Here is a 57,671-nt window from a genome sequence, read left to right as displayed (position 1 = left end):
GATCGCTGCTGGAACAGTGCAGATCGCGAGTGCAGCGGCTGCTGGCCGACCCGCGCGAGCGCGGGTGCATCTCTGGCCAAGGCGCGGACGGCGCTGAAGCCGCACGTGAGAAGGGCTTCCGCCCTCAGCCGCTGGCCTTTTCCATCGTGCACAGCAGCGGATGCTGGTTCATGCGCGAGAATTCGTTGACCTGGGCAACCTTGGATTCGGCGACCTCGCGGGTGAACACCCCGCACACACCGCGGCCGCGGGTATGCACGTGGAGCATCACCTGGGTGGCCTGGTCCAGGTCCATGGAGAAGAAGTGCTGCAGGACGGTCACCACGAAATCCATCGGGGTGTAGTCGTCGTTCAACAGCATCACCTGGTACAGCGGCGGCGGCGCGACCTCGGGACGTGCAGGCTCAAGCAGCACGCCGTGGTCGTGATGAGTTTCGTGGGAAGTCTCGCGGGGCATCCCTCCATTATAGGGCCCTGCTCCACCGGATTGGACGTCGCCCCCTGCGGCCCTTCACAATCTGCACTCTCCAACCAGACGTTCACAGGGATTTCATGAAAAGGATTGCTGCCGCACTGCTGCTGGCCGTGACTGCCACCGGCGCCCATGCAGCCGAGCCGGACAAGGCGGTCGGGCGTGCACTGGACAAGCTCGACTACACCTACGAGGTGGACGAGGACGGCGACTACAAGATGGTCTTCGACATGGATGATGGCCGCAGCCAGCTGGCCTTCGTGCGCTCCACCGTCGAGGAGTTCGGCAAGCACACGATCCGTGAGATCTGGTCGCCGGCCTACAACGCGCCCGGCAAGCAGTTCCCCGCCGCGGTGGCCAACCGCCTGCTCGAGGATTCCCAGGACGCCAAGATGGGTGCCTGGGTGAAGCAGGACCAGCTGGCGATGTTCGTGGTCAAGGTCGACGCCAACGCCACGCCGGAGGCGCTCAGCGACGCGATCGATGCCGCGGTCCGCACCGCCGATGCGATGGAGCTCGAGCTGACCGAGCAGGACGAGTACTGAGGTGAGCGCCGTGCAGGAACCGCGCTGGACGCCCCATGTCACCGTGGCCACCGTGGTGGTCCGTGACGGGCGTCTGTTGCTGGTCGAGGAGGCGATCGACGGTCGCCAGGTGCTGAACCAGCCTGCTGGGCACCTGGAGCCGGACGAAAGCCTGGCCGCTGCCGCGGTCCGCGAAACGCTGGAGGAAACCGGCTGGAAGGTGCGCCTGAGCGCCTTCATTGGCACCTACCAGTGGACCGCCCCGGACGGCACGCCGTTCCTGCGCTTTGCCTACGCGGCCGAGGCGCTTTCGCACGATCCCGCGCGCCCCCTCGACACCGGGATCCTGCGCGCGCTCTGGCTGACCCCGGCCGAGCTGAAGGCCGATCCGGCCCGCCTGCGCAGCCCGCTGGTGTGGCAGGTGGTCGCCGACTACCTCGCCGGCCAGCGCCATCCGCTGTCGCTGGTGAAGGAGGTCGCATGAGCACCCCACGGATCATGGTCGGGGTCTCCGGCGGCGTGGACTCCTCGGTCGCGGCCTGGCGGCTGGTCCAGCAGGGCGAGCCGGTGGCCGGCCTGTTCATGCAGAACTGGGCCGACGACGGCAGCGGCGACTGCCGCGCCGAAGATGACCGCCGCGATGCCGTGGCGGTCTGTGGCCTGCTCGGCATCCCGTTCCATTTCCGCGATTTCTCCGGCGAGTACTGGCAGGGCGTGTTCGAGCACTTCCTGGCCGAGTACGCGGCCGGGCGCACGCCCAACCCGGACGTGCTGTGCAACCGCGAAGTGAAATTCAAGCATTTCCTCGACGCCGCGCGTGAGCTCGGCGCCGAGCGCATCGCGACCGGGCATTACGCCCGCATCGCGCAGGTCGGCGGGCGCTGGGCACTGCTGCGCGGCGCCGACCGCAGCAAGGACCAGAGCTACTTCCTGCACCAGCTGGGCCAGGAACAGCTGGCCGCCACGCTGTTCCCGATCGGCGACCTGCAGAAGAACGACCTGCGCCGGATCGCCCGCGACGCGCGGCTGCCGACCCACGCCAAAAAGGATTCGACCGGGATCTGCTTCATCGGCGAACGCGACTTCCGCGAGTTCCTCGGCCGTTACCTGCCGGCGAAGACGGGCGAGATCCGCGATCCTGATGGCGCCCTGATCGCCGAACATCCCGGCGTGTTCTACTTCACGCTGGGCCAGCGCGAGGGCCTGAACATCGGCGGCGTGCGGGGCCGGCCGGCCGCCCCGTGGTACGTGGTGGGCAAGGATGTCGCCAGCAACGTGCTGTATGTCGACCAGGACCGCGAGAGCCCCTGGCTGCAGTCGACCCGGCTGCATTCCGAAGTCGCCCACTGGATCGCCGGCGCTCCGCCTGCGCGCCGGTTCGACTGTACCGCCCAGACCCGCTACCGCCAGCCGGATGAACCGTGCACGGTCACCGTGCGCGACGATGGCACCCTGGAGGTGCGCTTTGCCCGGCCGCAGCGTGCCGTCACCCCGGGTCAATCGCTGGTGTTGTATGACGATGAGGTCTGCCTTGGCGGCGCCGTCATCGCCGCCACCGATGCGCCACTGGAACAGCGCCTGCGCGCCACCCCTTCTCCTTTCGAGGTATCTGCTGCATGAGTTTTTCCGTCGACGACCGCGTTCTTGCTCTGGCCGGCATCGCCCAGGCCCTGCAGCAGGTGCGCCGCATCGCCGAAACCGGCCACTCCGAAGCCGCCGTGGTCCGCACCGCGGTGGACAGTGTGTTCCGCATCGACGCGGCCAGCCCGCAGGAGATCTACGGCAGCGCCAGCAATGTCGCCCCGGGCCTGCGCCTGCTGCACAACTACCTGAGCAGCCAGGGCCAGGACGAGCACGTGCCGCGGCTGGCGCTCTCGGTCCTGCAGCTGGAGCGCCGCTTCGTGCGTGAGCACGCGCTCGTGGCCAAGGTCAGCACCGGCATCGAGCGTGCCCAGGCGCAGGCCAGCGAGCTGGGCGACAGCGCCCATCCCGACGTGCTCGCCGCGCTGGGCGGCCTGTACGCCGACACCATCAGCAACCTCAAGCCGCGCGTGATGGTCCAGGGCAACCCGCACTACCTGGGCCAGGCCGGCGTGGTCGCCGAGATCCGCGCCCTGCTGCTCGCCGCGGTCCGTTCGGCGGTACTCTGGCGCCAGACCGGCGGCCAGTACTGGGATTTCCTGTTCTCCCGCAAGACCATGCTGGAAGCGATCGCCCGCCAGCTGCGCTGACCTGTGCAGCCACCCATGGGGTGGCTCTACATGGGGGCCGGAACGTGCGGTTTTTGATCGAATGTGTGGTGCAGGACTAAAGCAAACCGGGGTACGGCCGATACAGCATCCGTGCACCTCCCCGAGAACGTCCATGTACTCACGCCTCTTCATCCGCCTGGCCGCCCCCCTGGTCCTGACCCTTCTGCTTCCCTTTGCCATTGGCTTCGAGTGGCCAGCCGCCCTGCGTTGGGCGATCCTGACCACGATGACGCTCAGCTGGCTCGGGTTTGCCTGGTGGTCGGCCCGCGCCCAGACCCAGCGTTCGCCTGAACAGGCCCGCATCCTGCGCGAGCAGGACCAGCTGCTGACCGAGCTGCGCTCGTTCGTCGGCAACGAAATCGACGGCTCGCGTGGCGAAGTCGAACGTGCCCGCGACCTGATCCGCCACGCGGTCAGCGGCCTGGGCAGCAGCTTCGATGCCATGAACCGCAAGTCGCGCCAGCAGAGCCAGGCATTGGCCCGCATCGTCGACCGTGCCGGTGAAGACGGCGGTGCCGGCGTGGACGTGGCCCGTTTCGCCCAGCATGCCAGCCAGCGCATGGAGCAGCTGGTCGAAGCGCTGGAGCAGGTCAGCGGCCAGAGCAGCAACACCGTGCAGCACATCGACCAGATGGCGCAGCACCTGGATGGCATCTTCGCGCTGCTGGAAGACGTCAAGTCGATCGCCGACCAGACCAACCTGCTGGCGTTGAACGCCGCCATCGAAGCAGCGCGTGCCGGTGAAGCCGGTCGTGGGTTCGCGGTGGTTGCCGACGAGGTCCGCAACCTGTCCGAGCGCTCGACCACCTTCAACGAGCAGATCCGCAAGCTGGCCCACAGCTCGAAGGACGCCATCGCCAAGGTCCGCGAGACGGTTTCGCACATGGCCTCCCGCGATATGGACCGTTCCCGCGAAGCGCGCCACGAAGCCGCGCAGATGCTGGACAACGTGGCCCAGATCAACGCCTCGCTGGGCGATGGGATGCGCGAGATTTCCGAGTGCGGCCGCGCCATCGACAGCAGCGTCGCCGAAGCGGTCCGCGCCCTGCAGTTCGAGGACATCGCGACCCAGGCCCTGGGCGGCGTGCATACCCACCTGGATCGCCTGACCGCGATCAACCGCGAGGCCGTGGCCCTGCAGGAACTGCTGCACCGCAGTGGCGGCGTGTTCGACGAAGAGGTCGTGACCGCCCTGCAGCGCACCGGCACCCGCCTGCGCGACATGCGCACCGAGTGGGAGCGCCCGCCGCACAAGGCGGTCGCCCAGCAGAGCATGGCCGCCGGCGCGGTCGAACTGTTCTGATCCAGCGGTAACGTGCCGCACGCGGCACACCCTGCGGCCCCGGTACCCCCGGGGCCGTTGCGCTTGCACTCCCCGCCTTGGCTGCAGATGATGGTCCGATGTTGAATGCGTCCGTGTTGTCCGTTGCATCCGTTGTCCCCGCCGAGCTGGAACCGGCGGTGCAGAGCAGTGACGGCGCAATTCCCGTCGCCCTGCCTGACGCCCCCGCGGTGCCGGCCACCCCGCTGCAGGGGCGCGCCCTGATTGAACGGCTGGAGCAACTCGCCCGGCAGGAACTGGCGCAGCTGGCCAGGCATCCCTCGCACGCTGTTGCCGCCCTGCCCTCCGCCATCGATCCCGCCATCGCCGGCCTGGCGTGGGACCTCGGTTTGAGCGGTGATGATCTGGACGCGGCTGCGCGTTGAGGGTGTGGCGTCCGCCGCCACTCCAAGCCAGCCCGTCTGATGACTGAGGGCTACCCAGCGTATCAACCTCAGTCCCGCCCACCTGCAGTTCGGCGCAGCGACAGCAAAACCCTCTTCGCGAAGCGCGTTTGGAAGTGACCCGCATGCCCAAGCGGGAGCCATGGATCACGACGATCCATGGCTAATCGCATCTGCTGTGGTATTGCCCCGATGATGATGATCCTGTTCCACATAGGGCCGGACCATGCTCCTGATGGTTTTTCGCCCAATTTTCGGATTTGTTGCATGGCAAGAGCCGCAGTACTGCCTGCATCATGGGTTTTCAACCCGGCAGGCGCCCTTGCGAATGGACTTACAGCTCGTCACAGACCGTAGTAGGTACACGCTGGCCCGTCCTGTCATCCGCTTCCAACAGCTCGACATCGGCCTCGGTCATTATGACTTCTATGTAGACGGCAGGCGGGTTGAGACGACTGTAGGACAGCCACGTGAGTATGAGCTCAGACTGCTGGATTTCCGGGACAGGATCGGCGAGTGCTTCCTGGTTGATCTTCACATCACATATCGGCCCGGTGGGCGATCCGAAGGCGCAGAGCGCACTGCCGTCGCATCCAATACCGTCACGCTGGAGCTCGATCTGCGGGACATCAAGATTCTAACCACTGCCTCGGGCATAGCGTCCCAATACCTGGAGTACCAGGGGCAGGTGTACTTCATTAGCGCGGACCGCGAAGGAAGAAAGCAATGGCGCCTGCAGGCAGATGCAACATCGGCCAAGGCACTGCAGGGGTTGTCCAAAGGGCAATGCTATCTGCGGGATCACGCCGCCGTCTTCAGCGATGGACGGGCGCTGAAGGGACTGAACCCAGAGACTTTCAGCATCCTCAATGGCATCTTCGCCAGCGACGGGAAGACAGTCATCACCTTGTACGGAAATGCAAAGGTCACTGATCCGCAGAGTTTCGTCGTCCTGGACGATGGGCACCAGGACATTACTGACAATGAGTGCGTCATCAGTGGCTATGCACGTGATAAGGCGAATGGCTATTGGTTCACCAACAGCACCTCCTCCAAGCATGCAATGGTAATCAGGGCCTGCAAGCAGCCTGCATCGCTTGAATCGTTGGGGAATGGCTTCGCCCGCGACTGCGACCATGTGTATCTGGAGGGAGTACGGATACCCGCTGCAGATCCGCAGACGTGGCAGAGAATAAATCGACTCTACTCGCGCGATGCGAAGCATGTGTTCTACCTCACCAGAAAACTGGAGGCTGATCCGGACACTTTCCAGGCCCTGGAGTCCTTCGATCCATTGGAATCCAGCTATTGGGGCCGGGACAGGACGAACTATTACTGCCGATGGGAGGTGACGAACTGTGAAAACTATCAGCGTGACGTTCACGAGGCGCCGAATCGGCCACAGATGGCCATAGAAGGAACTGACGAGTGCTGAAGCAATCACTCCCCGCTGCACAACTGCAACAGCTCGGCGAGTACTGCAAAGCCGGGCGAGAATACTGGAAGAGTGGTCGTATTCAAGAGGCCGAGGCCTGCTTCCTGAGTGCCTGGGAGGTCATCCCTGACCCAAAGTGCTCGCACGACTATGCACAGAGTCTCTCCCGGGGAATGGTTGATTTCCTCAAAGAAACCGGGCAGTTCGACAAGGCCATACAGTGGCTTGATGTGATGCACGAAGCCTATGCAACTGGTATTTGCGAAACCTCTTTCGACTACGTGGACTTCATTGCAGGCACCGTATACCTCGATGCCAGCGACGTCGCTTCCGCGTATGCAACTTTCAAGAGACATTACGACGCACATGGGAAGCGACCGTTCATGGGGGAAGACAAGAAGTACCTGGCGTTCTATCTTGAACACAGGGATACCCGCATAGGCTCAGGGAATATGCCGCCCCTCATCCCCACCAAGAATCCTTGATAAGAGCCTGACCTTCGGCTCGAGCCTTCATGAAAATTGACCACAAGCGTGCACTTGAGGCCTTCGACGAATTCCTGATGATCATGGACGACCAGCTGGACTGGCTGGTTGATCAGGCGGAAGCGCGCGGGATTGAGCTGGATGGCAGGCCGGAAAGCCTCGGTCGGTTTGAGCAGCTCCACGACATCATGGTCCCGGCTCTGGATGACGACGAATGCTCTGCCCTGCGCGTGGTGTTCGCCCGATACCTGGGGGAGTATGTCCGGACGCAGCACGGCGGCCAATGGACGCTTCCGCTGGATGATCCCAAGGACGTGAACTTCAACCTGCCGGTCATCGTTGGGCACTCCTCCTGCAGCTGGCTGGAGTTCAACCCTATTCGCACCATGCGCGCCTATGCGCTGCGCCCTTACCCGGGAATGCTCCGGGAAATAATCGAACACAGCGTCGCGCCGACGACATTGGACCTGACCGATCTGGTGGAACAGTGAGGGTGCCGCCCGATCCGATCTCGCCAAGCACCTGAGGGCATCTCTATCGCGCTGGAGTCGCCGATCGAAGCTACTCTCTACGCAAAGTGCGTGCCACTGCGCTCCCGCGAGATGATTCCGGAGAAGATTCCGGCGCCGATCGCCGCGACGCCAAAGCCGAACAGATATTTCAGGGGTGCAAGGAAGGTAATCAGTACCTTGAACCAGGCTGGAATCGAGGAGTCGGCAAGCAGGTGGCTGTTACGCGCGTAGACATCCTCCAGGCCTGCATAGTAAAGCGAGGCGCATACGATCATTAGTACCCCGGTCATGGCCTTGAAACGGTCGCTTTGACGACCACGCCGACGGTACATCAGGATCAGCATCAGTACGTTGGTAATCAACGCAATGACGCCGGCGTAGGTTATGTCATTCCGGACCAGGAGGGCCAGAAGGGGCAGGCGTCGAACGACCTCGACCCATGTGCCGCAAGCGATCAGCGAGATCGTCACCCCCCAATGGATAATCGCGAGCTCGCGCCGATTGCTGTCTTCGCTCAGCCACCCGTTCAGCCCGATCCAGAGGCGCCGTGGCAGTGCGGGCGAAGGTAGCGCGGGATCACTCAAACGACATGCACCAGGGCCGGCGGCTCACCGGCAAGCAGCGATGACACCCCCAGCTTCAACCACTGCGCCAGATCGCGCGGCGCCAGCGGACGCGAGTACAGGTAGCCCTGGATCTCGTCGCAGCCCTGGCGGCGCAGCATCGCCTCTTCCTGCTTGGTCTCCACGCCTTCGGCGACGACTTTCATGCCGAGCGCGTGGCCCAGGTGCACGATCGCCTGGGTGACTTCGGCGGTGCCGGCGTCGTGCAGCATGCCCTGGACGAAGCTGCGGTCGATCTTCAGGCGGCCGACCGGGAAGCGGTTGAGGTAGTGCAGGTTCGAGAACCCGGTGCCGAAGTCGTCCACCGCCAGCGGCACGCCGTGGCGCTCGAGGACATCGAAGCAATGCCGCAGCACATCGGTGTCGCGGATCAGGGCGGACTCGGTCAGCTCCAGCTCCAGGCGCTGCGGTGGCCAGCCGTGGGCGTGGCAGATATCGATCACGCGCTCGGCGAAGCCGCGGTCGCGCAGCTGCACGGCCGAGACATTGACCGCCACGCGGTCGAACTTCAGGCCGGCGGCGTCCCACGCGGCGGCCTGGCGGCAGGCTTCGGCCAGCACCCAGTCACCGATCCGCACGATCTCACCGCACTTCTCGGCGATCGGAATGAACTCGGCCGGGCTGCAGTAGCCGGTGCCGGGACGATGCCAGCGCAGCAGCGCCTCGATCGCCGGGGGCTGGTCGTTCTCGGCATGCAGCAACGGCTGGTAGGCCAGGGTGAACTCTTCGCGTTCGATCGCGCCCAGCAGCGCGTGCTCGATCTCCAGCTTGCGCTGGATCTTGGCCAGCGCGTCCTGGCTGTAATACTGGTAGGTATTACGCCCGGCTTCCTTGGCCGCGTACATCGCCGCATCGGCGGCGCGCAGCAGTGATTCGAAATCCTGGCGGCTGTCGTCGAGCATCGCGATGCCGACGCTGGCACCGACCTTGAGCGTGCTCTCGCCGCGGTGCAGCGGCTCGGCCAGCGAGGCGATCAGCTTGCGTGCCACGTGGCCGGCATCTTCCGGTGCTGCCAGGTCACGCAGCACGACGATGAACTCGTCGCCACTGAAGCGGCCGAACAGATCGTTGTTGCGCAGGCTCTGGTGCAGGCGCGAGGCAGCCGCCTTCAGCAGCGCATCGCCGGTGGCGTGGCCGAAGGTGTCGTTGATCGTCTTGAAGCCGTCCAGATCGATGAACAGCATTGCCAGCGGGCTGCCGCGGTCGCGGGCTTCCTCGATGGCGTCGGCGGTCTGCTCGCGCAGCAGCATCCGGTTGGGCAGGCCGGTGAGCAGATCGTAATGGGCCAGCAGTTCGATGCGCTCATTGGCCTCGCGCTCGCGGGTGATGTCACGGAACAGCACGACGAAGCGGGTCGGCAGGCCGTCGCGCCTGTCCAGTTCGATCAGCACCTGGACCCAGATGCGCAGCCCGGACTGGCGGTAGAAGCACAGGTCCAGCTGCTCGGGCAGCCCGCCGTCGGCGATGCGCAGCAGGGCTGCCTCGAAGGCGTCGCGCGAGTCCTGGGTGTAAAGGCCCAGCGCCTGGTCCAGGCTGATCGGCTCCTTGCGCAGCCCATGGATGCGGTAGCACTCCTCGGTCCACTGCATGTGGCGGGTGCCGACCTCGATCTCGCAGCCGCCGATGCGGCCCAGCGCGGAGACCCGGTTGAGCAGCTCGGTGCGCCAGCGGATCAGCGCGTCGGTCTGGTGTTGTTCGGTGATGTTCTGGACCTGGCCCAGCAGGCGCTGGATGCGTCCGTCCGGGCCGATCAGCGGCTGCATCCACACGCGCAGGTGCAGCGCGCCGGTGCCACGGACCAGCTCAAGCTCCAGCGTGGTCGCCGCGCCATCGCGCCACATCCGGCGCCAGGCGCCGCGCAGCCGGCCACGCGATTGCGGCTCCAGCTGCCGCAACCAGTGCCGTCGGCCGTGCATGGAATCCTCGCCCATCTCCAGCAGCGCCCGGAACTCGGGCGACCACCAGAACCGGCGTGCTTCCGGATTCCAGGACCAGCTGCCCATGCTCGCGATGCGCTGGGCTTCGCGCAGGTGCACCTGCTGCTCGCGCAGCTGGGCTTCCATCTGCTTCTGGGCCTGGATGTCGGTATGGGTGCCGACCATGCGCAGCGGCTGCCCGTCGGCAGTGCGGGTCACCACCCGGCCGCGGTCCAGCACCCAGCGCCACCCGCCGTCCGGGTGGCGCGCGCGGAACTGGGCGGTATAGGCGTCGCTCTCGCCGCGCAGGTGCGCGTCCATCGCCACCCGCACCGCCGGCTGATCATCCGGGTGGACGTTCTCCAGCAGCGCGCTGACGCCCTCGGCGCGGACATGGGAGTCTTCCACGGGCTGGCCGTCCCAGCGTCGAGAGCGGCGCACGCTGTCGCTGGGCAGGTCCCAATCCCACAAGCCATGCCCGGCATGATCCAGCGCCAGTTCCCAGCGGCTGCCCGCGTAGGCGGCGACCGGCTCGGGCACGCTCAGGGTGAAGGCCAGCAGGTGCCCATCCGGATCGTGCACGGCGCGCATCCCCCCATCGAACCGGCCGCCGGGCCCACCGGGAAGCTGGCAGGGCACCAGGCCGCCGTCGGCGGCGAGCAGGCGCAGGTCTTCCAGTACCTCGCCGTATGCAGCGATCGTGGCCGGCAGGCCATGCTCGCGCGCGGCCGGGTTGGCGGCGATCGGACGACCGGCACGGTCGAGGATCACCAGCGCCGAGGCCAATGGGTGCTGCAGCAGACTCGCGATAATCCCTTGGTCCACGCCCTGTAACTCCGATAACGCACCCGACAACCGGGGAACGCAATCGTTAACGGCGGGCGCTGCGGATTATTGAGTTCCCTCGCGCCCTGCATCCTCACCCGGGGCAGGTAAGATGACGCTTGCCTTGTCCGATTGGCCCCGCCCTGCCCCATGTCCACCCCTTTGCCAGGCCCTTCCGAACGCGCTGCCGAACCCCCTCTCGCCCGCGATCTGCGCCGCGACCGGTGGCGCGTGGTCGTTGCCTACCTGGTCCTGGCCCTGGTCTGGATCCTGTGCAGCGACGCGGCGGTCAAGGTGCTGGCCGGTGACCTGCAGACGGCCGCGCAGTGGCAGACCATCAAGGGCACGTTCTTCGTGGTGGCCAGCGCGGCACTGATCTATCTGCTGCTGCGCCCGCTGGCCCAGCACGTGCTGCATGCCCACGCGCGGCTGGAGCATTCGGAAACGCGCCACCGGCAGATGTTCGAGGGCAATCCCGGCCCGATCCTGGTCTATGACCTGGAATCGCTGGCGATCCTGGACGTCAATCCGGCTGCCGCAGGGTTCTTCGGTTTCAGCCGCGAGACCTTCACCGCGATGCCGATCACCGCGTTGTGGCCGCCCGGCCACGAGGCGATGCTCGAGGCCAAGCTGGAGCAGATTCGCGCCCATCCCGAGCAGCTGTGCGTGATCACCGCCGATCTGCGCCTGAGCGATGGCAGCACACGGCGCATGGAGATGCGCAGCAACTTCATTGATTACGGTGGCCGCCGCGCGCGCCTGTTGATCGCGATCGACCGCACCCGCGAAGACCAGGCCCTGCTGCGCCGCGACCAGGCCTTGGCCCGGGTCGAGGAAGCGCATGAAATGGCGCGCATCGGTGCCTGGGAGATCGACCCGGCTACGGGCCTGGGCCGCTACGCCAACCAGGTCTATCGCCTGCTCGGCCGGCGCCCGCCCGAGGCCCGGCGCTGGCACCGCTTCGACGAGCTACTGGTCCCGGCCGATCCGGCCACGGCGGCGCTCAGCGAACAGCTGCTGCATGAGATGAGCTCCGGCGAGCCGGTGCAGATCGACGTGCTGTTGCCGCTGCTGGCGATGGACGGGCGCGCCCTGATGGTGCATCTGCGCGCCGAGAGCGGCCAGGATGATGCCGGGCGCCCACGGGTGCTGGGTACGCTGCAGGACGTCACCGAGCGCGAGCAGTCGCGGCGCCTGCTGCGCGAGCGCGAAGAACAGTTCCGCGAGCTGGTGCGGGTGCTGCCCGACGGCGTGGTGATCCTGTCCGAAGAGCACGTGCTGTATGCCAACGCGTGCGCGGCCACCCAGTTCGGCTATGGCCACAACACCCTGCTGGGCGAGCCACTGGCCGCGCTGGTCACTGCCGATGACCTGCCCCGCGTGCGCGCCCAGCTGTTCGCGCAGTTGCCGCCGCAGAGCGCGGGTGCTGGCGAGGTGATCGGCATGCGGCGCTTCAACGGCCACGCCTTCCAGGCCGGGCTGGCGGTCGGCGACGTGCGCTACGGTGGGCGCGACTGCAAGCTGCTGATCGTGCGCGACCTCAGCGAGCCCGAGCGCATCCGCGAGGCGCTGGAAACCAGCAACCGCGAGCTGCAGGCCATGGCCGGGCGGTTGTTCTCGCTGCAGGAAGACGAGCGCCGGGCCATCTCGCGCGATCTGCACGACGACATCGGCCAGGCGATCACTGCCATGAAACTGTCCGCGTATGCCGCGCAGGACGAGCAGGATGCCGCCCGCCGCGACGAGGACCTGGCCCAGATCATCCAGTTGGCCGACGCCACCGTCGGCAAGCTGCGCGACATCTCCACCCTGCTGCGTCCACCGCAGCTGGACGCGCTGGGGCTGGAAGCGGCCCTGCGCTGGCAGGCCGGCGTGCTGTTCCGCTCGGCGGCGATCGAGCTGCTGCCGGATATCCAGTCGCTCCCGCGACGGCCGGCCGGCGACATCGAACAGGCCTGCTTCCGCATCGCCCAGGAAAGCCTCACCAACGTACTGCGCCACGCACGCGCCAGCCAGGTCAACCTGCACCTGCGCGATGTCGACGACCACGGCCTGCATCTGCAGGTGCGCGACGACGGCGAGGGCTTCGACCCCGACGGCCCGCGCGGGCTGGGCCTGATCGTGATGCGCGAGCGTGCGCAGAGCGTGGGTGGCACGCTGCGCATCGAATCGGCGCACGGTGCCGGTACCCTGATCGACCTTTACCTGCCGTACCGCGCCACCGGCGCGACGGCTCACGACGCACTGGAACACTGAGCTCATGTGGAACCCTTCTCTGCCCCTGGTCAGCATCGAAGATGCCCCGCCCCGCCTGGGGGCCGGCAATCCCGAACTGCAGGCGATGGTGACCGAAGCCGCCTCGGGCGGCACGCCGCTGATGCTGATGCACGTGGATATCGACCACTTCGCCTCAGTCAACGAGAACATGAGCGCCGAGGTCGGTGACCAGGCACTGGTGCTGGTCGCCCAGCGGCTGCAGCACCACCTGCGCGGCCGCGGCAAGCTGTGGCGGCATGGCAGCGATGAATTCCTGCTGGCGGTACCGCGCACGGCCGACATGCCGCTGCCGGAGGACCTGGCCGAGGAGATCCGCCAGCAGCTGGAACTGCCCCTGTCGGTGCTGCCGTACACGCTGTTCATGACCGGCAAGCTGGGCGTGAGCCTGTGCCCGGAGCATGCCACCGGGGTATCGCGCCTGCTCGACCATGCCGAGGACGCGCTGTACCAGGCGGCCCGCGAAGGCGGCAATGCGGTGCGCATCCATGCGGTGGACACGCCCTCCAGCGCGCACAGCGAGAGCATCATCGCGCGCCAGATTGTCGACGCCATTCCCAATGGCGAGCTCAAGCTGCGCTACCAGCCGCTGGTCAGTGCCCGCGACGGCCACGTGGTCGGCATGGAGGCGCTGCTGCGCTGGCAGTCGCCGACCCTCGGCATGCTGGTGCCGGAGCGCTTCATGCGCACCGCCGAACGCCTGGGCATCATCGTGCAGATCGGCACCTGGGTGCTGGAAGGCGCGCTCAAGCAGGCCAAGCTGTGGCGCGACCAGGGCTTCGATGACTTCACCATCGCGGTCAACGTCTCCACCCTGCAGCTGCTGCGGCCCAACTTCTTCGCCGAGGTGATGTCGCTGATGCAGGCCGCCGGCGTCCCGGCGCAGATGCTGACGCTGGAGATCAATGAAAGCGCGCTGACCAACAACGTCAACTTCGTCCACGAAACCCTGGTCAACCTGCGCAATGAAGGCATCAGCCTGAGCCTGGACAACTTCGGCACCGGCGATTCCAGCCTCAGCGCGCTGGTCCGCTATCCGGTGGACAAGCTCAAGATCGACCGCAGCTTCATCAAGAGCGCGCCCGCCGGCAACCGCGAGGCCGCGATCGCGCGCGCGATCATCGCCATGGGCCACCAGCTGGGCATGACGGTGATCGCCAACGGCGTGGAATCGCAGGCGCAGCTCGGCTTCCTGCGCCGCAACGACTGCGACGTGTTCCAGGGCTATCTGTTCGGCGAACCGATGTCGGCCGATGCGGCCGGCATGACCCTGCGCCGGCGCTACCTGCGCCCGGAGGCCTTCGCCGAGACGCGTCCGGACCGGACGCTGCTGCTGCTGGACGACGAAGAGAACGTGCTGCGCTCACTGGTGCGCCTGTTCCGTCGCGATGGCTACCGGATCCTGGCCGCGGGCAACGTGCGCGATGCGTTCGACCTGCTGGCAATCAACGACGTGCAGGTGATCCTGTCCGACCAGCGCATGAGCGACATGAGCGGCACCGAGTTCCTGGGCCGGGTGAAGATGCTCTATCCGGATACGATCCGGCTGGTGCTGTCCGGCTACACCGACCTCAACACGGTGACCGACGCGATCAACCGCGGCGCGATCTATCGCTTCCTGACCAAGCCCTGGAACGATGACGAACTGCGCAAGCACATCCACCAGGCGTTCCGCACGCACGAAGAGCAGCGGCGTGCGAACACCGCCCCGGTGGCAGGCGCGCCGGCCGCCGACTGACAGGCGCGCGGCCCGGTAGTGCCGGCCCTGGCCGGCTCCTGGGGATCTCCGATGCGTGCGAGGAGCCGGCCAGCGGCCGGCACTACGCGGGCGGTGGGTCAGTGCGCCAGCGCGTAATCGATCGCCGCGCAGATCGCCGCCACCTGGGCATCGTTGCACTGCTGCGGGGTGGCACGCGGGCTGTCCGGGTACACCTCGGTGGTGGTGGTATACCTCGCGCCACTGACACTGGCGCAAAGGCCCAGTTTCTCCAGCGGATACTCGATCACCCCCGGCGCCACCACCGGCGAGCCGATGATCTCGCCCTTGTCGTCGGCCGGGGCGATGTGGGTCACCCGCTCCACCGCCGCATTGACCGCGGTCTGGAACGCGGGCTGCGGGTTCTCGCTGTCATCGACCAGATAGAAACCGTCGGGAATCAGGCCCGGTTCAAACGGCTTTCCGTCGCGTGCGGCCAAGGCCGGGCGGAACTCGGTCTCATCCGTGTCGGTGGTTTCGTGCAGGTCGATATGCATCGCGATACTGCCGCGCAGCGGCGCGATCAGGGCCATCAGCGCCGCGGATTCGGCCGCCGGGCTGTTGGCCATGAACGAGCGGTTCGGATCGATCGCATCGGCGTTCCAGCGCTGGATGCGCTCGTAGCCCCAGGGGCTGACGCAGGGCACCACCAGCAGATTGGCGCGGCCGGCATACTCCGCTGCACGGGTCTGCAGGAACTGTAGTGCGCCCTGCACGCCACTGGTTTCGTAACCATGGATGCCGCCGGTGACCAGCATCGTCGGCAGCGCCGGATTCCAGTCGCGGCTGCGCACCGCGAACAGCGGGTACTGGTCCGGCGCGTAGTCCAGCGTGCCGTACTGGCTCACATCGAAGTGGCTGCGAAGGGCCTCGACGGCTGGCAGGACATCATCGGCATAACGCCGCTGCGGCACCTGACGGGCACGCCACTGCGCCTTCTCCGCTGCGCCCCACGGCTGGCCGGGGGTGCCGATGGGATAGAAGGAGGCGTTGGTCATGGCGTGCTCGTCTGTGTTGCGGTGTGGAAAGGCGATTTTACCATCGCCTTCAGCATCGCCGCGCAGGGCTGCCCGCTTACGTCCCGGCAAGCTGCGCGACAGCGTCCTCCACCGGCCGGTCGCCTTCGGTCAGCTCGATGATCGTGCGGCGCACCTCGGGGTGCTCGACCAGCGCGACCAGCGTGGCAGCCACATCGGCGCGTGGGATATCGCCGTACGCAATCGCCAGGCCGGCGCTGACCCGGCCCGTGCCGGGCGCATCGCTCAAGGTGCCGGGACGCAGGATCACCCAGTCCAGATCGGTGGCGGCCAGATACACATCGGCACGCTTCTTGACCCTCATGTAATTCTCGAAGCCCTCGCCCATGGCCTTGTTGCGGCCCGCTTCCGGGAATGCGGAAACCAGCAGGAAGCGAGGTACACCCGCCTGCCGGGCGGCATCGACCGCGAGCTCGAGGCCGCGGCCATCGATGGCGTTGGTCACTTCCACGCCTGCGCCACCCGCACCGGCGGTGAACACCGCCACGTCACTGCCGGCCATCTGCGCGGCCAGTGCAGCCACGTCGGTGGCGGTGAGATCCCCGGTGACCGGCGTAGCGCCCATGGCCTCCAGCTCAGCGCCCTGCCCGGCGCGGCGATGCAGTGCGATCACGCGATGCTGCTTGTCGGCCAGCTGCTTGACCAGATGACGGCCGACCTTGCCGGCCGCGCCGACGATGAAGACAGTGCTCAAGACGGTTCTCCTGTTTCAATCGACCTGCAAGGGTACGCAGGCGGATGTGACACGACCGTCCCGACACGCGCCGTCGTTCAGCCGCCGCTGTACTGCGCGTCGCTGACCTGCTCCATCCACGTCACCGGCGAACCGTCGACCGCTTCGGCGATCGCGATATGCGTCATCGCGGTAGCGGCCTTCGCGCCATGCCAGTGCTTGACGCCCGGCGGGATCCAGACGATGTCGCCGGGTCGGATCTCGCGCGCGGGCTCGCCCCATTCCTGCACGCTGCCCACGCCCGCGGTGACGATCAGGGTCTGGCCCAGCGGATGGGTATGCCACGCGGTGCGTGCGCCGGGCTCGAAGGTGACAGTGGCTCCGCCGACCCGTGCGGGCGCATCGGTCTGGAACGGCGCATCGATGCGCACCTTGCCGGTGAAATAGTCCGCCGGACCGGCCGCCGAGGCGGTGGTGCCCGCGCTGGTGATGCGGATGGGCGCGGTTTCGGTGGGCATGGCGCGATCTCCTGAAGGAACGGCGCAGCTCGCCGCGGACCCACACTGTAGGCGCGCGGCCGCACCGGGACTAGCCGCCGCAACCGGCATGCAGCCATGAGCCCAGCTCATCAATGGATCAGGGGCGCAGCAGCACCTTGCCGTTGCGTCCCGGCTCCAGGCTGGCCTTGGCGGCATCACCGACCTCATCCAGCCCGAACACGCCGTCCACCGGCAGGCTCAATCCACCGCGGGCGGCCAGCTGCAGCAGTTCGCCGACCAGGCGACGCTTGTCCTCCGGGGCCATGGCCTGGCTGACCTTGCTGCCCCAGAAGCCCTTCACCGTGGCCTGCTTGAAGATCACGTCGCCCGAGCTGAGCTGCATCGGCTCGCCGGTCATCGAGCCGAACGAGACCAGCGTGCCGCCGTCGCCGAGCAGCGTCATCAGCTCGCTGCTGGCGCGGCCGCCGACCGAATCCACCGCGGCGGCGATCGAGGCGCCGCCGGTCGCGGCCTGCACCTGCGCCATCCAGTCCGACTGCGCAGTGGAGATGATGTGCTCGATACCGAGCCCGCGCATCTCGGCCACGCCGGCGTCGCGCCGCACCAGGTTGATGCAGTGCACGCCGCGCGCCTTGGCCAGCATCGCCAGCGCCTTGCCGACCGCGCCGTTGGCCGCGTTCTGGAGGATCCACTGGCCTTGCTTCACCTGCAGGAATTCCAGCAGCATCAGCGCGCTCAGCGGCATGGCGATCAGCTGCGCGGCGGTGTTGTCATCGATGCTGTCCGGCATCGGAATGACCATGCGTGCCGGCGCGATGAAGTGCTCAGCCCAGGTGCCATGCACCGAGGCGGCGCTGACACGCTGGCCGATCTTCAGGCCCTCGACGCCCTCGCCCAGCGCGTCGATCACGCCGGTCCCTTCGCTGCCACCGATCGCCGGCAGCTCGGGCTTGTAGCCGTACTGGCCGCGCACGGTCCACAGGTCGTGGTTGTGGATGGGCGCCAGCACGGTGCGGATGCGCACCTCGCCGGCTGCCGGGGTCGGCTGCGGGACGTCGCCGCCGTGCAGGACCTGGCTGGGGTCACCAAAGGTGGTATGGATAGCAGCGCGCATCAGCAACGCTCCTTCTTCACGATGTTCATGGGGGGTCTCCTGCAACAGCAATCAACGACGATGACGGTGGGCGGCGGCGATCGCGCGCGGCTGGCGGTACGCGCGTACGCGCAGCCACACGGTCTGGATCACCACGATGATGATCAGCACCAGGGCCAGGGTGGCGATGTTGCCCGCACCCGGCAGGTCCCAGCCGGACTGCTTGACGTACATGCCGGCCAGCGCCCAGATCACGGCTGCCGGATAGGCGAAATGCCCGCGCAGCAGCTGGTTGACCACCAGCACCAGCAGCGTGGCCAGAACCAGCAGCACCAGGCTCCAGCCGAGCATGTTGTCGGTCGGCAGCCAGCCGTAGGCGACGATCACCTGGGCGGTATTGAGGTAGGCCGCCAACGACAGCCAGCCCGCATGCAACCCGAGCGGATAGGCGGCCCAGGCGCGCTGACCGCCCGGGGCGGTGATCGGCGAGGCGCGGTAGGCCGCCACGATCAGGCAGAGCAAGGCGGCCCAGATGATCGCCAGCGCCGGCAGGAACCATTGGTTGGAGAACACCGGCATCCAGGCGGCGGTCAGCGCGAAGCCCGCCGCGGCCCACGGGCGCACCCCGGTGATGTCCGGCTTGCGCAGGCGCAGCTGCCAGAACCCGAACAGCACGTCCCACAGGAAGATCACGCCCCAGATCGCGAAGGCGTACCCGGCCGCCACCAGCAGCGTCGGATACTGGTCGGACACTGCGCCGTTGGTCGGGCCGAACATGCCGGTCTGTGAGAGCCACGCCACTACGGGCATCGCCAATGCGGCCAACAACACGATCCAACGCATGCATCCACTCCAGCTGAAAAGAGCGGTGACGATACGCGGTTCAGGGTTAAGACGTTGGGAGGGGGCGCCGGCGGCGCACGAACAGGCTCAGTGCCGCCGCCGCGGTCGCCAGCGTGGCCACGCCCATCCAGCCCCACTCTGCGAGCGCCAGGCTTCCCAGCGCGCCGCCTGCGGCCATGCCGAGGAAGACGCCGGTAAACAGCAGTGCGTTGAGCCGGCTGCGGGCCTCGGGCAGCAGCCCGTAGACCATGGCCTGGTGCGAGACCAGGGCCGACTGGAACCCGAAATCGAACACCACGGCACTCACCGCCAGCAGCGGCACCACCGCGACCCGCGGCAGCCACGGATCCAGCAAGAGCATCGCAAACCCGCACAACGCGACCAGAGTCGCGATCCGGGCCACGGCATGGCTGCCGAGCCGGTCGGCCCACCGCCCGGCCAACGGTGCCGCCAGCGCACCCGCCGCACCGGCGATGCCGAAGGCGCCGGCCACCGCACTGCCCAGTTGATAGCGACTGTGCAGCATCAGGGCCAGAGTCGACCAGAACGCACTGAACCCGACCGCCAGCAGCCCCTGCGCGAACACGGCGCGGCGCAGCGCCGGTTGCCCGCGCCACAGCGCCACCAGCGAACCCAACAACGCCGGATAGCGCAGTGTGGTACTCGGCGCGAAACGGGGCAGCTCCCGTCCCAGGGCCACCGCCATCAGCCCGACCGAAAGCGCCGCGAGCCCGAACATCGTGCGCCAGCCGAGCCATTCCGCGACCAGCCCGCTGGCGACGCGTGAGAGCAGGATGCCGAGCAGCAGCCCGGTCATGACCTTCCCGACCACGGCGCCCCGGTTTGCCTCAGGTGCAAGGCTGGCTGCCGCGGGTACGACGTCCTGGGCGACTGTCGCCGTCAGGCCCACAAGCAGACTGGCCAGCAGCAGCGTCGGCAGACTGCCAGCCAACGCCGCCCCGCCAAGCGCCATCGCGAGCAGCGCGGCCTTGACCAGGATCAGCCGACGGCGATCGAACCGGTCACCCAACGGCGCCAGCAGCAGAATGCCCAGCGCATAACCCAACTGCGTCAGCGTAGGCACCAGGCCGATGGCGGCGGGCGGCGCAGACAGGCTGGGTCCCATCACCCCCAGCATGGGCTGGCTGTAGTAGATGGAGGCAACAGCGAAACCGGTCGCCGCGGCCATTGAAAGGATCAACCGAGGGGCCAGTGCTCGCGGCGGCGGCGCGGCGGCAGGTATATGCAGGACAGACATGGGCAGCTCCAACCACGGGGAAAGTGGGGCCAGCATCGTCCTCCCCAGGCGCGGCGTGTAGTAGGCTTTTCCGCATATTCTTCATACGCACACCGCATGACCAGCAGCCCTGCCCCCAGCGCCGATCGGATCGATCTACTGCGGACCTTCGTGCGCATCGTGGAAAGCGGCAGCCTTTCAGCCGCTGCGGCCCAGCTCGGCACCACGCAGCCAACCGTGAGCCGGCGTCTTCAGGCCCTGGAGCGCCTGTTCGGCCTGCAACTGCTCAAGCGCTCGACGCACCGCATGACCCTCACCGAAGACGGCGAGCGCTGCTTCGCCCATGCCGAGGCGCTGGTCGCCGACTGGGACGCGATCCAGGCCGACCTGCGCGGCGAGGTGAACGTGCCGCGCGGACGGCTGCGGGTGCTGGTGCCGCACGCGTTCGGACAGGCGCAACTGCTGGCCCCGATGCTGCAGTTCCTGGCGCGCCATCCCCAGGTCAATCTGGAGTGGATCCTGGAAGATCGCCATCCGGACTTCATCGCCGAAGGCATCGACTGTGCGATCCGGGTTGGCACGGTGGACGCGCCACACCTCGTTGCAGTGCCCCTGGCCGAGGTGCCTCGCATCGTCATTGCCTCGCCACAGCTGATCGGCGAAGCGGATCCACGCGACCCCGCCCTGTTGACCACCGTGCCCTGGATCGCGCTCACCACCTACTACCGCGACCGCATCACGCTGCTGCCCGACGACGGTGGCCCGGCCCTGCAGATCGCGATCCAGCCCCGCCTGTTCACCGACAATCTGTTCGTCGTGCGCGAGGCGGCGTTGGCGGGCCTGGGAGCCGCCGTCGTGTCCGCCTGGCTGGTGGAGGAGGCGCTGCGAGCCGGTCGGCTGATCCGTCTCATGCCGGAGCGGGAGGCGCCTCCCTTGCCGGTGCACCTCGTCTATCCCACGACGCGCCAGATGCCAAGTCGGCTGCGTGCCTTCATCGACGCGATGAAGGCCTCCCTGCCACACACCCATGGGATGCGCCGCCTGCCGCCGCCACGCTGATTGGAAGCAGGTCGCATGACCTGAAATTGCAAAGACTTACTAACATAGCCTTTGCTATATTGCGGTCGTGGACATCCAACGTCGCCCCGGGAATTCCCCTGCCTGGCCTTCCTCGGCCGGGCACACGCCCAGCCTGGGCGAGATGAACGCCAGCGTGGCCGTTCCCAGCGGCGGCCACTGGTGGTTCCGCCTGCTGGCCTTCCTCGGCCCCGGCTACATGATCTCGGTCGGCTACATGGACCCGGGCAACTGGGCCACGGACATCGCCGGCGGCGCGCAGTTCGGCTATCTGTTGCTGTCGGTGATCCTGCTCTCCAATCTGATGGCGATCGTGCTGCAGGGGCTGTCCGCGCGGCTGGGCATCGCGACCGGGCGCGATCTGGCGCAGGCGTGCCGCGATCACTATTCGCGGCCGGTGAACCTGGGCCTGTGGCTGCTGTGCGAGATCGCGATCATCGCCTGCGACCTGGCCGAGGTGATCGGCACCGCGATCGCGTTGAAGCTGCTGTTCGGCATCCCGCTGCTGGCCGGCGCGATCATCACCGCGGTGGACGTGGTGCTGGTGCTGCTGTTGATGAACCGCGGCTTCCGCGCGCTGGAGGCCTTCGTGATCGCGCTGCTGCTGGTGATCTTCGGCTGCTTCGCAATCCAGATATTCATCGCCGCCCCGCCGCTGCAGGCCGTGCTGGCCGGCTTCATCCCGCACGCGCAGGTGGTCACCGACCCCAAGGCGCTGTACCTGGCGATCGGCATCATCGGCGCCACCGTGATGCCGCACAATCTGTACCTGCACTCCTCGATCGTGCAGACCCGCGCTTACCCACGCACCGATGCCGGGCGCCGCAGTGCGCTGCGCTGGGCGGTGACCGACAGCACCATCGCCCTGATGCTGGCGCTCTTCATCAACGCCTCGATCCTGATCCTGGCCGCCGCGGTGTTCCATGCGCACGGCCGTACCGACGTGCAGGAGATCGAGCAGGCGTACGAGCTGCTGGCGCCGATGCTCGGCGTAGGGCTGGCCTCCACCCTGTTCGCGGTCGCCCTGCTCGCCTCGGGGATCAACTCGACGGTGACCGCGACGCTGGCCGGGCAGATCGTGATGGAAGGTTTCCTGCGGCTGCGGATCGCGCCGTGGGCACGGCGCCTGATCACCCGTGGCATCGCGATCGTGCCGGTGGTGGTGGTCACCGCGATCTACGGCGAGCAAGGCACCGCGCGATTGCTGGTGCTGAGCCAGGTGCTGCTGTCGATGCAGCTGCCGTTCGCGGTGGTGCCGCTGGTGCGGTTCGTGTCGGACAAGGCCAAGATGGGGGCCCTGGTCGCGCCGCGCTGGCTAATCGCGCTGTCATGGCTGATCGGCGGCCTGATCATCGTCTTGAACGTGAAACTGCTGGTGGATGTGTGGCGGGGCTGAGGCATCCCCCCTTGACCTCAACGATGGTTGAGGTGGCAAAGTGCGAGCTCCTTACCCCACTGGCAAGCCCAGATCGAGCCACGCAATGACCGACACCTCGCAGCACGCGCTATGGAATGGCCCCGCCGGTGAGGCGTGGGTCGAGGCGCAACGCATTCTCGACCATATGTTCGCGCCGCTTGCTACCCATCTGGTCGAGGCGATCCCGCCCGGCGACGAACTGCACGTCCTGGATGTGGGCTGCGGGACCGGCGCGGTGGCGCTGGCGATTGCCGGGCGGCTGGGTCCGGATGCCCACGTTACCGGGGTCGACATCTCGGCCCCGATGATCGCGCTGGCGCGTGAGCGCGCGCAACGCGCCGGGCTGCCCGTGGAGTTCATCGTCGCCGACGCACAGCAGCATGCGTTCGCACCGGGAAGCCTGGATCGGATCGTGTCACGCTTCGGGGTGATGTTCTTCGATGATCCCGTGCAGGCCTTCGGACGGCTGCAGCGGGCGACGAAACGCGGCGGCGTGCTGCAGGCGCTGGCCTGGCGCGGCCCCAACGAGAATGCCTTTATGATCACGGCCGAGCGCGCGGCCGCACCGTGGTTGACCCTGCCCGCGCGCCAGCCCGGGGGGCCGGGGCAGTTCGCGTTCGCCGACCGTGCGCAGGTCGAGCAGATCCTGACGGCGGCGGGCTGGGAGGATGTCGAGATCCTGCCGCTGGACGTGGTCTGCCGGATCGACCGTGCGGACCTGGCGACCTACGTGACCTTGCTGGGACCGGTCGGAAGCGCGTTGCGGAATGCGCCACTCGATGCGGCTGCACGGTCGCAGGTAATGGACGCGGTACTGCAGGCCTTCGCGCCGTTCGTTGAAGGCGATGCGGTGACGTTCACCGCCGCCTGCTGGGATGTGCGCGCCCGCGCCTGGTAGATGCACGCATTGCGTGGATGCGACCCGCCGGCGCTCTACCCCTGCGAACAGCGCCTCGCCATCAGCGTGTTGGTCAGCAGCATCGCCCCCAGTGCGATCGCGGCGGCCGTCACGAAGGCATAGGCGGCCCCCTCCGCATAGGCGTGGCGGGCCAGCCGCGTGAGGCTGTCGCTGGCCGCGCCCTGCACGGACAGCTCGCCCACCACCACGCGCTCGATCAGCGCCGGCGTCCATGCCTGCCCGGCCTCGGTCAGCGCACCGCGGGCGGCGTCACGGACATGGCTGGACAGCACCGCGCCGAGCGTGGCGAACCCGATCAGGATGCCGGTGAAGCGCGCGGTGGTACTGATGCCCGAGGCCATGCCGGCACGGTCCGGCGGGATCACGCTCATGATCGCCTTCTGCGTTTCGCCATTCAGCAGCCCACCGCCACTGCCGAGCACGGCCATCGCCAGCAGCAGGCCCGCACTGCTGTGCTGCCACAGCGCCACGGCGATGCCGAGGTTGCCGATCACGGCCACGCCCAGGCCGAGCGCCAGGATCTGGCCGGAGGCCCATCGCGTGCCGAGGCGGCGACCGAGGAACGGCAGCAGCAGCATCGCCAGCGCAAACGGCAGCATGTGCACGGCGGCCTGCAGCACGCTGTCGCCGCGGGCGTTCTGCAGCAGCAGCGGCAGCAACGAGGCCATCACCTGTACGCAGGCGGCGTACGCGAACATCGCCAGCACTGCGCCCACCAGCGCCGGCGCGCGGAACAGGCGCAGGTCGAGCATGGGCTGGGCGCGGCGCTGTTCGACCACGATGAAGCCCGCGCCCAGCAGCGTCCCGGCCAGCAGCCAGGGCAACACCGCGGTACTGCCCCAGCCTTCCACCGGCCCACGGATCAGCGCCCAGGTCCACGACAGCATGCTGCCCGCGAACAACAGCACGCCCGGCACGTCGATACGGCGGCTGACCGGATCGCGCGATTCCGGCACGAACGCCCACGCCAGGCCGGCCAGCAGCAGGCACAGGGGAAGATTGATATGGAAGGCCCAGCGCCAGCCGAACCAGGTGGCGATGGCGCCGCCGATCAAGGGCGCGAGCACCATGGTCAGGCCCATGATCGCGCCCCAGATCGCCCAGGCACGCGCACGCGAGGGGCCGGTCTGGTGCGCATGCCCGATCAACGACAGCGCCGGTGCGAGCATGAACGCGGCCGCCGCGCCCTGCCCGGCCCGTGCCAGGTACAAGGCCATCGCAGTGCCGGCGATGCCGCAGGCCACCGAGGTCAGCGCGAACAGGCTCAAGCCGATCAGGAACAGGCGCCGACGACCGATGCGGTCGGCCAGCGTGCCCGCCGGCAGCAGCAACGCGGCGAAGCACAGCACGTAGGCACTGACCACCCACTCGATGTCCGCGAAGGACGCCGACAGATCGCGCGCGATGGTCGGCAGCACCACACCGACCACATTGGTGTCGAGTACGGTGAGCGCGCAGCCGGCCGAGCCGAGCAGCAGCACAGCGTCGGCACGGTGCGGCGCAGTACGGCTCATCGCAGTGCCCGCCCTCGGAACGTGGCCGTCAACGGCCTCACGTGCCGGCCGCCGCCAGCCGACCGCGCAGCTTCTCCACGATCGCCTGCTCGCTCATCGCATAGCCGTACACATCCTGCAGCTGTCCGTCGGCACCGAGCAGGAACCACGACGCGGTGTGCTCGAAGGTCGCGGTGTCGCCCTCACCGACGCGGCGATAGCTCACGCCCAGGCTTTCGGCGATGGCACGCGTGCCCGTCTCGTCACCGGCCAGGCCGAGGAAGCCCGGATCGAAGGCGGCCAGGTACTCGCGCAGGTGCGCCGGTGTATCGCGCTGCGGGTCGACCGTCACGAAGACGACCTGCAGCTGCTCTGCGGCCGGGCCCAGGAGGCGCTTGATCTGCACCGCCTTGACCAGGCTCAGCGGGCACACCTCGGGGCAATGGGTGAACCCGAAGAACAGCAGCGTCGGCTTGCCCTGCAGATCCCGGATGGTGAGCGTGCGGCCGTCGCTGCTCTCCAGCGTCACGGCCGCAAAGGCCGCCTGACCCATGACCGGTGCCTGCCCGTCGGCGCAGCCGGCCAGCAGCATCAGTGCCAGCAGGCCCGCACCGAGCCGACGGCTCACTTCGCCGCTCCCTGCGCGACCCGACCATCGCGCACGCTGAAGTCCACCGCCTGTTCTGCACCGTGGGCAAACCGGAGTGTGATCCGCACCGTCTGCCCGGCCGACAACGGCCGCTTGGGCTTCAACAGCATGAGGTGATAGCCGCCGGGCTGCAGCGCCACGGTCTGGCCTTCTGGCAAGGCCAGGCCATCGGGCAGCGCTTGCATGCGCATCACTTCGCCGTCCATGCGCATGGCATGGATCTGCACCTCGGCGAACGCCGCGGACGAGGCGGACAGCAGCCGGTCCGGCCCGCCACCGTTATGCAGCTGGGCATAGCCGGCCGCCACGCTCGCCGCCGGTGGTGGCAGCCGGATCCACGGATCGCTGACCGACACCGTTGCCGCGGCGTGGGTCGGCGCGGCCGCAGCCACCACCGGCATCAGGGGGCTCGTCAACAGCAGCCCGACCAACAGGGCGCCCGTGCGGCACCTGCTCATGGCGTGCCCGACATCTGCATCGGCATCATGTTGAGGTTGGCGTTGTGCATCACCCACAGCGAGCCGGCCACCACGATGGCGATCAGGAAGGCGGTGCACAGGAAGATGCCGGTGTTCTCGCGCTGGCTGCGTCCTGCCCCGATATGCAGGAACAGCACCAGCTGCGCGACCAGCTGCACTACGCACAGCACCACGATCGCCGTCAGTCGCAGCGGCTGCGGTACCAACCCGGTCATGACCACGGCGAACGAGGCGCCGGTCAGCACCAGGCACAGCAGCAGGCCGAGGATGTAGCCCTTCAGGGTGGCGTGGCCGCTCATACGAACTCCCGCAGGTAGACGAAGGTGAACACACAGATCCAGATCAGATCCAGGAAGTGCCAGAACAGGCTCAGGCAGGCCAGGCGGCGGCGCACGATCCCGTCCAGGCCGAACTTCAGCACCTGGTGGATCATGATGGCCAGCCACAGCAGGCCGAAGGTGACGTGCAGGCCGTGCGTGGCCACCAGTGTGAAGTACGCCGACAGATACGCGCTTACGTCCGGCGTGGCGCCTTCATGGATCAGCTCGGCGAACTCATACAGCTCCATGCCGATGAACACCGCACCGAGCACGCCGGTCACGGCCAGCCAGCCCACCACCTGGTTGCGCCTGCCAGCCTGTAGGCCGAGCATCGCCAGGCCGAAGGTGAAGCTGCTGAGCAGCAGCACCACCGTTTCGGAGAGCACGAAGCCCAGCTTGAACAGCTCCTTGCCGCTGGGGCCATCGGCCGTGCCGTTGAGCAGCACGCCGAAGGTGGCGAACAGCACCGCGAAGATCAGGCAGTCGCCCATCAGGTACATCCAGAACCCGACGACGGTCTTGTTGCCGTCGTCGTGGTGCTCGTCGGCGTGGTCGTGATGACCGGCCGCGAGCTGCCCGTGCTGCGAAACAGCGGTCAGGGTATCGCCGCTCATGCCTTGGCTCCTTCCATCTGCGCGAAGTGCGCGTCTTCGATGCGCTTCACCTCGGCGGCGGGCACGTAGTAGTCCACGTCACGGTCGTACGAACGCAGCACGAAGGTGGCGATCACACCGATCAGGCCGATGCCGGCCAGCACCCACATGTGCCAGACCAGGGCGAAGCACAGGACCAGGCTGAACACCGAGATCACCACACCCGCTGCGGTATTGCGCGGCATGTGGATGTCCTCGTAGCTGTCCTGGCGCTGCCAGGCCCGGCCGTGCTGCTTGTCGTCCCAATGCTGTTCCAGCGAGGTGATCGCGGGCAGCTTGGCGAAGTTGTAGAACGGCGGCGGCGAGGACGTGGCCCATTCCAGGCTGCGCGCATTCCACGGGTCGCCGGTGAGGTCCATGTTGGCCTTGCGGTCACGCACGCTGACGTAGAACTGGATGAACATCGCGGCGATACCCGCGGCGATCACCAGCGCACCGATCGCGGCCACGATCAGCCACGGCTGGTAGCCCTCCACGCCGTAGTGGTTCATGCGGCGGGTCATGCCCTTGAAGCCGAGCACGTACAGCGGCATGAAGGCCAGGTAGAAACCGACCAGCCAGCACCAGAACGAAATCTTGCCCCAGCGCTCGTTGAGGGTGAAACCGAACGCCTTCGGGAACCAGAAGCTGATGCCGGCCAGGCAGCCGAACACCACGCCGCCGATGATCACGTTATGGAAGTGCGCGATCAGGAACAGGCTGTTGTGAAGCACGAAGTCCGCACCCGGGATCGCCAGCATCACGCCGGTCATGCCACCCAGGGCGAAGGTGACCATGAAGCCGATCGTCCACAACGTCGAGGAGTGGTAGCGGATCCGGCCGCGGTACATGGTGAACAGCCAGTTGAACAGCTTCACGCCGGTGGGGATCGAGATGATCGAGGTCATGATGCCGAAGAAGGCATTCACGTTCGCGCCCGAGCCCATGGTGAAGAAGTGGTGCAGCCACACGAAGAACGACAGGATGCCGATCGACGAGGTCGCGTAGACCATCGAGCGGTAGCCGAACAGCGGCTTGCCCGAGAACGTGGCGATGATCTCCGAGAACGCGCCGAAGCACGGCAGGATCAGCACGTAGACCTCCGGATGGCCCCAGATCCAGATCAGGTTGACGTACATCATGGCGTTGCCGCCGGCGTCATTGGTGAAGAAATGCATCCCGAAGTAGCGGTCCATGGTCAGCAGCGCCAGGGTCGCGGTCAGCACCGGGAAGATCGCCACGATCAGGATGTTGGTGATCAGCGCGGTCCAGGTGAACACCGGCATCTTCATCAGGTCCATGCCCGGTGCACGCATCTTGAGGATGGTGACGATGAAGTTCAGGCCGGTCAGCGTGGTGCCGATGCCGGAGACCTGCAGTGACCAGATGTAGTAGTCCACGCCCACCGTGGGGCTGTACTCGATCCCGGACAGCGGCGGATAGGCGACCCAGCCGGTCGCGGCGAAATCGCCGACGAACATCGACAGCATCACCAGCACCGCGCCGACCGCCGACAGCCAGAAGCTGAGCGAGTTGACGAACGGGAAGGCGACGTCGCGCGCGCCGATCTGCAGCGGCACCACGATGTTCATCAAGCCCACGATCAGCGGCGTGGCCACGAAGAAGATCATGATCACGCCATGCGCGGTGAAGATCTGGTCGTAGTGCTCCGGCGGCAGGTAGCCGGCACTGTCATTGGCGGCGATGGCCTGCTGGGCACGCATCATCAGCGCGTCGGCAAAGCCGCGCACCAGCATGACCAGGGCCAGGATGATGTACATCACGCCGATCTTCTTGTGGTCCACCGAGGTGATCCACTCGGTCCAGATATAGCCCCACTTCTTGTAATACGTGATGGCCGCGACGATCGCCACGCCCAGCAGCAGCGAGCCCACCAGCGCCGACATGATGATCGGGTCGTGGTAGGGAATCGCTTCGAGGTTCAACTTTCCAAGCACAATCAGTTCTCCGCGGTACGGCTGGCAGACGCGGCCAGGCTTACGAGTTGGGATTTCGCGCCGGGTTCTTCGCCGGGCAGGCAGATCTCGTCATCGGGCATGCCGCCGTAACGGCGCAGGATGCTGTCGAACAGTCCGGTATCCACGCTGGCGAAGCGCTGCATCGGCGCACCGTGGGTCGGCTTCTCCAGTTCGGCCAGGCGGGCCTGGTCGAGGTGCTCGGCGGTGCCACGCGACTGCGCCAGCCACTGCGCGAAGTCCGCCTCCGTCATCACCCGCGCATCGAACTTCATGTCCGAGAAACCCGAACCGCTGTAAGCGGACGACATGCCGGCATAGGTGCCCGGCGTGTGGCCGATCAGGTGCAGGCGGGTCTGCATCGCGGGCATTGTGTAGACCATGCTGCCCAGCTGCGGCACGAAGAAGGCATTCATCATTGACTCGGAGGTCAGCTTGAACGCCACCGGCGTATCGACCGGCATCACCAGCTCATTGACCGTGGCCACGTTGTGGTCCGGGTAGATGAACAGCCATTTCCAGTTGAGCGAGACCACTTCCACGCGCAGCGCGGGCTTGTCCGACGCGATCGGGCGGTAGGGATCCAGCGCGTGGGTGCTCTTCCAGATCAACACGCCGAGCACCACCACGATCAGGCACGGAATCGTCCACACCACCACTTCGATCGCGGTGGAATGCGACCAGGTCGGCGCGTAGGTGGCCTCCTTGTTGGACTCGCGGTAGTGCCACGCGAAGTACAGCGTGAGGATGATCACCGGGATCACCACCAGCAGCATCAGGCCGGTGCAGACCAGGATCAGCTGCATTTCCTGCTCGGCGATGCTGCCCATGGGGTTGAACAGCTCCAGGTTCTTGCACCCTGTGAGCAATGGCAGCAGCGCTGCCAGGCCGAACCAGCGTCCGGCGCGGGCTCGACCGGCCGGGGTGGCGCGGCGAGCGGGATGTGTAGCGGGGTTCATGCGTGACGGCCCTTCCAACGCAGTGCCGGGCCGGGCGGCCCGGATCATGAAAAGTGGCGAACACCCCCCTGCATGACCGATATGCATGGGGGGTGCCCGCCGCAGCCGCGTACGTTAGGCAACGACATGACCCATACATGATGCGACACACTGTCGCAGCCCGGCCCTGCGCCGCGCGTACCATGCGCGCATGGAATGGAGCCCCCTCATCGCCGACGGCCACGGGCCGGTCTACCTGCGCATCGTGCAGGCGCTGGAACGTGCGGTCTGGTCCGGCGCGCTGCGCCCCGGTGAGCGCCTGCCCGCACAGCGCGCGCTCGCCGCCGAACTCGGCGTGGACCTGACCACCATCACCCGCGCCTTCACCGAGGCACGCAAACGCGGTCTGATCGATGCGCGCGGCCCGCTCGGCTCGTTCGTCGCGCCGCCGCAGGTGGAGCTCACCCAGCTGGTCGACCTGAGCATGAACCTGCCGCCCAGCCCCGGCGGCGGCCAGGTCGCCGACGTTCTGCGGCGTGGCCTGTCGTCCGTGCTGAGCCGCAGCGATGCGGACAACCTGATGACGTATCACGTGGGCGGCGGCAGCCGCGCCGATCACCGGGCGGCCCAGCACTGGCTCAAACCGATCCTCGGCAAGGTCGATGCCGAGACGCTGGTCGTCACCGAAGGCGCGCAGGCGGCGCTGTCGGCCCTGCTGCTGGCGTTGACCGGCGCCGGCGACACGATCCTGTGCGAGCCCCTGGTCTACCCGGGCCTGCTGCACGCCGCGCGGGTGCTGGAGCGACGGCTGCAGGTGGTCGAGTGCGACGCGCACGGCATGCGTCCGGATGCACTGGCGCGCGCCGCGAAGCAGCAGGGCGCACGGCTGATCTACCTCAACCCGACGGCGCAGAACCCGACCGCCCACACGATGCCGCAGGCACGCCGCGAGGCGTTGGCCCAGGTGATCCGCGCGCAGGACCTGCGACTGATCGAAGACGATCCGTACTGGCTGCTGGTCGACGACGCCCCTGCCCCGCTCGCGCTGCTGGCGCCACGGCACACCTGCTACATCTCCACCCTCTCCAAGTGCCTGAGCCCGGGACTGCACACGGGTTTCGTGCGCCTGCCCGACGGCATGGACCGGCAGCCGGTGCTCGATGCCCTGCGCGCGGTCAACCTGATGGCGCCGCCGCTGATGAATGCCCTGGTGACGCAGCTGATCCTGGATGGCTCCGCGCAGGCGATGCTGACGCTGGTGCAGGAAGAAGCGGCCGAGCGCCGCTACCTGGCGCACTCGGCGTTGTCGCCGCGCTTCCTGCAGCACTGCGCGGGCGTACACGCGTGGTGCCGGTTGCCTGCCCACTGGACCGATGCCAGCCTGACCCACGCCGCGCGGCTGCAGGGCCTGGGCATCGCACCGTCGTCGGCCTTCACGCCCGCAGGCGTGGCGATCAACGATGCGGTGCGGATTTCATTGGGCGCGGCCGCCCACCGGCAGGAACTGCACCGGGCGCTGCGCCAGCTGGATCAGCTGATGCATGTGGCGGCGGAACGCCCGGGCTGGACGGTCTGAGTCCAGCCCCTCGGCACATCAGCCGGACACCGCCTTGGCTTGCTTCCAGACCGCTTCAAACTGGCTGGCGGTGATGCTGTCATCCGAATCCAGGTCCAGCCAGGACAAGGGCTGATCGGACAGCGGGAAGCGTTCGTCGGCCTGCCCCGACTTGTCGGCCCAGACCAGCACGCTGCGATAGCTTTCGACCTGGCGGACGATCACATCGCCCTGTGCCTCGAGGTAGATCGTGCCGTTGCCGATCTCGGATTCCGCGGGGTGTTTGTAGTATTTCCGGGGCGTGCTCATGGCTTGGTCTGGATCTGGCGAAGAAATGGGGCCGGGGAATATACCGTGATCCCCCGGCCACCGGGGGCCTGCCGTGGCCGCTCACGACGGCGGAAACACCGCTTTGGCGTCGCGGACGAACAGGGAACGCAGCTTGTCCCAGAAATCGCCGCCCAGCAGGAACAGGCTGACCACCAGCAGCAGGTCACCGCTCATGGCGACCAGGTGAGGGTGCTGCATGCGCAGCGAGCCGGTCTGCGGCGCGACGTACGGCCCGATCGAGCTCAGCACGATGACTGCGATGAACAGGATCAGCCCGATCCGGTAGCGCACCGGGCTGACCTGGGCCGCCGGCGCGAAGCGGCGCAGGTGGCCACCGATCAGCGACTTGAGGTAGGCGAACCCGGGCTTGCCCATGATCGCCACCGCAAGCACCAGGAACAGCTTGGGGAACCCGAGCAGCAGGACGCCGTTGAGCGTGGTTTTCAGGCCATCGGACAAGGTGGACGCCTCAACGACGGGCATCAGGCCCAGGCCGAGTATCCATCCCACGACCCAGACCGCGACACCGAGGATCAGTCGCCGCCGCTGTCGCGGGTCGGAGGGCTGCACACCGGGAACCTGGGGCGAATCGAGGGTGGTCATGGCAATGCTCCTCGCGCTCAGCGCGGATGGGGGGACGCGGAAGGGGATGGGGACGGCGCGGCCGCGCGGGGCAGCCAGCGCCAGAGCAGATGCATCAGGGTCAGCGTGACCGCGCCGGCCAGCGCGAACTGGGTCAGGCGGGTGAGCCAGACCATGACCGAGGTCGGGCCGGTGGCCAGCGCCGTACCGAAAATGATCAGTGCCGCGTTGCAGGCCACCAGCGCGACGGCACCGACCGCGCCCCCAGCGCTGATCCAACGGCCGAAGCCGATCATCACCAGCAGCAGCAACAGGCTCAGGAACAGCAGGTTCGGGGTGCTCAGCAACGCCAGATGCAGGCACCACCCCAGCAGCCCACCCGCCAGGTTGCCGAGCACCAGCGCGAGCGCATGCCGTGCGCTGCGTTGCGTCTCGAAATTGATCACCAGCATCACCGTGGTGACGATCACCGGCAGCGCATCGACCAGCCCCAGCAGCAGATAGACCAGCAGGACCGGCAACAGCACCAGGGTCGAGACGATCGCCAGTGCGAGTGGCGAGCCCGGCAATGGGCCGGCCGGTAGAGCCGCCGATGGCGCAGGCAGCGCCGGCCACAGCGCATGGACCCCCAGCATCAGCACCACCGCCAGCGCCATGCCGCGTACCAGCGCCCAGGGCAACGCGGCGGCCTGCGCCGGTGCGGTCATCACCACCACCGGGATCACCGCCAGGCAGATCAGCAGCAGCATCGCCGGCAGCCGCGGGCGCCCGAGCAGCAGGCCGAGGAAGGCGAGGAACATGCCGAGCAGGGTCAGCCCGAACAGCACGATCGGCATCCCCCGCAACAGCGACGCCAACAGGTACGGAACCCAGGCCACGACCGTCATCACCATCACCAGGCCCAGCGCCATGCGTGGCGTGGGCCGCACCGGCAGACTCGCGAGCAGCACCGCGACCAGGACCGCCGCGAGGAAGCTCGGCCACCACTGCATCACCTCGCCGATGACGAACGCGGCGGTGACCGCGACGGCGAAGCGCAGCACGCCGTGCAGCTGGATCGTGGTCGCGCTGGAGGAGGCGTTCATTGCAGGTAGCTCAACTGCGCGGCCAGCCATATCCATGCCCGGGCCAGTGGATTGAGCAGCGAACGCTCGGCGGTCAGCACCACCACGCTGGCCTGCGCACCACTCCGCCCCGGCAGTCGCGCGGTCGGTTCCGTGGGCGGGTCGAGCACGATGTGCACGGGGAAACGCTGTGGCTCGCGCAGCCACCCGGTAGGCGCCGTGACCGTCGGCAGCTCACCGGTCGGCACTTCGCCGCCGCGTGCAATGCCCTCGCCGATGCTGTCCACGCGCCCGACGAAGACCTGCCCCGGCCGATCGTCGAAGGCCACATAGGCCCGATTCCCGGGTGCGATGCGACCCAACTGGTTTTCGCGCATGGCCGCGGTGACCCAGCGCGGCCCGTCGCCGATGAACCCCAGCACGGGTTGGCCGCGGCCGACGAACTGGCCAGGCGCCAGCCGCAGATTGCTGATGGCTCCGGCCGCCGGCGCAACCACCGTGGCATGGCGCAGGTCCAGCGCGGCCTGCTCGACGACAGCCATCGCCTGGAGCACCTGTGGAGAGCCGCCCTCCCCACTGCCCAGGCGGATCCGCGCACGCTCGGCCTCGGCCTCGGCGCGCTGGATCTCCGCGCGGGTGCGCGCGATGTCACTGCGGGCGCGGATCGCCGAGGTTTCGGACAAGGCGCGCTTGGCGGCGAGGTCCAGCACGATCCGGCCCAACTGCTGGCTGCTGGCCAGCTCCACCCGCTGGCGCTGCAGCTGTGCGGTGGCGACGCGCACCTCCGCGGCCGTCGCCTCCATTCCCTGCTGGACGACCGCCAGATTGGCCTGGGCCGCGCGCAGCGCGATCTCGAACGGCAGCGGATCCAGACGGAACAGCACCTGGCCGGCACGCACCGGGTGGTTGTCGCGCACCTCCACGCTCACCACCGGCCCGCTCACTTCCGGCGCGATCTGGACCAGGAAACCGTCGACGGTGGCCTGCGAGGTATAGGGAGTGAAGCGGTCGGCGACGAGGTGATAGACGAACACGAGCAGCAACAGCGCCAGCACCGCCTGCACGATCCGCCGCAGCGGCGGCCGCGCTGTCGGCGCTGCGCCGGTCGCGGCCTCGGTCGGGTCTGCTGCTGTCGGCTGGTTCTGCATCGTGCCCTCTCGTGGTATGTCGAAGGTGTCAGCGCGGCGGGACGGAAACCGATGACCGGCTGGCCATCTGCCGGGTCCCTCCATCCCCGCCCAGGGCCTGATACAACGCGACGCTTGCCCGGTAGCGGTCACCGCGTGCGCTGCTCAGCGCCAGCTCGGCGGAGAACAGCCCGCGTTCGGTATCGAGCACCTCCAGGTAATCCGCGTAGCCGTTGTCATAGCGCTCGCCGGCCAGGGCGACCGCACGTCGCAATGCGTCCACCCGCCGTTCCAGCGACGCCACCAGGTCGGTCTTCGACTGGATGGCGGCCAGGGCGTCGTCCACGTCACGGAACGCGTTCTGGATCGTGCGCTGGTAGTCCAGCACCGCCTGCACGTTGCGGGCCTGTGCCTGTCTGTTTGCCGCATCGATGGCACCGCCGGCGAAGATCGGCCCCAGCAGTTGGCCAACGAACGACCACATCCGCGACGGACCACTGAACAGATCATCCAGTGCCGCGCTGGCACGGCCGCCCTGCCCGGTGAGTGACAGGGTCGGAAAATACAATGCCCGGGCCACCTGGATACGCGCATGCGCAGCCACCAGTTGCTGCTCGGCCTGCAGGATGTCCGGTCGCCGCGCGAGCAGATCGGAGGGCAGTCCTGCCGGTGGCACCGGCGGCTGCAGAGTCTGCAGGGTGCCGCCACGCGTGATCGGGCCGGGATTGCGTCCGACCAGGACCGACAACGCGTTCTCCTGCTCGGCCAGCGCCTGCTGCAGTTCCGGCACGGCCGCCACGGCGCTTTCGTACTCGGCGCTGACCTGCAGCATCTCGAACTCGGACAGTGCGCCGCCGTCCAGGCGCAGCTGGAAGAGCGCCACGCTCTCGCGGCGGCCGGCCACGGTGGCGTTGGCGATCTCCAGGCGCCGATCCAGATCGAGCAGGGTGATGTAGCCGGCCACCACCGAGGCGACCACGCTCAACGCCACGCCCCGGCGCGCCTGTTCGCTGGCCATCAACTCGGCACGTGCGGCGTCCTGCTCGCTGCGCAGGCGCCCCCAGAGATCGAGTTCCCAACTGGCGAACAGGCCCACCGCGTGCGTGCCGGATGCGCCGATCCCCGGCGCCCGTTGACGGCCCGAGCTGACGCCGTAGCCCAGCTGCGGCAACGCGGCCGACCGGGCGGCCGTGACCCGGGCGGCGAACTCGTCCACCCGCGCCACTGCGATGGCCAGATCGTGATTGGCGCGCAACGCTTCGTCGACGAGCGCATCCAGCTGCGCATCGCCGAAGCCCTGCCACCAAGGGGCCAGTGCGTCGAGCGAAGGGCCGTCCGCCGGTGCCGTTGCGATCCCGGGCAGCCGATAGGCGGCGGGCACCTCCACGGTGGGCCGCACATAGGCAGGCGTGGACATGCATCCGCTCGTTGCCAGCACACCAAGCAGCGCCGCGCCGCAGACGCCGGGGGCAGACCGTACACGCCGCCGGACGCAGACCGGCCGTGCAGCCGATGCCGCGCGCGGGGGGACCGCTGACTGCGGGCACGTCATGGCGGCACCCTGTGTGTGGAGGGGATGGCGGATCAAGTGCTCGACGGGCGCGTGCCCCCTGCATCCCCAGGACGCTCCCGCCTTCCGCGCATCATGCGCCCGGATGTGCAGGTTGGATCTCAGTATTTCTACCGTGCCGCACAAGACGGACGTCGCCTCACCCGTAACTAGACGACCGGTCTAATCAGGTGTAGAGTCCCTCCCATGACCTCCGCCACCTCCCCCGTCCGCGACACGATCCTGGCCACCGGCCAACGGATCATGGGCGCCAAGGGCTTCTCCGCCGTCGGCCTCAATGAAGTGCTCGCGGCGGCAGGCGTCCCCAAGGGCTCGTTCTACCATTACTTCGCCTCCAAGGAGGCGTTCGGGGAGGCGCTGCTGGAGGACTACTTCAGCGCGTACCTCGCCGACATGGACCGCATCTTCCGGCAGCCGGGCCAGACCAAGGCCGAGCAGCTGGAGGCGTATTTCGCTGCGTGGCAGGACAGCCAGTCGTTCGAGGATTGCCAAGGCAAGTGCCTGGCGGTGAAGCTCGGTGCGGAAGTCGCCGACCTGTCCGAGCCGATGCGGGCCGCCCTCCAGCGCGGCACCACCGGGATCACCGATCGTCTGGCGCGGGCGCTTGACGCAGGCGTCGCCGACGGATCGGTGACGATCCAGGACCCGCCCGATGCGGTGGCACGGCGCCTGTACCAGCTGTGGCTGGGCACCAGCATCATGGTCAAGATCGCCCGCACGGCCCGCCCCTTCGACGATGCCTTGGCGCTGACCCGCCGCCTTCTGCATACCGCCCCCTGACAAAGGGATGTTCCAGGCACGTCCAACGACGTGTTTTTTTCTCGGCCCCATCACTAGACGACCAGTCTAATCAAGCACCCGCAGGAGTATCACCCATGAAAGTCCTCATCGTACTGACGTCCCACGACGAACTCGGCACCACCGGCAAGAAGACCGGCTTCTGGCTGGAAGAGCTGGCCGCGCCCTACTACACCTTCAAGGATGCTGGCGCCGAGATCGTCCTGGCCTCGCCCAAGGGCGGGCAGCCGCCGCTGGATCCCAAGAGCAACGAGCCTGACTTCAAGACCGACGCCACGCGTCGTTTCGAAGCCGATGCGGACGCCAACGCACAGCTGGCCGACACCGTGCGTCTGGACAGCGTCTCGCAGGCCGACTTCGATACCGTGTTCTATCCCGGTGGCCATGGCCCGCTGTGGGACCTGGCCGAAGACAGCCACTCGATCGCGCTGATCGAAGCCTTCATCGCCGCCGGCAAGCCGGTTGCGCTGGTCTGCCATGCCCCCGGCGTGCTGCGTCACGTCAAGAGCGCCGAGGGCGCCCCGCTGGTCCAGGGCAAGAAGGTCACCGGCTTCACCAATACCGAGGAAGCCGGCGTCGGCCTGACCGAGGTGGTGCCCTTCCTGGTTGAAGACATGCTCAAGGCCGCAGGTGGCGACTACTCGCAGGGCCCGGACTGGGGCTCGTACGTGGTCAGCGACGGGCTGCTGATCACCGGCCAGAATCCGGCCTCGTCCGCCGAAGCCGCGGCCGTGCTGTTGCAGCGCCTCGGTGCGCCCGCCAAGGCATAGGCCGTGCAATCGGACTGCGCTGACAACGCGTTCCGTAGTGCGCACCAGGGAGTGTCTGCCACGACGCAGACACTCTTCTGGGCCGCTCGCCGCCGTCGCCTGCGGCCGCGCTATCCCATCAGCGCAGACAGTGCATTATCCAGATGACGCGACGCGTGGTAGAGCGGTACATGGCCGCGCTGCAGAATCTGCGCATTCCGGCGATAGCCTACCGATGTCACCTCCAGCCTGTTGGACGCGACACGTGCCACCACCGTCGCCTCCAGAACCCCCGCTGGGTTTTCCATGCCCAGTACCTGTTCGGCATCCTGCTCGCACGGCGGCGCAACACCCACCGCCACGCGTGAGGCGATCGACCCTGAGATGAGCATGGCCGCCGCAAGGCAGCAGCCACCGGAGACCGCCATGGAGGCGTGGGCGGTTTGAGGCGTGAAGTATCGGACCGAGATCGCGCCGCCGCCGCGTGGTTTGCCCACGATGCATACCTTGGGAATCGTTTCACTGTGGGCCAATGCGTCCCGGCTCATCAACTCGCCATCGGGTTTCCGCAGACCCATTCGCACACCCGCCTCAATCCACACCGCGCGCAGCGCCCGCATGAAGTCAGCGTCAGCCTCCAGTTCCGCGGGCTCCTCCCAGGCCGACTTGCCGAACGACCCCGCGTCGATGATGACCATGGGAACAGCCACATCGACGCAGGACACCTGCACCCCGAGCACATCGTCAACGACCCGACCGGTGGGCAGCAGCGTGCCGGTCTTGGCGCCGACCGGCGCTCGAAGGAAGAGGTCGACACCGGGAAAGGCACCCTGGACACCGGGAATCTCGACATCGCGGAGGCCCGCGCCCTCCCTGAGCAACCGCGCCGTGGTGATGACACCGGTATTGGTATTGCGGATATCAATCTCCAGATCACCGCGCGTGCCCGACCCCAGCCCCATGTCGACCGCCCAAAGTGGAAGCGCGGAGGAGAAGTTGCCGCAGTTGACGCTCCAGTCCACAGTGGCATGCGCTGCTGCCAGTTGTGCCAGCGTGCTCACAATCCTGTTCCGTCCGTCGACTGTTTCAACATGCGCCAAAAAGGCCTTGTTGCTGGTCGCCGTGCCGCGGCCGAGCCCGGTGATCTGACTGTTGCGGGCGACCGTCCCCCGCTGAGGCACCCCCAGCAGGTGCCTCAGGAGTTCTTCGCGCGCGACCATATCCGCAGGCGCGAATGCGGCATCGATGATCACGCCGGTCGACGTGCCTCCCCGGGCGTAGTGAACCGGAAACTGGATTACCCCGGCGCGCCGTTCGAGCCGCAGACCACATCGGGTATCAAGGGTTGCCACATCCAGCTCCTGCAATCGGTCGGGCACAGGCCCGACTGCCAGTGTAGAAAACCGTGCTGCCGAGCAAGGCATTTGCGACGTCAGGATGCCGACAGGCGCCGGCATCAGCGCCGTGACCCCCTACCTGATCACCCGCGAAGGTCACTCAGGCGCGGGGCTTCCGCGCCGATACCCCGCGTGAGGACACGGGGGTATCGGCCCCGAACAACGGCGTCCGGCGCGCCTTCCTGGACGCCGGCGCGTCTGATGCTGCGGCAACGGGCTCGGCCAGGTCCGCGATGATCGGGCAATCCGGCCGGTCATTGCCGTGGCAGTGCTCGGCCAGATGCTCCAGGGTCTGTACCATCGCCTGCAGCTCGGCGATCTTGGCCTTCAACCCCCCCACGTGGGACAGCGCCACCGCCTTGACGTCGGCACTGGCGCGCCCGCGGTCCTGCCACAGCACCAGCAGTTCGCCGATCTGCTCGACCGAAAACCCGAGATCGCGCGCGCGCCGGATGAAGCGCAGGCTGTGCGCGTCCTGCGGGCTGTAATGCCGGTAACCCGCCTCCGAGCGTGCCGCCGGAGGGATCAACCCGATCTGCTCGTAGTAGCGGATCATCTTGGCCGACACGCCCGAGAACGTCGCCGCTTCGCCAATATTCATCGTACGGTCCTCATCGCGCCTGCCTCGACGCCGGTACCCAGCGTATCGGCCTGCATCGGTGCATGGAAGCGCTTGAGCCGCAGCGCGTTGCCGAGCACGAACACGCTGGACAGGGCCATCGCCGCCGCGGCGAAGATCGGCGAGAGCAGCGTGCCGTTGAACGGGTACAGCAGGCCCGCAGCCACCGGGATCAGCACCGCGTTGTAGGCGAAGGCCCAGAACAGGTTCTGCTTGATGTTGCGGATGGTCGCCTTGCTCAGTGCGATGGCATTGGGCACGCCACGCAGGTCGCCGGACATCAGCACCACGTCCGCGGCCTCGATCGCCACATCCGTCCCGGTACCGATTGCCAGGCCGACATCGGCCTCGGCCAGTGCCGGTGCGTCGTTGATGCCGTCGCCGACGAAGGCCACCTTGGCGCCGCCCGCGCGGAAACGCTTCAACGCCGCGACCTTGCCGTCCGGCAGCACTTCAGCCGCCACTTCATCGATGCCGAGCTGGCGGGCGATCGCCGCGGCGGTGGCGGCATTGTCGCCGGTGATCATCGCCACTTTCAGGCCGAGCGCGTGCAGCGCCTGGATCGCCGCCGGCGTGCTCTCCTTGATCGGGTCGGCCACCGCGATGACCGCCGCCAGACGACCATCGATGGCGGCATACAGCGGGCTCCTGCCCTGCTCGCCCAGCTGCTGGGCAGTAGCGCGGAAGGCGGCGACATCCAGGCCGAGCTGGGTCATGTAGCGGTCCGCGCCGACTGCGACGCTGCGGCCGCCGACCTGCGCCGACACGCCGAAGCCGGGCACGGCCTCGAAGCGCTCGATGGGAGCCAGTGCAAGACCCCGCGCCTTGGCGGCCGCCACGATGGCCTCGGCGATCGGGTGCTCGGAACGGGTCTCCACTGCAGCGACCAGCGCCAGCACCTCATCCGCCGTGACACCGGCGGCCGGCTCCAGGTCGGTCAGTTCGGGACGGCCCTTGGTCAGCGTGCCGGTCTTGTCCAGCGCAATCACGCTCACATCGCGCAGTGCCTGCAGGGCTTCGCCCTTGCGGAACAGCACGCCCAGTTCGGCGGCGCGCCCGGTGCCGACCATGATCGAGGTCGGCGTGGCCAGGCCCATCGCACAGGGGCAGGCGATGATGAGCACCGCGACGGCATTGACCAGCGCAAAGGTCAGCGCCGGCGCAGGGCCGAACACCAGCCAGACCAGGAAGGTCAACGCGGCCGCGGCCATCACCGCCGGCACGAACCACATCGTCACCTTGTCGACCAGCGCCTGGATCGGCAGCTTAGAGCCCTGCGCCTGCTCGACCAGACGGATGATCTGCGCGAGCACGGTGTCTCCGCCCACCTTGGTGACACGGAAACTGAAGGCACCGGTCGTGTTGAGGCTGCCACCGACGACCTCGGCACCCACCGCCTTGGCGACCGGCACCGGTTCGCCGGTGATCATGCTTTCGTCCACGTACGAGGATCCCTCGACCACCGCGCCGTCCACCGGCACCTTCTCGCCCGGGCGGACCAGCACGATGTCGCCGCGCGTGACCTGCTCGAGCGGCACTTCGACGGTGTCACCGCCGCGCTGCACGCGTGCGGTCCGCGCCTGCAGCCCGACCAGGCGCTTGATCGCCTGTGAGGTGCGGCCCTTGGCCCGCGCCTCCAGCGTGCGGCCGAGCAGGATCAGGGTCACGATCACCACGGCCGCCTCGAAGTAGACATTGGCGGTTCCCGGCGGGAGTGCGCCCGGCGCGAAGGTGGCGACCACCGAGTAGCCATAGGCGGCCGCGGTGCCCAGCGACACCAGCGAGTTCATGTCCGGCGCGCCACGCAGCAGCGCCGGCACGCCCTTGCGGAAGAAACGCAGGCCGGGCCCGAACAGCACCAGCGTGGCCAAGGCGAACTGCAGATACCAGCTGGTCTGCATTCCCAAGGTGTGCATCACCCAGTGGTGCATGGCCGGCACCAGATGTGAGCCCATTTCCAGGATGAACACCGGCAGGGTCAGTGCGGCGGCGAGCATCAGGGAGCGGCGCAGCGCGCGCGCTTCCCCTTCGCGGCGTTCCTCCTCCTGGTCGCCGGCCGCGGCGGTGCTGACGGTGACGGCGCGCGCGGTATAGCCGGCCTTTTCCACGGCGGCCTCGAGATCGGCGACGGACACGGTCCCGGCCAGATGGCGTACTTGGGCGCGCTCGGTGGCAAGGTTGACGCTGGCCGCGATCACGCCGGGCACCTGCGCGAGGCTGCGTTCGACGCGGCCGACACAGGAGGCGCAGGTCATGCCCTCGATGCTCAGTTCGGTGCTGTCTTCCCGCACGGTGTACCCCGCACTCTCGATGGCGCGTACGGCGGCCAGGGGATCGGCCGCACCGATGAAACCGAGGTCGGCGCGCTCGGTGGCGAGGTTGACGGAGGCGCTCATCACGCCGGGCACCGCGGTGAGCGCACGCTCGACCCGGCCCACGCACGAGGCACAGGTCATGCCCTCGATGGGCAGGCTCAGGCGGCTGATCGGCGCACCGGACCGGGAAGCAATGGAAGACATGGGGACAGTCCTTGGGGTGAGGTTACCTGCCACCCTAAAGGTTCCCATCATGGGAAGGTCAAGCGTCATAACGGGGACGGAGGGGATTATTAATCCCCTCCGTCCCCATTAATGGAGCGTTACGGAGCGGGCGTGCCGTCAGGGGTGACGCGCCAGATCGTGTTGGAGAGGTCGTCGGCGACGATCAGGGCGCCGCGCGGATCGACCGAGACGCCGACCGGGCGGCCGCGGGTCTTGCCGTCTTCGCCGAAGAAGCCGCTCACGAAATCGATCGGCTCGCCGGCCGGGCGACCATTGCTGAAGGGCACGAACACTACCTTGTAGCCGACCGGTGGATTGCGGTTCCAGCTGCCGTGCTCGCCCACGAACACGCCATCGGCGAACTGCGTGCCCATCACCGGCGACGAGAACGCCACGCCGAGTGCGGCCACATGCGAGCCCAGCGCGTAGTCCGGTGCGATCGCCGAGGCGACCTTCGCCGGATTCTGCGGCATCACCCGACGATCCACGTTCTTGCCCCAGTAGCTGTAGGGCCAGCCATAGAACCCGCCCTCCTTCACCGAGGTAAGGTAATCCGGAACCAGGTTCGGGCCGATTTCATCGCGTTCGTTGACCACCGCCCACAGCGTGCCGGTGCCCGGCTGGATCGCCAGTGCGGTGGGATTGCGGATGCCGGTGGCGTAATCCTTGTGCGCGCCGGTAGCCACGTCGATCTGCCAGATCCGCGCACGGTCGATTTCCACCGCCATGCCACGCTCGGTGATGTTGCTGTTGGAGCCGATACCCACATAGAGGTAGCGGCCATCGGCACTGGCGGTCATCGCCTTGGTCCAGTGATGGTTGATCGCCGCGGGCAGGTCGGTCAGCTTGACCGGGGCCGCGGCCGCCTTGGTCTGGCCGTCCTGGTAGTCGAAGCGCACCACGGCATCCTGGTTGGCCACGTAGATCGCATTGCCGATCATCGCCAGGCCATACGGGGCGTTGAGCTTGTCGGCAAACACCGTCTTCAATTCATAGGTGCCATCGCCATCGGAATCGCGCAGCAGGGTCAGGCGGTTGCCGCTCTTGACCGCGGTATTGCCCTTGGCCTTGATCTTGCCGGCGATGACGTCCTTCGGTTTCAGATTCGGTGCGCTGCCGCCCCGGCCTTCCGCCACCAGGATGTCGCCGTTGGGGAGGACCAGCGTCTGCCGCGGAATGCTCAGATCCGTGGCGATCGCCGAGATCCGGTAGCCCTTGGGCACGGTCGGCAGGGTGTCGCCCCACTGGGCCGGCTTGGCAATGGTCATGTCCGGCATCAGCCCGCGATGCGGCTTGGGCATCTCCGGGTTGCCGCCGTACTGCTCGAGCTCGGGGGCCTTGCTGCTGCAGGCAGCCAGCGCGACCGCAAGCGCGGACACCGAGAGGATCCGGATCGTCTGGCGGTTCATCGGACACCTCCCGCGCGCAGGCTGGACAGTCCCACCCAGGTCGCGATCAACGCCAGCACCGCCAGGATCACCGAAAGCACCAGCCCGGCCGGCATCACCGCCCACGCATCGCGAGCGTGGTGCAGGCAGTTGATGAAGCCCACGCCCCAGGTCACGGCCAGCAGCACCACATACACCAGGTTGCGGCTGCGACGGACCAGGCCGACGATCCCGCACAGCAGGGCCAGCGTGGTCATCACCATGGCCCCGATCAGCAGCCAGGAGGCGAAGTTGGACCATTGGATCTCGTACGAGCTCCAGTAAGCGTAGTCCGCCAGCAGCGCGCCGAGGAACAGCGGCAGCACGCCACCCAGCACAGCGGCGTGGAACGGATGGATGACCCATGATCGGGTCAGGACAACGGTCGAAGCCATGGTGGTCTCCTGGTGAGGGGCGAATCTCTCCTGATCCTGCCACTGCACGCGTGATGGGGGTGCCGATGGCCGTTGGACTCAGGGAACGGCACGATCCCAGTACGGTGGCGAGCCGATCGCATCGGTGAGGAATGCCGAGACTTCGCGGACCTTGCGCGAGCGCAGTTTGTTTTCCGGCGACAGCAGCTGCAGATGGACGCGCTCGGACTGCGGCGAAAACTCCCAGTCATCGAGCAGCGTGACCATGTGTCCGCCCTGCAGGGTTTCCGGGTTGAACAGCCAGGTCGGGAACATCACCACGCCGCGCCCCGCGAGCGCGGCCGCCAGCAACGCTTCGGCGTTGTTGCTGCGCAAGGGCCCGGTCACGTTCAAGGCCTTGAACGGCGCGTCGGGCGTGGCGCGGAAGTACCACTTCTGGATGCCCAGCTGGCCTTTGTAGACCAGGCACTGATGCTGCAGCAGATCCTCGGGGCGCTCCGGCGTGCCGTGCGCGGCCAGGTAGGACGGGCTGGCGGCGAGCAGGTTCCGGTGCGGCGCGATGACCTTGCCGATCAGGCCCGAGTCGACCAGCGGCCCCACCCGGATGGTGATGTCCACCCCCTCCTGCACCGGATCGATCAGCATGTCGGTGAGGGTGAGCTCCACGAGCAGCTCCGGATACTGGGCCTGCAATGTGTTGACGATCTGGGCGATATGCAGTCGCCCCAGCGATTCGGGGGCGTTGATGCGGATCAGCCCCCGCAGTCCGGCATCGCGGCCTTCCAGCTGTTCGACCGCCTCGTCCAGCAGGTCGACGGCATCGCGCACCTGCAGGTGGAAGCGCTCGCCGGCCTCGGTCAGCCGCACGGCGCGCGTGCTGCGGTAGAACAACTGCTGCTCGACATCCTGCTCGAGTGCCGCGATGAAGCGCGATACCGACGACGCCGGCACCCGGTAGTGCCGCGCCGTGGCCAGGAAGCTGCCGGTGGCGGCAACGGTGAGGAAATAGCGGAGGGCTTTGAGCTGCATGGCGGGGGCGTCGGCGTCTGAATTGCGATTTCAGCAATAGTAATTTGTCTCAAGGCCGGATTGTGGCCGTTATCGCATGCCCATACGATGAGGTCACGCGCATGGCGGATCGCCATGCCCTCCCCCTTCCCCCATCTGGACTCCCCATGAGCGCCCTTTTCGACACCTTCGACCTCGCCGGCCTGCCCCTGCGCAACCGCGTGGTCATGGCCCCGCTGACCCGTGCCCGTGCCCCGCACGACGCCGCCGATGAGCGCACTGCGCTCTATTACGCCCAGCGTGCCACCGCCGGCCTGATCGTCAGCGAAGGCACGCCCATTTCCCGCGAGGGCCAGGGCTACCTGTTCAACCCCGGCATCTTCACCGCCGAGCAGATCGCCGGCTGGCGCCTGACCACCGATTCGGTCCACGCACTGGGCAGCCGGATGTTCGCGCAGATCTGGCACGTCGGCCGGGTCTCGCACCCGACCATCCAGGCCGATGATGCGCTCCCGGTCAGCGCCAGTTCGCGCCTGCCGGTGGGCGCGCAGGCGTTCGGCTACGACGCGCACGGCCAGCCCGCGCTGGTGGCCTCGCCGGCCCCGCGCCAGCTGCAGACGGAGGAGATCGCGCGCATCGTCGCCGACTTCGCGCAGGCGGCCGCCAATGCCATCGACGCCGGCTTCGATGGCGTGGAAATCCATGGGGCGAACGGCTACCTGCATGAGCAGTTCATCAATCCGCGGGTGAATGACCGCAGCGACCAGTACGGCCCGCAGACGCTGGAGAACCGGCTGCGCTTCACCCACGAGGTGATCGATGCCGTGGTCGCGCGCATCGGTGCCTCGCGCACCGCCATCCGCCTTTCGCCGTATGGCCAGCTGTTCGACATGCCGCTGTATCCGGAGATCGACGCGACCTACACCGCGCTCATCCAGGCGATCGGTCAACGTGGCCTGTCCTATGTGCATCTGATGGACCAGTCCGGCTTCAAGGTCGGCCAGAAGTCGGTCGATGGCGCGGGCGATTCGGGTTTCGGCGGTCTGCTGCGCACGCTGAAGCCGCACCTGCCCGGCACCGCGCTGATTCTCGCCGGCGGCATGACCCGCGCGCGCGCCGAGCAGTTGATCGATGCCGGCGTGATCGATCTGGCCGCCTTCGGCACCGGCTTCATCAGCAACCCGGACCTGGTGGCACGCCTGCAGAACGGCTGGCCGCTGGCGCCTGCCGATCGCGAGACGTTCTATGGCGGCGGCGCCACCGGCTATATCGACTACCCGGCCTACGTTCCTGCACGCGAGCCCGCGGCCGCCGAAGCAGCCTGATACGGCAGGCACGACGAAAGGGGGACATCCCGTCCCCCCGTTCGTTGATGCTGGCGCGGACGCACACCCTGCCGCTATTTGCCGGTCACTGCTTCCTGCAGCTTCTCCACCGCCTGGTCGGCCGTGAACGTGTTCGGCTTCTGGATCTTGGGGAAGTCCACGAAGGTCTCGTTGAACTTGGTCAGCAACGCGATCGCGCCGTACACGATGTAGACGTGGTTGATGTACCAGTCCCAGTAGGTGTTGGAGGTCACGTCCGCGAACTCGTACGGATCCGTGCGCAGGTTGTAGATCTTGGGGATGCGCATCACCGTGAACGGTTCGCCCCAGATCTGCATCGTGCCTTTGCAGCGCTGCTCGATGAAGGTCACCTTCCAGTTGTCATAGCGGATCCCGAGCATGTCGCCATCATCGGAGATGTAGACGAACAGCTTGCGCGGCGATTTCTCTTCCTTGCCGGTGAGGTACGGCAGCAGGCTGACACCGTCGATGTGGTTCTTGTAGGTGCGCCCGATCGCCTTGACGCCCTTCTTGAGGTCGTCGACCACGCCCTTGTTGCCGGCCAGTTCCAGGAAGGTGGGCAGCCAGTCATGGTGCTGCACGATCTCGTTGGAGACCGAGCCGGCCTTGATCTTGCCCGGGTAGCGCACCACCAGCGGAATCCGGAACGCGCCTTCCCAGTTGGTGTCCTTCTCGCTGCGGAACGGCGTCATGCCGCCATCCGGCCACGAATTGCGATGCGGCCCGTTGTCGGTCGAGTACACCACCAGAGTGTCTTCGGCGATGCCCAGCTCGTCGAGGTAATCGAGCAACGAGCCCACGTTCTTGTCGTGGTCGATCATCGTGTCGTGATACGGCGACTGCCAGCGCCCGGCCTGCCCCAGGCTTTCCTTCTTGGTATGCGTGATCAGGTGCATGTGGGTGAAGTTCACCCAGACGAAGAACGGCGTGTCGTCGTCGTTCGCCTGCTTGATGAAGGCCTTGGCGCGGTCGGCGAAGTCGTCATCGCAGGTCAGCATGCGCTTGCGGTCCAGCGGGCCGGTATCCTCGATCTTCTGCTTGCCCACCTTGCCCCAGCGCTTCTGGTCGGTGCTGTCATCCTTGTCGGTGGCGAAACTGTGGATCACGCCGCGCGGCTTGATGGTCTCGATGAAATCCCCGAACTCGTCCTTGGGGAAGTAGTCGTACATCTCCGGCTCTTCTTCGGCATTGAGGTGGTACAGATTGCCGTAGAACTCGTCGAACCCATGGTTGGTGGGCAGCATGTGGTTGAGGTCGCCCAGGTGGTTCTTGCCGAACTGCCCGGTGGTATAGCCCTCGTTCTTCAGCAGCGCGGCGATGGTGACGATCTTCTCGTTCATGCCGACCGGCGCGCCCGGAATGCCGACCTTCGACAGGCCGGTCCGCAGGACGCTCTGGCCGGTGATGAAGGACGAACGCCCTGCCGTACAGGACTGCTCGCCGTAGGAGTCGGTGAACAGCATGCCCTCGTTGGCCAAGCGGTCGATGTTCGGCGTCTGGTATCCCATCAGGCCGCGCGAGTAGCAGCTCAGGTTGGAGATGCCGATGTCGTCTCCCCAGATGACGAGAATGTTGGGCTTCTTTGCGGATGAACCGGGCTTCTTCTTTGCGGATGAGCTGGCCATGCACTTCTCCGACGACGGTGGTGCTCAATAGTCCGTGTCGGTCATCGTCGCGGCCAGCGTGTTTCTACTTAGACGGCGTCAGTAAGTCTTCGCCTCCCCCTGCTCATCCCTCCCAGCTGACGCCTTTTGGCGCACTGGAGAAACCGGCGGCCCGCAGCGCGTCCATCAGGCCATCGCGTCGGGCCGGCGCATCGTCGATCAGTTCCACGGTGAACGAGGTGCGGCGGCCACGCCGCAGTGCACTGGCCAGCGCCTTGGCCGCGGCAGCCGTGGTGTCTGCCAGGGACACATCGTCCGCGTCGAAGAACGTCAGCAGCTGGCGCCCCCCCTGGGCCAGGTACATCAGCAGCCGCCCACCGCCGATCACTACCAGGGCACCGGCGCGGCGCACCGGCCGCACGCGCGAGCCGTGCACCGGCCAGGGCAGCACGGTCCCGAACGGATTGGCCGGATCGACCGCGGACAACCCGACGGCGACCTCGGCGGCACCGGGCCGCAGGGCCTCGGCGATGTCGCGCAGCCTATCCACGATCAGGCGGTCGGCGAACTGCGCCCCACCCAATCCTTCCACGAAGCGGCCGCGCAGCACGCGGCCCGCATCCTCCATGCCCCGATAGACCTGTTGCAGGGCCGGGAAGCCGCCGGCGATGCCTTCGGCCACCGCCGCGCCACGGGTCACGATGCCGTGCCGGTCCAGCAGGCCGTCGGCCAGCGCCACCGCGCGTACCGTGTCGCTGATCGCCTCGCGCTGCAGCAGCGACCAGCGCCCGGCCAGGGTGGGTGCGGCGAAACTGGCGATCACTGCCGACGCGCCGTCGGCCAAGGGCGTCTCCCCCATCGGGATGCCACGGAAGCCTCGACCACGCCGCGACGTGCGCGCGACCCGCGGCCGTGGCGCGCGTGCGCCGGACATGCCGCGCAGCGGTGCCCACAGATCGGTGCTCAGGTAGCCCGCCCAGGCCAGGTCCCACAGCGCGGCGTGCAGCTGCTCGGCGCTGATATCCGTAGTCGGCGTGCCGGCCCGCGCCCAGTGACTGCCCACCGCCGTGACCAGCTGGCGCGCGAAGTACGCGCCGCCGTCGGCCAGCACCTGCAGCAGGGCCTCCTGCAAGGGCGACAGCGCGGCCGAGACCTGGAGTGCCGGCAGTGTCTCGGCGGCGACCTCCTGCAGATGCAGCGAGACCAGGCCGTCCTCATCGCCCAGCCGCCCATGCCCGGCCCACACCACGGTCCCGGTGGCGAGCAGCTCATCGAGCATTGCCGGGGCGTAGTCGACCACGCGCGCCGGGAGAATCTGCTGCTCCCAGACCGACACCGGCAGCGCCACGCCGGCCAGCAGCTCGACCACGCGCAGCACCCCGTCGATGCCCTCCAGCGCGCCCGCGCCGCGGTGTACGCTGCCCTGCGCGGCCTGTTCGGCGTCGGCGAGCACGCCATGGCGCTCCAGCAGCAGCAAGGCATATGCCTCGCGCGCGACCGGGCGGGTCGCCTCGCGGGCCTGCTGCAGCGAGCGCATCCGCAGCCGACGGAATACCGCGTCACCGACCCATTCGTGGCGGGCCAACGGCATCGGCCCGGCCATGGCGGCGGCGGAGCGTGCATCCCGGCGGGCCACACCGAAGCTGCCCTTGAGCAGCTTGCCCTGCACTTCCAACCCCACCAATGCCGCATCGACGACGGCCACGCCGAGTCCGAACGCGGCGGCGGCCTCCGCCGTGGTGAACGGCGCATGGGTGCGTGCGTATCGCGCGAGCAGTTCGCCCAGCGGGTCCACCGACGGCTGCAGGAATACCGCCGGCACGTCCGTCGGCAGGCCCACGCCGAGGGCATCACGCAGGCGCCCGGCATCCTCGATGGCCGCCCAGTGCACACCGCCGGCGATCCGGACCGGGAAGGCGCGCCGCTCATCGACGAGGGCGGCCAGCTCAGGCGCAGGATCGGTATCGACCAGTCGCAGCGCCAGCGCTTCGTCGGTGAGGGGCCCCAGTTCGCGCAGCAGGTCGGCGATCCCTTCCCTGCCGCGCGCTCGTCGATCGGGCGCCCGCCGTTGCAGCTCATCGCCCACCTGCTCGACCACGGCCGCATCCAGCAGTTCGCCGAGGTCGACCTGGCCGAGCAGATCACCGAGCAGGCCGCTGTCGAGCGAGAGCACCGAGGCGCGGCGTTCGGCCAACGGCACATCGGTGCCGTACATGAACTCGGCGACATACCCGAACAGCAGGTTCGCCGCGAACGGTGACGGCACCTCGGTGGTGACATCGGCGATCGCCACGCTGCCTTCGGCGAGCCGCTGCATCAGCGCATCCAGCGCGTCCAGATCGTAGACATCCTGCAGGCACTCGCGCGCGGTCTCGATCAGGATCGGGAACTCCGGGTAGCCCTGCGCGATGGCGAGCAGTTCGCCGGCGCGCAGGCGCTGCTGCCACAGTGGCGAGCGGCGGCCGGGCGTACGCCGCGGCAGCAACAGCGCGCGTGCGGCACATTCGCGGAAGCGCGCGGCGAACAGGGCCGATCCGCCCACGGCGCGGGTGACCTCCCGGCGCAGCCGCTCCGGCTCGAACAGGAACAGCTCCGCGCCCGGCAGGCGTCCGTGTGCGTCGGGCAGCCGCGCGATGATGCCGTCGTCGCTGGCGACCACCGCCGGATCCACGCCCCAGCGTTCGCGGATGCGCGCGGCCACCGCCAGCGCCCACGGATCGTGCACGCGCCGCCCATACGGCGAATGCAGCATCAACCGCCAGTCGCCGGCCTCATCCCGGCAGCGCTCCAGCACCAGGCTGCGATCGGTGGGCAGCACACCGGTGGCCTCGCGCTGCTCGGCCAGCAGCCCGGCGATGTTGGCGATCGCGTTGTCGGCCAGCCCGGCGGCCTGCAGCCGTTCGCGCAGTGCAGGCCCAATCCCCTCGTCCCCCTCGCCCCCCTCGTCCGCCACCACGGCGTCGAGCGCGCCGATGAAGGCGCCCACCGCCTCGCCCAGCTCGGCGGGCCGGCCGACCCCCTCACCGCGCCAGAACGGCAGGCGCGCCGAACGGCCCGGCGCTGGGGTGACGACGACCTGATCGTGGGTGATCTGTTCGATCCGCCACGAGGTCGCGCCCAGGGTGATCACGTCGTTGACCCGCGATTCGTGGACCATCTCCTCATCGAGCTCGCCGACGCGGCGTGACCCGGCACGCTCCTCGCCTTCCGGCAGCACCACGCTGAACATGCCGCGGTCCGGAATCGTCCCGCCGCTGGTGACCGCCAGCTGCTTCGCACCCGGGCGCGCGCTGAGTTCGCCGGTGACCCGGTTCCAGACCAGGCGCGGCCGGAAGCCGGCGAAATCATCGGAGGGATAGCGCCCGGCCAGCATGTCCAGGGTGGCATCGAAGGCGCTGCGGGGCAGCGACCGGTATGGAGCGGCGCGGCGCACGCATGCATACCAGGCCTCCACGTCCAGCGTCTCCATCGCGGCGGCGGCCACTGTCTGCTGGGCCAGCACGTCCAGCGGGTTGCGCGGCGGGTCGATGGCTTCGATCTCGCCGGCCAGCATGCGCTCCACCGCCACGGACGCGTCGATCAGGTCGCGCCGCGTGCGCGGGTAGACCAGGCCCGTCGAGATGCCCCCGACCTGGTGGCTGGCGCGCCCGACCCGCTGCAGCGCGCTGGCCACCGAGGGCGGTGCGGCCACCTGGATCACAAGATCGACCAGGCCCATGTCGATGCCCAGCTCCAGGCTGGAGGTTGCCACCACGCAGCGCAGTTCGCCGGATTTGAGCGCCTGTTCGATCTCGCGGCGCTGTTCCTTGGAGACCGAGCCGTGGTGCGACCGCGCGATCAGCGTCTCCGCACCGGCGGCCCGTCCGGCGGTGCCGCCATTGAACGAGCCGTAGTGCTCGGGCGCGGGCGCCGCTGTCGGGGCCTGCGCCGGGACCTGGCCGCGGGCGACGCGGTCGGCGTACAGCTCGTTCAAGCGCGCGGTCAGCTTTTCGGCCACGCCCCGCGAGTTGGCGAACACGATGGTGGAACGCCGCGCCAACACCTGGTCCAGGATGCTGGCCTCCACATGGGGCCAGATCGACCCGATCCGCCCGGACGCCGGTGGCGCATCGGCCGCGGCAGGGTGTGGCGGAATGTCGGCCATGTCCTCCACCGGCACCACGATGCGGACATCCAGGGCCCGCTGCGAGGGCGGATGGACCACGGTCACCGGGCGGTCGCCGCCGAGGAACCGCGCGACTTCTTCGACCGGTCGCACCGTGGCCGACAGCCCGATGCGCTGCGCTGGCGCCCGCAACAGGGCGTCGAGCCGCTCCAGGCTCACCGCCAGATGGGTGCCGCGCTTGCTGCCGGCCACCGCATGGATCTCATCGATGATCACGGTATGCACGTCGCGCAGGGTCTCGCGCGCCTGCGAGGTGAGCATCAGGAACAGCGATTCGGGCGTGGTGATCAGGATGTCGGGCGGACGCCGCAGCAGCCGCGCGCGCTCCGCCGTGGTGGTGTCGCCGGTCCGGATCGCGACCGACAGGGTGACTGCCGGATCGCCGCGCCGCTCACGTTCGGCACTGACGCCCTGCAGCGGTATCTGCAGATTGCGCTGGACATCGGCGCCGAGCGCCTTGATCGGCGAGAGATACAGCACGCGGGTGCCGCGCTTCTTCGGCGCCCCGCTGCGGAACAGCTGGTCGATCGCCTGCAGGAACGCGGCGAGGGTCTTGCCCGAACCGGTCGGCGCGATGACCAAGGTGTGCTGGCCGGCGCTGATCGCCGCCCAGGCCTGCGCCTGTGCCGGGGTCGGGGTCGCGAACGCCGCCGTGAACCAGTGGCGCGTAGCGGGAGTGAAGGCAGCCAGTGAATCGGGCGTGGGGTCTTTCGGGGTCGGCATGGATCCGGGTGTCGTGGGACGGTCGCCCGGCATCGGCCGCGAGCGCAAGGGAACCAGCCTAGGGTATGCCGCGTAGGGCATGCGTCAACCGGCACCGATCGCGTCGCATCTGCCGGGCACCGGTCGCCCCTGGCCCGCCACCACTCGTCCCTTCACCCCCGGATTTCGGCCCCAGGCCACGGCTGGCGGGCCTCTACGGGACCACACTGGCCGGCATCGAACACGGCACTGCCACAGGAACCACCCCGATGAAACGACGCGATTGCCTCAAGGCTGGACTGACCCTGCCGCTGCTGCCGATGCTGCTCAAGGCCGGACCCGCCGTCGCGGCCGGTGCTGCCCGGGTACGTCCCGGCACCGCGGCCTGGCCTGCCGCTGCGGCGTGGGAGCGGCTGTCGCGTGCCGTCGGCGGTCGCCTGTCGGTGCCGCAGTCGCCGTTCCTCGCGGACCCCGCCACCCGCGCGGCGGCGCTGGAGCAGCTGCAGAACCCGTTCTACCTCGGCGACCAGCCCGCACTGACCCAGACCAGCGGCTACTTCGGCGCGTGGCGTTCGGTGCCCAGCGCCAAGCTGGTGGCCGCCGCCAACAGTGCCGATGTCGCCGCCGCGGTGAACTTCGCCCGGACCCATCACCTGCGGCTGGTGGTCAAAGGCGGCGGGCACAGCTACCACGGGACGTCCTGTGCGCCGGATTCGCTGCTGGTCTGGACCCGCGCGATGAACCAGGTCGAGCTGCACGATGCCTTCGTCGCCCACAACGCCCGCCCGGGCACCGCACCGCAGCCGGCGGTCAGCGTGGGCGCCGGGGCGATGTGGATCGATGCCTACGATGCGGTCACCACCCGCGGTGGGCGCTATGTCCAGGGCGGCGGCTGCACCTCGGTAGGCGTGACCGGCCTGGTCACCGGCGGCGGCTTCGGCAGTTTCTCCAAAGCCCATGGCACGGCCGCGGCCAGCCTGCTCGAAGCCGAGATCGTCACCGCCGACGGTCAGATCCGCATCGTCAACGCCGACAATGACCCCGAACTGTTCTGGGCCCTGAAAGGCGGCTGCGCGGCGAGTTTCGGGATCGTCACCCGGATGACGCTGCGCACCCATGCCCTGCCCGACACCTTCGGCGGCGTCTCCTGCCAGATCCAGGCCAGCGACGACGCCAGCTGGCAGGCCCTCGTGGCGGAGATGCTGCGCTTCTATCGCGACGCGCTGTGCAACGCGCACTGGGGCGAGCAGTTCACCTTCAAAGACAAGCGCCGCCTGTCGATCTCGATGGTATTCCAGGGCCTGTCGCGCGACGCGGCCGAAGCGACCTGGACGCCGTTCCTGGACTGGGTCCGCGCCCGGCCGGCGTACGCCATCACCGACCCCCTGCAGGCATTGGCGATGCCCGCCCGCCACATGTGGGACGCCGATTTCTTCCGCGAACACGCCCCCACGCTGATCGCCGAGGACACCCGCGAGGGCGCCGCCTCCCGGCACATGCTGTGGAAGGGGGACCAGGGTCAGGTCGGCTGGTTCCTGCATGGCTACGCCTCGGCCTGGCTGCCCTCCTCCCTGCTCGACGATGCCCGGCGCACGCAGGCGGCAGCAGCCATCTGCGCGGCCGCCGAGCACATGGATGTCGGCATGCACTGCAACAAGGGCCTGTTCGGAGCGCCCGCGGCGGCGCTGGCGGCCAGCCGCGAAACCGCCACCCATCCGGCGGTGCTGGATGCCTTCGCGCTGGCCATCATCGGCAACGCCAGCGGGCCGGTGTATCCGGGCCTCGGCCTGAACGTCGATGAGCCCCGTGCACGCCGCGGCGCGTTGAACGTTGCGCGCGCCTACCAGGCACTGAGCGTGGTGGCGCCGTCGGCGCCGGCCTATGTCTCGGAGAGCGACTACTTCCAGAAAGACTGGCAGCAGGCCTTCTGGGGACCGAACTACCCCCGGCTGCAGGCGGCCAAGCGCCGTTACGATCCGCAGGGTCTGTTCGTCATCCACCATGGTGTCGGCAGTGAAGACTGGAGCGCGGACGGCTTCGAGCGGATCGCCGGCTGAAGCAGGTGCGCTTGCCCCTGCGCTGGCGTAGCCTGCGCGCAGCCCGCCCGCCAACGGAGATCGCCCTGTGATTCCGACCACGCCCGCCCGCCGTTTCCCTGCCGTGCTCGCCCTCGCGATCGCAGCCGCCTTGACGCTTCCCTCGAACCGGGCGCAGGCGCAGGTGCCGGCCCCCGCCAGCGCCCCGGCCGCCACCTCGTTCAACGCCCTGCTCGATGCGCAGACAATGGCCGCGATCAACGCCGATCCGGAACTGCGCACGATGCTCGGCATCAGTGGCGATGCCGCCGGTGATCTGTCCGGCCAGCTGACCGACGTCTCGCTGGCCCGGCGCGAGATCAACCGCCGCTTCCTGGTCGACAACCTGGCGCAGATCCGTGCATGGAAAGGCCCGCCGCTGGATCCGCAGCAACGGCTCAGCGACGGGCTGGCGCGCTGGTTCTACCAGACCCAGATCGATCTGATGGCCGTGCCGTGGGCCGCGGCCTGGTTGCCGGTCGGCGGCAGCGCCTACGCCGTGGACCAGTTGTTCAGCCTGCCGGTTAACCTGCCGCAGTTCATGGACAACCAGCATGCGGTCACTGACGAGACCAGCGCCCTTCATTACATCGCACGGCTGCAGGCGATGGGCCCCAAGCTGGACCAGGTCCGGGCCAACGCGGACATGCAGGCCCGCCTGGGCGTGGTACCGCCCGAGGTAGCGCTTGAGGGCGCGGCCAACCAGTACCGTGCCCTGCTGAAACCGGCGCCGCAGGACAGCCTGTGGGTGCAGTCATTGCGGCGCAAACTGGACAAGGTGCCCTCGATCCCCGCGTCCCGGCGCGCTGAACTGATCGCACAGGCGACCACGGCGGTGCGCGATGCGGTGAACCCGGGCTATCAGCGTCTGCTTGACAACGTGCAGGCAACACTGGCGACCCATCCCGGCAACAAGGGGGTGTGGGCACTGCCGGACGGCAAGGCGTACTACGATGCCGCGCTGCGCTGGTATACCAGCACCGACCTGGATGCCGATGCGATCCACCAGATCGGGCTGCGCGAAGTGGCGCGGCTGGACACGCGCATGGATGCCCGCCTGAAACAGCTCGGGCTGCGCGACGGCAGCGTGGCCGCGCGCATCGCGCAGCTGCGCAGGGACCCGCGCTACCTTTACGAGGACAGCGACGCCGGCCGCACGCAGCTGATCGGCGACATCGAGCAGCGCCTGCGCGACCTCGATCCGATCCTGCCGACCTACTTCGGCCACCTGCCGACACAGAAACTCCTGGTGCAGCCGGTGCCCGCGCACATGCAGGCCACCTCGCCGGGCGGCTATTACTACCCGCCGGCGATGGATGGCTCGCGCCCGGGCACCTTCTTCATCAACCTGGGCGACATCCGCTCCAACACGCGCTGGAGCATTCCCACCCTGACCTATCACGAGGGTTCGCCGGGCCATCACTTCCAGATCTCAATCGGCCAGACTCTGACGGACCTGCCGATGCTGCGCCGCAGCCTCAATCCCAGCGCCTTCAGCGAAGGCTGGGCCCTGTATGCCGAACAGTTGATGGCCGAGGCCGGCGTGTACCGCGATGACCCCGCCGGTGACCTGGGCCGCCTGCAGGCCGAGATGTTCCGCTCGGTGCGGCTGGTGGTCGATACCGGTCTGCACCGCAAACGCTGGACGCCCGAGCAGGCCGTCGCCTACATGGAGGAGAAGACCGGCATGACTCCGGCCGACGTCCGCATCGAGGTCAACCGCTACCTGGTGCAGCCCGGCCAGGCCTCGTCCTACAAGATGGGCCAACTGCGGCTGCTGGAACTGCGTGAGCACGCCCGCAGGGAACTGGGCGACCGGTTCGATATACGCGCCTTCCACGATCTGATCCTGGGCAATGGGGCCATGCCGATGACCGTGGTCAGCCAGGCCGTGGACGCGTGGATCGCCGCGGGTGGACCTACAACGACTGCCCCAGCTCGATGAACAGCACGTTCTCACCGCCTTCGCGGAATCCCATACCGAAGATCAACGGGCCGATCCACGAATCAAAACCGAGGAACAGGCTGCCGTTCAAGATGCCGTCGCTCAACGACATGTCGCTGCGCCGCTGCCAGGCATTGCCATACTCGACCGTGCCACCGACCTGGGCCGAGCGCCCGAGCAACGTGCCCAGCTCATAGGTGTAGCCGGCAAAACCCAGTGCATAGTCCTGCCCGGTCAGCTGGTTCTGCTGGAAACCGGCCAGGCGCCAGCGCCCGCCCAGCCGGTACAGGTTCTGCACCGGCGCCGTGCCGGACGACGTGACGTGGTAGCGCAGTCCCAGCTGCAGGGCATGCTTGCCGAACGAGCGCGCAGCCACGGCATCCAGATCGATCTGGCCGAACCGCGCATCCGCGCCCAGGCCGGTGCTGGACTGGTACGTGCCGGCGTTGACCAGATACCCCTCGCGCGGGAAATACACGCTGTCGATGTCGTCCAGCGTGGCCTGCGCGATCCACGCCCCCTCGTCGAAGTCCACGCGCGGGATGGTGGGGTCGCCAACTTCCACCTCGGCGTTGCCGGTGTAGCGCTCCACCCCCACGGACAACGCGAGCA

51 protein-coding genes (2 of these 51 cut by a window edge) are annotated in these 57,671 nt (G+C 67.9%); 21 read left to right on the top strand and 30 right to left on the bottom strand.

The window, feature by feature from the left end; genetic code table 11:
• Positions 1-2 carry a 2-nt sliver of an aminoglycoside phosphotransferase family protein gene (locus ABE473_RS00495; protein WP_346488053.1) on the top strand. The gene continues 262 nt to the left of window position 1, outside the view, so only 2 of the gene's 264 nt are visible here; its start codon lies beyond the left edge, outside the window; its stop codon straddles the left edge of the window (only 2 of its three bases are visible, at positions 1-2).
• Between the two features lie 122 nt (positions 3-124).
• On the opposite strand, the gene clpS is transcribed toward ABE473_RS00495, so the two are convergent.
• Entirely contained in the window at positions 125-457 is a 333-nt protein-coding gene (gene clpS / locus ABE473_RS00490; protein WP_019184760.1) for an ATP-dependent Clp protease adapter ClpS, read from the bottom strand.
• A gap of 95 nt (positions 458-552) precedes the next feature.
• On the opposite strand from clpS, the gene ABE473_RS00485 reads away from it, so the two are divergent.
• From ABE473_RS00485 to ABE473_RS00445, 9 genes are all read left to right on the top strand, one after another.
• On the top strand, positions 553-1,017 hold the full coding sequence (locus ABE473_RS00485) for a hypothetical protein (protein WP_179458965.1): 465 nt from the start codon (positions 553-555) through the stop codon (positions 1,015-1,017).
• Between the two features lies 1 nt (position 1,018).
• On the top strand, positions 1,019-1,480 hold the full coding sequence (locus ABE473_RS00480; RefSeq protein ID WP_346488052.1) for an NUDIX hydrolase: 462 nt from the start codon (positions 1,019-1,021) through the stop codon (positions 1,478-1,480).
• A complete protein-coding gene (gene mnmA, locus ABE473_RS00475; protein ID WP_179458967.1) occupies positions 1,477-2,616 on the top strand; it encodes a tRNA 2-thiouridine(34) synthase MnmA in 1,140 nt (379 codons plus the stop codon). The genes ABE473_RS00480 and mnmA overlap by 4 nt, the downstream gene beginning before the upstream one ends.
• Positions 2,613-3,227 carry a high frequency lysogenization protein HflD gene (gene hflD / locus ABE473_RS00470; protein ID WP_179458968.1) on the top strand — a complete coding sequence of 205 codons (615 nt, stop codon included), beginning with the start codon at positions 2,613-2,615 and terminating at the stop codon, positions 3,225-3,227. Before mnmA ends, hflD begins: the two co-directional genes overlap by 4 nt.
• A gap of 133 nt (positions 3,228-3,360) precedes the next feature.
• Positions 3,361-4,551, top strand: a complete 1,191-nt coding sequence (locus ABE473_RS00465) for a methyl-accepting chemotaxis protein (RefSeq protein ID WP_319209347.1) — start codon at positions 3,361-3,363, stop codon at positions 4,549-4,551.
• A 98-nt stretch (positions 4,552-4,649) separates the two neighbouring features.
• Positions 4,650-4,955 (top strand): hypothetical protein, encoded by a 306-nt coding sequence (locus tag ABE473_RS00460; RefSeq protein WP_346488051.1) that lies wholly within the window; start codon positions 4,650-4,652, stop codon positions 4,953-4,955.
• Between the two features lie 244 nt (positions 4,956-5,199).
• Positions 5,200-6,408 (top strand): DKNYY domain-containing protein, encoded by a 1,209-nt coding sequence (locus ABE473_RS00455; RefSeq protein ID WP_346488050.1) that lies wholly within the window; start codon positions 5,200-5,202, stop codon positions 6,406-6,408.
• The gene (locus ABE473_RS00450) at positions 6,402-6,893 is read left to right on the top strand and encodes a hypothetical protein (RefSeq protein ID WP_346488049.1); all 492 of its coding nucleotides are present in this window, start codon (positions 6,402-6,404) and stop codon (positions 6,891-6,893) included. Before ABE473_RS00455 ends, ABE473_RS00450 begins: the two co-directional genes overlap by 7 nt.
• A gap of 29 nt (positions 6,894-6,922) precedes the next feature.
• A complete protein-coding gene (locus tag ABE473_RS00445; RefSeq protein ID WP_346488048.1) occupies positions 6,923-7,384 on the top strand; it encodes a hypothetical protein in 462 nt (153 codons plus the stop codon).
• A gap of 77 nt (positions 7,385-7,461) precedes the next feature.
• Here ABE473_RS00445 and ABE473_RS00440 read toward each other — a convergent pair whose 3' ends face one another.
• Both ABE473_RS00440 and ABE473_RS00435 read right to left on the bottom strand, forming a co-directional pair.
• Positions 7,462-7,989 (bottom strand): hypothetical protein, encoded by a 528-nt coding sequence (locus ABE473_RS00440; RefSeq protein WP_346488047.1) that lies wholly within the window; start codon positions 7,987-7,989, stop codon positions 7,462-7,464.
• Positions 7,986-10,769: an EAL domain-containing protein gene (locus tag ABE473_RS00435; RefSeq protein WP_346488046.1), complete on the bottom strand. Its 2,784-nt coding sequence runs from the start codon at positions 10,767-10,769 to the stop codon at positions 7,986-7,988. The genes ABE473_RS00440 and ABE473_RS00435 overlap by 4 nt, the downstream gene beginning before the upstream one ends.
• Before the next feature lie 150 nt (positions 10,770-10,919).
• On the opposite strand from ABE473_RS00435, the gene ABE473_RS00430 reads away from it, so the two are divergent.
• Positions 10,920-13,025 (top strand): PAS domain S-box protein, encoded by a 2,106-nt coding sequence (locus ABE473_RS00430; RefSeq protein WP_346488045.1) that lies wholly within the window; start codon positions 10,920-10,922, stop codon positions 13,023-13,025.
• Positions 13,026-13,029: 4 nt separating this feature from the next.
• Positions 13,030-14,781 (top strand): EAL domain-containing protein, encoded by a 1,752-nt coding sequence (locus ABE473_RS00425; RefSeq protein ID WP_346488044.1) that lies wholly within the window; start codon positions 13,030-13,032, stop codon positions 14,779-14,781.
• Positions 14,782-14,879: 98 nt separating this feature from the next.
• Here the strand turns inward: ABE473_RS00425 and ABE473_RS00420 are convergent, their stop codons facing one another.
• The 6 genes from ABE473_RS00420 to ABE473_RS00395 form a co-directional block, all read right to left on the bottom strand.
• Positions 14,880-15,797 carry a M14 family metallocarboxypeptidase gene (locus tag ABE473_RS00420; RefSeq protein WP_346488043.1) on the bottom strand — a complete coding sequence of 306 codons (918 nt, stop codon included), beginning with the start codon at positions 15,795-15,797 and terminating at the stop codon, positions 14,880-14,882.
• 76 nt (positions 15,798-15,873) lie between these two features.
• Positions 15,874-16,530 carry an SDR family oxidoreductase gene (locus tag ABE473_RS00415; RefSeq protein WP_346488042.1) on the bottom strand — a complete coding sequence of 219 codons (657 nt, stop codon included), beginning with the start codon at positions 16,528-16,530 and terminating at the stop codon, positions 15,874-15,876.
• Positions 16,531-16,607: 77 nt separating this feature from the next.
• On the bottom strand, positions 16,608-17,027 hold the full coding sequence (locus ABE473_RS00410) for a cupin domain-containing protein (RefSeq protein WP_346488041.1): 420 nt from the start codon (positions 17,025-17,027) through the stop codon (positions 16,608-16,610).
• A gap of 118 nt (positions 17,028-17,145) precedes the next feature.
• Positions 17,146-18,123 carry a zinc-binding dehydrogenase gene (locus ABE473_RS00405; protein WP_346488040.1) on the bottom strand — a complete coding sequence of 326 codons (978 nt, stop codon included), beginning with the start codon at positions 18,121-18,123 and terminating at the stop codon, positions 17,146-17,148.
• A gap of 51 nt (positions 18,124-18,174) precedes the next feature.
• Positions 18,175-18,945, bottom strand: a complete 771-nt coding sequence (locus tag ABE473_RS00400) for a hypothetical protein (RefSeq protein ID WP_346488039.1) — start codon at positions 18,943-18,945, stop codon at positions 18,175-18,177.
• A gap of 46 nt (positions 18,946-18,991) precedes the next feature.
• A complete protein-coding gene (locus ABE473_RS00395; protein WP_346488038.1) occupies positions 18,992-20,203 on the bottom strand; it encodes an MFS transporter in 1,212 nt (403 codons plus the stop codon).
• Between the two features lie 96 nt (positions 20,204-20,299).
• Here ABE473_RS00395 and ABE473_RS00390 point away from each other — a divergent pair, with 96 nt between their 5' ends.
• The 3 genes from ABE473_RS00390 (at position 20,300) to ABE473_RS00380 (ending at position 23,574) form a co-directional block, all read left to right on the top strand.
• The gene (locus ABE473_RS00390; protein ID WP_346488037.1) at positions 20,300-21,241 is read left to right on the top strand and encodes a LysR family transcriptional regulator; all 942 of its coding nucleotides are present in this window, start codon (positions 20,300-20,302) and stop codon (positions 21,239-21,241) included.
• Between the two features lie 73 nt (positions 21,242-21,314).
• Positions 21,315-22,655 carry an Nramp family divalent metal transporter gene (locus ABE473_RS00385; RefSeq protein ID WP_346477686.1) on the top strand — a complete coding sequence of 447 codons (1,341 nt, stop codon included), beginning with the start codon at positions 21,315-21,317 and terminating at the stop codon, positions 22,653-22,655.
• 85 nt (positions 22,656-22,740) lie between these two features.
• Entirely contained in the window at positions 22,741-23,574 is an 834-nt protein-coding gene (locus ABE473_RS00380) for a methyltransferase domain-containing protein (RefSeq protein WP_346488036.1), read from the top strand.
• Between the two features lie 35 nt (positions 23,575-23,609).
• On the opposite strand, the gene ABE473_RS00375 is transcribed toward ABE473_RS00380, so the two are convergent.
• Genes ABE473_RS00375 through cyoA form a run of 7 tightly spaced genes read right to left on the bottom strand, consistent with a single transcriptional unit; the run spans position 23,610 to position 30,103 of the window.
• Positions 23,610-25,109 carry an MFS transporter gene (locus tag ABE473_RS00375; protein ID WP_346488035.1) on the bottom strand — a complete coding sequence of 500 codons (1,500 nt, stop codon included), beginning with the start codon at positions 25,107-25,109 and terminating at the stop codon, positions 23,610-23,612.
• 37 nt (positions 25,110-25,146) lie between these two features.
• Complete coding sequence (locus ABE473_RS00370) at positions 25,147-25,716, bottom strand: SCO family protein (RefSeq protein WP_346488034.1); 570 nt, start codon at positions 25,714-25,716, stop codon at positions 25,147-25,149.
• Positions 25,713-26,168, bottom strand: a complete 456-nt coding sequence (locus tag ABE473_RS00365; protein WP_346488033.1) for a copper chaperone PCu(A)C — start codon at positions 26,166-26,168, stop codon at positions 25,713-25,715. Before ABE473_RS00365 ends, ABE473_RS00370 begins: the two co-directional genes overlap by 4 nt.
• A gap of 23 nt (positions 26,169-26,191) precedes the next feature.
• A complete protein-coding gene (cyoD, locus tag ABE473_RS00360; RefSeq protein WP_346477390.1) occupies positions 26,192-26,515 on the bottom strand; it encodes a cytochrome o ubiquinol oxidase subunit IV in 324 nt (107 codons plus the stop codon).
• Complete coding sequence (gene cyoC / locus ABE473_RS00355) at positions 26,512-27,150, bottom strand: cytochrome o ubiquinol oxidase subunit III (RefSeq protein ID WP_346488032.1); 639 nt, start codon at positions 27,148-27,150, stop codon at positions 26,512-26,514. The genes cyoD and cyoC overlap by 4 nt, the downstream gene beginning before the upstream one ends.
• The gene (gene cyoB, locus ABE473_RS00350) at positions 27,147-29,126 is read right to left on the bottom strand and encodes a cytochrome o ubiquinol oxidase subunit I (protein ID WP_346488031.1); all 1,980 of its coding nucleotides are present in this window, start codon (positions 29,124-29,126) and stop codon (positions 27,147-27,149) included. Before cyoB ends, cyoC begins: the two co-directional genes overlap by 4 nt.
• Positions 29,127-29,128: 2 nt before the next feature.
• Positions 29,129-30,103 (bottom strand): ubiquinol oxidase subunit II, encoded by a 975-nt coding sequence (gene cyoA / locus ABE473_RS00345; protein ID WP_346488030.1) that lies wholly within the window; start codon positions 30,101-30,103, stop codon positions 29,129-29,131.
• Between the two features lie 190 nt (positions 30,104-30,293).
• On the opposite strand from cyoA, the gene ABE473_RS00340 reads away from it, so the two are divergent.
• Positions 30,294-31,658, top strand: a complete 1,365-nt coding sequence (locus tag ABE473_RS00340) for a PLP-dependent aminotransferase family protein (protein ID WP_346488029.1) — start codon at positions 30,294-30,296, stop codon at positions 31,656-31,658.
• 18 nt (positions 31,659-31,676) lie between these two features.
• Here the strand turns inward: ABE473_RS00340 and ABE473_RS00335 are convergent, their stop codons facing one another.
• The 5 genes from ABE473_RS00335 to ABE473_RS00315 form a co-directional block, all read right to left on the bottom strand.
• A complete protein-coding gene (locus tag ABE473_RS00335) occupies positions 31,677-31,946 on the bottom strand; it encodes a hypothetical protein (RefSeq protein ID WP_313212984.1) in 270 nt (89 codons plus the stop codon).
• An 81-nt stretch (positions 31,947-32,027) separates the two neighbouring features.
• The gene (locus tag ABE473_RS00330) at positions 32,028-32,570 is read right to left on the bottom strand and encodes a hypothetical protein (RefSeq protein WP_346488028.1); all 543 of its coding nucleotides are present in this window, start codon (positions 32,568-32,570) and stop codon (positions 32,028-32,030) included.
• Between the two features lie 17 nt (positions 32,571-32,587).
• Positions 32,588-33,634, bottom strand: a complete 1,047-nt coding sequence (locus ABE473_RS00325; RefSeq protein ID WP_346488027.1) for a DUF2955 domain-containing protein — start codon at positions 33,632-33,634, stop codon at positions 32,588-32,590.
• Complete coding sequence (locus tag ABE473_RS00320) at positions 33,631-34,761, bottom strand: HlyD family secretion protein (RefSeq protein ID WP_346488026.1); 1,131 nt, start codon at positions 34,759-34,761, stop codon at positions 33,631-33,633. The genes ABE473_RS00325 and ABE473_RS00320 overlap by 4 nt, the downstream gene beginning before the upstream one ends.
• A gap of 28 nt (positions 34,762-34,789) precedes the next feature.
• Complete coding sequence (locus tag ABE473_RS00315; protein ID WP_346488025.1) at positions 34,790-36,292, bottom strand: efflux transporter outer membrane subunit; 1,503 nt, start codon at positions 36,290-36,292, stop codon at positions 34,790-34,792.
• A 204-nt stretch (positions 36,293-36,496) separates the two neighbouring features.
• Between ABE473_RS00315 and ABE473_RS00310 the strand changes: the two genes are divergently transcribed.
• Together ABE473_RS00310 and ABE473_RS00305 are read left to right on the top strand one after the other, a co-directional pair.
• Positions 36,497-37,090 (top strand): TetR/AcrR family transcriptional regulator, encoded by a 594-nt coding sequence (locus ABE473_RS00310; RefSeq protein ID WP_346488024.1) that lies wholly within the window; start codon positions 36,497-36,499, stop codon positions 37,088-37,090.
• Between the two features lie 95 nt (positions 37,091-37,185).
• Positions 37,186-37,878, top strand: a complete 693-nt coding sequence (locus ABE473_RS00305) for a type 1 glutamine amidotransferase domain-containing protein (RefSeq protein ID WP_346488023.1) — start codon at positions 37,186-37,188, stop codon at positions 37,876-37,878.
• Positions 37,879-37,988: 110 nt separating this feature from the next.
• On the opposite strand, the gene ABE473_RS00300 is transcribed toward ABE473_RS00305, so the two are convergent.
• The 6 genes from ABE473_RS00300 to ABE473_RS00275 all read right to left on the bottom strand — a co-directional run bounded on the left by ABE473_RS00300 (position 37,989) and on the right by ABE473_RS00275 (position 45,243).
• The gene (locus ABE473_RS00300; RefSeq protein ID WP_346488022.1) at positions 37,989-39,209 is read right to left on the bottom strand and encodes a PrpF domain-containing protein; all 1,221 of its coding nucleotides are present in this window, start codon (positions 39,207-39,209) and stop codon (positions 37,989-37,991) included.
• A 145-nt stretch (positions 39,210-39,354) separates the two neighbouring features.
• Complete coding sequence (cueR, locus tag ABE473_RS00295) at positions 39,355-39,855, bottom strand: Cu(I)-responsive transcriptional regulator (protein ID WP_313212972.1); 501 nt, start codon at positions 39,853-39,855, stop codon at positions 39,355-39,357.
• Positions 39,852-42,392, bottom strand: a complete 2,541-nt coding sequence (locus ABE473_RS00290; protein ID WP_346488021.1) for a heavy metal translocating P-type ATPase — start codon at positions 42,390-42,392, stop codon at positions 39,852-39,854. Before ABE473_RS00290 ends, cueR begins: the two co-directional genes overlap by 4 nt.
• Positions 42,393-42,511: 119 nt before the next feature.
• Positions 42,512-43,822 carry a sorbosone dehydrogenase family protein gene (locus tag ABE473_RS00285; RefSeq protein WP_346488020.1) on the bottom strand — a complete coding sequence of 437 codons (1,311 nt, stop codon included), beginning with the start codon at positions 43,820-43,822 and terminating at the stop codon, positions 42,512-42,514.
• Complete coding sequence (locus tag ABE473_RS00280) at positions 43,819-44,235, bottom strand: DUF2231 domain-containing protein (protein WP_346488019.1); 417 nt, start codon at positions 44,233-44,235, stop codon at positions 43,819-43,821. Before ABE473_RS00280 ends, ABE473_RS00285 begins: the two co-directional genes overlap by 4 nt.
• Positions 44,236-44,313: 78 nt before the next feature.
• Positions 44,314-45,243 carry a LysR family transcriptional regulator gene (locus ABE473_RS00275; protein WP_346488018.1) on the bottom strand — a complete coding sequence of 310 codons (930 nt, stop codon included), beginning with the start codon at positions 45,241-45,243 and terminating at the stop codon, positions 44,314-44,316.
• Between the two features lie 146 nt (positions 45,244-45,389).
• On the opposite strand from ABE473_RS00275, the gene ABE473_RS00270 reads away from it, so the two are divergent.
• Positions 45,390-46,547 (top strand): alkene reductase, encoded by a 1,158-nt coding sequence (locus tag ABE473_RS00270; RefSeq protein WP_346488017.1) that lies wholly within the window; start codon positions 45,390-45,392, stop codon positions 46,545-46,547.
• Positions 46,548-46,621: 74 nt separating this feature from the next.
• Here the strand turns inward: ABE473_RS00270 and ABE473_RS00265 are convergent, their stop codons facing one another.
• Positions 46,622-48,193, bottom strand: a complete 1,572-nt coding sequence (locus tag ABE473_RS00265; RefSeq protein WP_346488016.1) for an arylsulfatase — start codon at positions 48,191-48,193, stop codon at positions 46,622-46,624.
• Positions 48,194-48,296: 103 nt separating this feature from the next.
• Complete coding sequence (locus ABE473_RS00260; protein ID WP_346488015.1) at positions 48,297-53,060, bottom strand: ATP-dependent helicase; 4,764 nt, start codon at positions 53,058-53,060, stop codon at positions 48,297-48,299.
• Between the two features lie 248 nt (positions 53,061-53,308).
• Between ABE473_RS00260 and ABE473_RS00255 the strand changes: the two genes are divergently transcribed.
• Entirely contained in the window at positions 53,309-55,096 is a 1,788-nt protein-coding gene (locus ABE473_RS00255) for an FAD-binding protein (RefSeq protein ID WP_346488014.1), read from the top strand.
• A 67-nt stretch (positions 55,097-55,163) separates the two neighbouring features.
• Entirely contained in the window at positions 55,164-57,059 is a 1,896-nt protein-coding gene (locus tag ABE473_RS00250) for a DUF885 domain-containing protein (RefSeq protein ID WP_346488013.1), read from the top strand.
• Here the strand turns inward: ABE473_RS00250 and ABE473_RS00245 are convergent.
• Positions 57,034-57,671 carry the 3' end of a patatin-like phospholipase family protein gene (locus tag ABE473_RS00245; RefSeq protein ID WP_346488012.1) on the bottom strand. Its footprint extends 1,612 nt past the window's final position, so 638 of the gene's 2,250 nt are visible here — the last part of the coding sequence; the start codon falls outside the window, past its right edge; the stop codon is at positions 57,034-57,036. The genes ABE473_RS00250 and ABE473_RS00245 overlap by 26 nt on opposite strands.

The sequence above is a fragment of the Stenotrophomonas sp. TWI700 genome (assembly GCF_039673645.1).
Lineage (GTDB): Bacteria > Pseudomonadota > Gammaproteobacteria > Xanthomonadales > Xanthomonadaceae > Stenotrophomonas > Stenotrophomonas maltophilia_AA.
Note: the sequence above shows the minus strand (reverse complement) of the source record. Positions and strands in the feature narration are given on the sequence as shown.

Coding starts and splice junctions, on each gene's coding strand:
- ABE473_RS00255 (WP_346488014.1), top strand. CDS start 53,309: ATGAAACGACGCGATTGCCTCAAGGCTGGACTGACCCTGCCGCTGCTG.
- ABE473_RS00265 (WP_346488016.1), bottom strand. CDS start 48,193: ATGGCCAGCTCATCCGCAAAGAAGAAGCCCGGTTCATCCGCAAAGAAG.
- ABE473_RS00330 (WP_346488028.1), bottom strand. CDS start 32,570: ATGACCACCCTCGATTCGCCCCAGGTTCCCGGTGTGCAGCCCTCCGAC.
- ABE473_RS00305 (WP_346488023.1), top strand. CDS start 37,186: ATGAAAGTCCTCATCGTACTGACGTCCCACGACGAACTCGGCACCACC.
- ABE473_RS00390 (WP_346488037.1), top strand. CDS start 20,300: ATGACCAGCAGCCCTGCCCCCAGCGCCGATCGGATCGATCTACTGCGG.
- ABE473_RS00460 (WP_346488051.1), top strand. CDS start 4,650: ATGTTGAATGCGTCCGTGTTGTCCGTTGCATCCGTTGTCCCCGCCGAG.
- ABE473_RS00275 (WP_346488018.1), bottom strand. CDS start 45,243: ATGCAGCTCAAAGCCCTCCGCTATTTCCTCACCGTTGCCGCCACCGGC.
- ABE473_RS00430 (WP_346488045.1), top strand. CDS start 10,920: ATGTCCACCCCTTTGCCAGGCCCTTCCGAACGCGCTGCCGAACCCCCT.
- ABE473_RS00395 (WP_346488038.1), bottom strand. CDS start 20,203: ATGTCTGTCCTGCATATACCTGCCGCCGCGCCGCCGCCGCGAGCACTG.
- cyoA (WP_346488030.1), bottom strand. CDS start 30,103: ATGAACCCCGCTACACATCCCGCTCGCCGCGCCACCCCGGCCGGTCGA.
- ABE473_RS00280 (WP_346488019.1), bottom strand. CDS start 44,235: ATGGCTTCGACCGTTGTCCTGACCCGATCATGGGTCATCCATCCGTTC.
- ABE473_RS00285 (WP_346488020.1), bottom strand. CDS start 43,822: ATGAACCGCCAGACGATCCGGATCCTCTCGGTGTCCGCGCTTGCGGTC.
- ABE473_RS00380 (WP_346488036.1), top strand. CDS start 22,741: ATGACCGACACCTCGCAGCACGCGCTATGGAATGGCCCCGCCGGTGAG.
- ABE473_RS00400 (WP_346488039.1), bottom strand. CDS start 18,945: ATGCGTTGGATCGTGTTGTTGGCCGCATTGGCGATGCCCGTAGTGGCG.
- mnmA (WP_179458967.1), top strand. CDS start 1,477: ATGAGCACCCCACGGATCATGGTCGGGGTCTCCGGCGGCGTGGACTCC.
- ABE473_RS00375 (WP_346488035.1), bottom strand. CDS start 25,109: ATGAGCCGTACTGCGCCGCACCGTGCCGACGCTGTGCTGCTGCTCGGC.
- ABE473_RS00425 (WP_346488044.1), top strand. CDS start 13,030: ATGTGGAACCCTTCTCTGCCCCTGGTCAGCATCGAAGATGCCCCGCCC.
- ABE473_RS00485 (WP_179458965.1), top strand. CDS start 553: ATGAAAAGGATTGCTGCCGCACTGCTGCTGGCCGTGACTGCCACCGGC.
- ABE473_RS00260 (WP_346488015.1), bottom strand. CDS start 53,060: ATGCCGACCCCGAAAGACCCCACGCCCGATTCACTGGCTGCCTTCACT.
- hflD (WP_179458968.1), top strand. CDS start 2,613: ATGAGTTTTTCCGTCGACGACCGCGTTCTTGCTCTGGCCGGCATCGCC.
- clpS (WP_019184760.1), bottom strand. CDS start 457: ATGCCCCGCGAGACTTCCCACGAAACTCATCACGACCACGGCGTGCTG.
- ABE473_RS00420 (WP_346488043.1), bottom strand. CDS start 15,797: ATGACCAACGCCTCCTTCTATCCCATCGGCACCCCCGGCCAGCCGTGG.
- ABE473_RS00445 (WP_346488048.1), top strand. CDS start 6,923: ATGAAAATTGACCACAAGCGTGCACTTGAGGCCTTCGACGAATTCCTG.
- ABE473_RS00315 (WP_346488025.1), bottom strand. CDS start 36,292: ATGACGTGCCCGCAGTCAGCGGTCCCCCCGCGCGCGGCATCGGCTGCA.
- ABE473_RS00270 (WP_346488017.1), top strand. CDS start 45,390: ATGAGCGCCCTTTTCGACACCTTCGACCTCGCCGGCCTGCCCCTGCGC.
- ABE473_RS00325 (WP_346488027.1), bottom strand. CDS start 33,634: ATGAACGCCTCCTCCAGCGCGACCACGATCCAGCTGCACGGCGTGCTG.
- ABE473_RS00405 (WP_346488040.1), bottom strand. CDS start 18,123: ATGCGCGCTGCTATCCATACCACCTTTGGTGACCCCAGCCAGGTCCTG.
- ABE473_RS00320 (WP_346488026.1), bottom strand. CDS start 34,761: ATGCAGAACCAGCCGACAGCAGCAGACCCGACCGAGGCCGCGACCGGC.
- ABE473_RS00335 (WP_313212984.1), bottom strand. CDS start 31,946: ATGAGCACGCCCCGGAAATACTACAAACACCCCGCGGAATCCGAGATC.
- ABE473_RS00340 (WP_346488029.1), top strand. CDS start 30,294: ATGGAATGGAGCCCCCTCATCGCCGACGGCCACGGGCCGGTCTACCTG.
- cyoD (WP_346477390.1), bottom strand. CDS start 26,515: ATGAGCGGCCACGCCACCCTGAAGGGCTACATCCTCGGCCTGCTGCTG.
- ABE473_RS00410 (WP_346488041.1), bottom strand. CDS start 17,027: ATGCCCACCGAAACCGCGCCCATCCGCATCACCAGCGCGGGCACCACC.
- cyoC (WP_346488032.1), bottom strand. CDS start 27,150: ATGAGCGGCGATACCCTGACCGCTGTTTCGCAGCACGGGCAGCTCGCG.
- ABE473_RS00455 (WP_346488050.1), top strand. CDS start 5,200: ATGCTCCTGATGGTTTTTCGCCCAATTTTCGGATTTGTTGCATGGCAA.
- cueR (WP_313212972.1), bottom strand. CDS start 39,855: ATGAATATTGGCGAAGCGGCGACGTTCTCGGGCGTGTCGGCCAAGATG.
- ABE473_RS00290 (WP_346488021.1), bottom strand. CDS start 42,392: ATGTCTTCCATTGCTTCCCGGTCCGGTGCGCCGATCAGCCGCCTGAGC.
- ABE473_RS00310 (WP_346488024.1), top strand. CDS start 36,497: ATGACCTCCGCCACCTCCCCCGTCCGCGACACGATCCTGGCCACCGGC.
- ABE473_RS00465 (WP_319209347.1), top strand. CDS start 3,361: ATGTACTCACGCCTCTTCATCCGCCTGGCCGCCCCCCTGGTCCTGACC.